The 57,174-nt window shown below is 53.5% G+C and carries 54 protein-coding genes, 1 tRNA gene and 2 pseudogenes (1 of these 57 running past the window's edge); 30 read left to right on the top strand and 27 right to left on the bottom strand.

What is annotated here, in order from left to right; all coding sequences use genetic code 11:
• Positions 1–3 precede the first annotated feature (3 nt).
• From gss to AC07RN_RS14400, 7 genes are all read left to right on the top strand, one after another.
• Positions 4–1,866 (top strand): bifunctional glutathionylspermidine amidase/synthase, encoded by a 1,863-nt coding sequence (gss, locus tag AC07RN_RS14430; RefSeq protein WP_478336674.1) that lies wholly within the window; start codon positions 4–6, stop codon positions 1,864–1,866.
• 504 nt (positions 1,867–2,370) lie between these two features.
• A complete protein-coding gene (locus tag AC07RN_RS14425) occupies positions 2,371–2,916 on the top strand; it encodes a YfaZ family outer membrane protein (RefSeq protein ID WP_449553974.1) in 546 nt (181 codons plus the stop codon).
• Positions 2,917–3,050: 134 nt separating this feature from the next.
• Entirely contained in the window at positions 3,051–3,602 is a 552-nt protein-coding gene (locus tag AC07RN_RS14420; RefSeq protein ID WP_478336673.1) for a peroxiredoxin, read from the top strand.
• Positions 3,603–3,631: 29 nt separating this feature from the next.
• Positions 3,632–4,864: a protein-disulfide reductase DsbD family protein gene (locus AC07RN_RS14415; protein WP_478336672.1), complete on the top strand. Its 1,233-nt coding sequence runs from the start codon at positions 3,632–3,634 to the stop codon at positions 4,862–4,864.
• A gap of 5 nt (positions 4,865–4,869) precedes the next feature.
• On the top strand, positions 4,870–5,445 hold the full coding sequence (locus AC07RN_RS14410; protein ID WP_478336671.1) for an RNA polymerase sigma factor: 576 nt from the start codon (positions 4,870–4,872) through the stop codon (positions 5,443–5,445).
• Entirely contained in the window at positions 5,432–6,058 is a 627-nt protein-coding gene (locus AC07RN_RS14405) for a DUF1109 domain-containing protein (RefSeq protein WP_235134047.1), read from the top strand. Before AC07RN_RS14410 ends, AC07RN_RS14405 begins: the two co-directional genes overlap by 14 nt.
• Positions 6,059–6,159: 101 nt before the next feature.
• A complete protein-coding gene (locus AC07RN_RS14400; protein WP_478336670.1) occupies positions 6,160–6,948 on the top strand; it encodes an HNH endonuclease in 789 nt (262 codons plus the stop codon).
• Between the two features lie 82 nt (positions 6,949–7,030).
• Here the strand turns inward: AC07RN_RS14400 and AC07RN_RS14395 are convergent, their stop codons facing one another.
• Together AC07RN_RS14395 and AC07RN_RS14390 are read right to left on the bottom strand one after the other, a co-directional pair.
• The gene (locus tag AC07RN_RS14395; protein WP_449553970.1) at positions 7,031–7,651 is read right to left on the bottom strand and encodes a DUF2238 domain-containing protein; all 621 of its coding nucleotides are present in this window, start codon (positions 7,649–7,651) and stop codon (positions 7,031–7,033) included.
• Positions 7,652–7,767: 116 nt separating this feature from the next.
• Complete coding sequence (locus AC07RN_RS14390) at positions 7,768–10,776, bottom strand: autotransporter family protein (protein WP_478336669.1); 3,009 nt, start codon at positions 10,774–10,776, stop codon at positions 7,768–7,770.
• A gap of 190 nt (positions 10,777–10,966) precedes the next feature.
• Between AC07RN_RS14390 and AC07RN_RS14385 the strand changes: the two genes are divergently transcribed.
• Positions 10,967–11,812, top strand: coding sequence for an alpha/beta fold hydrolase (locus tag AC07RN_RS14385; protein WP_478336725.1), 846 nt, complete (start codon positions 10,967–10,969; stop codon positions 11,810–11,812).
• A gap of 24 nt (positions 11,813–11,836) precedes the next feature.
• Here the strand turns inward: AC07RN_RS14385 and AC07RN_RS14380 are convergent.
• Positions 11,837–12,196, bottom strand: a pseudogene (locus tag AC07RN_RS14380) (HlyD family secretion protein); the annotation flags it as partial.
• Between AC07RN_RS14380 and AC07RN_RS14375 the strand changes: the two are divergent.
• Positions 12,185–12,445: pseudogene (locus AC07RN_RS14375) on the top strand (helix-turn-helix domain-containing protein); the annotation flags it as partial. The pseudogenes AC07RN_RS14380 and AC07RN_RS14375 overlap by 12 nt on opposite strands.
• 201 nt (positions 12,446–12,646) lie before the next feature.
• Here AC07RN_RS14375 and AC07RN_RS14370 read toward each other — a convergent pair.
• Positions 12,647–12,722 (bottom strand) — tRNA-Phe (locus AC07RN_RS14370).
• Positions 12,723–12,817: 95 nt separating this feature from the next.
• Positions 12,818–13,531 carry a DUF554 domain-containing protein gene (locus AC07RN_RS14365; protein ID WP_478336668.1) on the bottom strand — a complete coding sequence of 238 codons (714 nt, stop codon included), beginning with the start codon at positions 13,529–13,531 and terminating at the stop codon, positions 12,818–12,820.
• Positions 13,532–13,928: 397 nt separating this feature from the next.
• Between AC07RN_RS14365 and AC07RN_RS14360 the strand changes: the two genes are divergently transcribed.
• Entirely contained in the window at positions 13,929–16,064 is a 2,136-nt protein-coding gene (locus tag AC07RN_RS14360; protein ID WP_478336667.1) for an ornithine decarboxylase, read from the top strand.
• Between the two features lie 353 nt (positions 16,065–16,417).
• On the opposite strand, the gene AC07RN_RS14355 is transcribed toward AC07RN_RS14360, so the two are convergent.
• Together AC07RN_RS14355 and AC07RN_RS14350 are read right to left on the bottom strand one after the other, a co-directional pair.
• The gene (locus tag AC07RN_RS14355; RefSeq protein WP_478336666.1) at positions 16,418–17,110 is read right to left on the bottom strand and encodes a response regulator; all 693 of its coding nucleotides are present in this window, start codon (positions 17,108–17,110) and stop codon (positions 16,418–16,420) included.
• Positions 17,100–18,737, bottom strand: a complete 1,638-nt coding sequence (locus tag AC07RN_RS14350) for an ATP-binding protein (RefSeq protein WP_449553966.1) — start codon at positions 18,735–18,737, stop codon at positions 17,100–17,102. Before AC07RN_RS14350 ends, AC07RN_RS14355 begins: the two co-directional genes overlap by 11 nt.
• 345 nt (positions 18,738–19,082) lie before the next feature.
• Here AC07RN_RS14350 and AC07RN_RS14345 point away from each other — a divergent pair, with 345 nt between their 5' ends.
• From AC07RN_RS14345 to citG, 8 genes are read left to right on the top strand one after another with little or no spacing between them, the layout of a single operon-like run.
• Positions 19,083–20,444 (top strand): 2-hydroxycarboxylate transporter family protein, encoded by a 1,362-nt coding sequence (locus AC07RN_RS14345; protein ID WP_041689518.1) that lies wholly within the window; start codon positions 19,083–19,085, stop codon positions 20,442–20,444.
• A 17-nt stretch (positions 20,445–20,461) separates the two neighbouring features.
• Positions 20,462–21,325 (top strand): fumarylacetoacetate hydrolase family protein, encoded by an 864-nt coding sequence (locus AC07RN_RS14340; protein WP_133631381.1) that lies wholly within the window; start codon positions 20,462–20,464, stop codon positions 21,323–21,325.
• A gap of 10 nt (positions 21,326–21,335) precedes the next feature.
• A complete protein-coding gene (gene citC, locus AC07RN_RS14335) occupies positions 21,336–22,361 on the top strand; it encodes a [citrate (pro-3S)-lyase] ligase (protein ID WP_015960365.1) in 1,026 nt (341 codons plus the stop codon).
• A gap of 16 nt (positions 22,362–22,377) precedes the next feature.
• On the top strand, positions 22,378–22,671 hold the full coding sequence (citD, locus tag AC07RN_RS14330) for a citrate lyase acyl carrier protein (protein WP_478336665.1): 294 nt from the start codon (positions 22,378–22,380) through the stop codon (positions 22,669–22,671).
• Positions 22,668–23,543, top strand: a complete 876-nt coding sequence (citE, locus tag AC07RN_RS14325; RefSeq protein WP_133631378.1) for a citrate (pro-3S)-lyase subunit beta — start codon at positions 22,668–22,670, stop codon at positions 23,541–23,543. The genes citD and citE overlap by 4 nt, the downstream gene beginning before the upstream one ends.
• Before the next feature lie 9 nt (positions 23,544–23,552).
• A complete protein-coding gene (gene citF / locus AC07RN_RS14320; protein ID WP_478336664.1) occupies positions 23,553–25,070 on the top strand; it encodes a citrate lyase subunit alpha in 1,518 nt (505 codons plus the stop codon).
• Positions 25,071–25,074: 4 nt separating this feature from the next.
• Positions 25,075–25,614 (top strand): citrate lyase holo-[acyl-carrier protein] synthase, encoded by a 540-nt coding sequence (gene citX / locus AC07RN_RS14315; RefSeq protein WP_478336663.1) that lies wholly within the window; start codon positions 25,075–25,077, stop codon positions 25,612–25,614.
• A complete protein-coding gene (gene citG / locus AC07RN_RS14310; RefSeq protein ID WP_478336662.1) occupies positions 25,592–26,404 on the top strand; it encodes a triphosphoribosyl-dephospho-CoA synthase CitG in 813 nt (270 codons plus the stop codon). The genes citX and citG overlap by 23 nt, the downstream gene beginning before the upstream one ends.
• A gap of 20 nt (positions 26,405–26,424) precedes the next feature.
• Here the strand turns inward: citG and AC07RN_RS14305 are convergent, their stop codons facing one another.
• The 4 genes from AC07RN_RS14305 to mutY all read right to left on the bottom strand — a co-directional run bounded on the left by AC07RN_RS14305 (position 26,425) and on the right by mutY (position 30,526).
• Positions 26,425–27,681: a nucleoside permease gene (locus tag AC07RN_RS14305; protein WP_015960359.1), complete on the bottom strand. Its 1,257-nt coding sequence runs from the start codon at positions 27,679–27,681 to the stop codon at positions 26,425–26,427.
• 360 nt (positions 27,682–28,041) lie between these two features.
• Complete coding sequence (gene mltC, locus AC07RN_RS14300) at positions 28,042–29,118, bottom strand: membrane-bound lytic murein transglycosylase MltC (protein ID WP_041689517.1); 1,077 nt, start codon at positions 29,116–29,118, stop codon at positions 28,042–28,044.
• Between the two features lie 56 nt (positions 29,119–29,174).
• On the bottom strand, positions 29,175–29,447 hold the full coding sequence (locus AC07RN_RS14295) for an oxidative damage protection protein (protein ID WP_015960357.1): 273 nt from the start codon (positions 29,445–29,447) through the stop codon (positions 29,175–29,177).
• 26 nt (positions 29,448–29,473) lie between these two features.
• Positions 29,474–30,526, bottom strand: coding sequence for an A/G-specific adenine glycosylase (gene mutY, locus AC07RN_RS14290; protein ID WP_478336724.1), 1,053 nt, complete (start codon positions 30,524–30,526; stop codon positions 29,474–29,476).
• Positions 30,527–30,670: 144 nt separating this feature from the next.
• Between mutY and trmB the strand changes: the two genes are divergently transcribed.
• The 3 genes from trmB to AC07RN_RS14275 are packed head-to-tail and all read left to right on the top strand — an operon-like array spanning position 30,671 to position 32,482.
• Positions 30,671–31,390 carry a tRNA (guanosine(46)-N7)-methyltransferase TrmB gene (gene trmB, locus AC07RN_RS14285; RefSeq protein ID WP_059177563.1) on the top strand — a complete coding sequence of 240 codons (720 nt, stop codon included), beginning with the start codon at positions 30,671–30,673 and terminating at the stop codon, positions 31,388–31,390.
• Positions 31,387–31,713 carry a YggL family protein gene (locus tag AC07RN_RS14280; RefSeq protein WP_133631614.1) on the top strand — a complete coding sequence of 109 codons (327 nt, stop codon included), beginning with the start codon at positions 31,387–31,389 and terminating at the stop codon, positions 31,711–31,713. Before trmB ends, AC07RN_RS14280 begins: the two co-directional genes overlap by 4 nt.
• Positions 31,714–31,762: 49 nt before the next feature.
• Positions 31,763–32,482, top strand: coding sequence for a YggN family protein (locus tag AC07RN_RS14275; protein ID WP_015960353.1), 720 nt, complete (start codon positions 31,763–31,765; stop codon positions 32,480–32,482).
• 182 nt (positions 32,483–32,664) lie between these two features.
• Here AC07RN_RS14275 and AC07RN_RS14270 read toward each other — a convergent pair whose 3' ends face one another.
• The 6 genes from AC07RN_RS14270 to AC07RN_RS14245 form a co-directional block, all read right to left on the bottom strand.
• Positions 32,665–33,003, bottom strand: a complete 339-nt coding sequence (locus AC07RN_RS14270) for an endonuclease domain-containing protein (RefSeq protein ID WP_478336661.1) — start codon at positions 33,001–33,003, stop codon at positions 32,665–32,667.
• 63 nt (positions 33,004–33,066) lie between these two features.
• Complete coding sequence (hemW, locus tag AC07RN_RS14265; RefSeq protein WP_407439459.1) at positions 33,067–34,209, bottom strand: radical SAM family heme chaperone HemW; 1,143 nt, start codon at positions 34,207–34,209, stop codon at positions 33,067–33,069.
• Entirely contained in the window at positions 34,202–34,795 is a 594-nt protein-coding gene (locus tag AC07RN_RS14260) for an XTP/dITP diphosphatase (protein ID WP_478336660.1), read from the bottom strand. Before AC07RN_RS14260 ends, hemW begins: the two co-directional genes overlap by 8 nt.
• Before the next feature lie 8 nt (positions 34,796–34,803).
• Complete coding sequence (yggU, locus tag AC07RN_RS14255) at positions 34,804–35,094, bottom strand: DUF167 family protein YggU (protein WP_478336659.1); 291 nt, start codon at positions 35,092–35,094, stop codon at positions 34,804–34,806.
• Positions 35,091–35,657 (bottom strand): YggT family protein, encoded by a 567-nt coding sequence (locus AC07RN_RS14250; protein WP_015960348.1) that lies wholly within the window; start codon positions 35,655–35,657, stop codon positions 35,091–35,093. The genes yggU and AC07RN_RS14250 overlap by 4 nt, the downstream gene beginning before the upstream one ends.
• A 21-nt stretch (positions 35,658–35,678) precedes the next feature.
• Complete coding sequence (locus AC07RN_RS14245; RefSeq protein WP_478336658.1) at positions 35,679–36,380, bottom strand: YggS family pyridoxal phosphate-dependent enzyme; 702 nt, start codon at positions 36,378–36,380, stop codon at positions 35,679–35,681.
• A 17-nt stretch (positions 36,381–36,397) separates the two neighbouring features.
• On the opposite strand from AC07RN_RS14245, the gene AC07RN_RS14240 reads away from it, so the two are divergent.
• On the top strand, positions 36,398–37,378 hold the full coding sequence (locus AC07RN_RS14240; protein WP_015960346.1) for a type IV pilus twitching motility protein PilT: 981 nt from the start codon (positions 36,398–36,400) through the stop codon (positions 37,376–37,378).
• Here the strand turns inward: AC07RN_RS14240 and AC07RN_RS14235 are convergent.
• On the bottom strand, positions 37,375–39,633 hold the full coding sequence (locus AC07RN_RS14235; RefSeq protein ID WP_478336657.1) for an FAD-dependent oxidoreductase: 2,259 nt from the start codon (positions 39,631–39,633) through the stop codon (positions 37,375–37,377). The genes AC07RN_RS14240 and AC07RN_RS14235 overlap by 4 nt on opposite strands.
• Before the next feature lie 67 nt (positions 39,634–39,700).
• Here AC07RN_RS14235 and AC07RN_RS14230 point away from each other — a divergent pair, with 67 nt between their 5' ends.
• Entirely contained in the window at positions 39,701–40,393 is a 693-nt protein-coding gene (locus AC07RN_RS14230) for an IclR family transcriptional regulator (RefSeq protein WP_478336656.1), read from the top strand.
• A 118-nt stretch (positions 40,394–40,511) separates the two neighbouring features.
• Here the strand turns inward: AC07RN_RS14230 and ruvX are convergent, their stop codons facing one another.
• The 8 genes from ruvX to metK form a co-directional block, all read right to left on the bottom strand.
• Positions 40,512–40,928, bottom strand: coding sequence for a Holliday junction resolvase RuvX (gene ruvX, locus AC07RN_RS14225; protein ID WP_449553951.1), 417 nt, complete (start codon positions 40,926–40,928; stop codon positions 40,512–40,514).
• Entirely contained in the window at positions 40,928–41,488 is a 561-nt protein-coding gene (locus AC07RN_RS14220; protein WP_478336655.1) for a YqgE/AlgH family protein, read from the bottom strand. Before AC07RN_RS14220 ends, ruvX begins: the two co-directional genes overlap by 1 nt.
• Positions 41,489–41,625: 137 nt before the next feature.
• A complete protein-coding gene (gene gshB, locus AC07RN_RS14215; RefSeq protein ID WP_015960341.1) occupies positions 41,626–42,573 on the bottom strand; it encodes a glutathione synthase in 948 nt (315 codons plus the stop codon).
• Between the two features lie 20 nt (positions 42,574–42,593).
• Positions 42,594–43,325 (bottom strand): 16S rRNA (uracil(1498)-N(3))-methyltransferase, encoded by a 732-nt coding sequence (rsmE, locus tag AC07RN_RS14210; protein ID WP_478336654.1) that lies wholly within the window; start codon positions 43,323–43,325, stop codon positions 42,594–42,596.
• Positions 43,326–43,428: 103 nt separating this feature from the next.
• Complete coding sequence (gene endA / locus AC07RN_RS14205) at positions 43,429–44,136, bottom strand: deoxyribonuclease I (RefSeq protein WP_478336723.1); 708 nt, start codon at positions 44,134–44,136, stop codon at positions 43,429–43,431.
• A 94-nt stretch (positions 44,137–44,230) separates the two neighbouring features.
• Entirely contained in the window at positions 44,231–44,728 is a 498-nt protein-coding gene (locus AC07RN_RS14200) for a SprT family zinc-dependent metalloprotease (RefSeq protein ID WP_015960338.1), read from the bottom strand.
• A 71-nt stretch (positions 44,729–44,799) separates the two neighbouring features.
• Positions 44,800–46,197: a galactose/proton symporter gene (galP, locus tag AC07RN_RS14195; protein ID WP_015960337.1), complete on the bottom strand. Its 1,398-nt coding sequence runs from the start codon at positions 46,195–46,197 to the stop codon at positions 44,800–44,802.
• A 399-nt stretch (positions 46,198–46,596) separates the two neighbouring features.
• Entirely contained in the window at positions 46,597–47,751 is a 1,155-nt protein-coding gene (gene metK / locus AC07RN_RS14190) for a methionine adenosyltransferase (protein ID WP_015960336.1), read from the bottom strand.
• Positions 47,752–48,237: 486 nt separating this feature from the next.
• On the opposite strand from metK, the gene AC07RN_RS14185 reads away from it, so the two are divergent.
• The 4 genes from AC07RN_RS14185 to speB all read left to right on the top strand — a co-directional run bounded on the left by AC07RN_RS14185 (position 48,238) and on the right by speB (position 51,711).
• A complete protein-coding gene (locus AC07RN_RS14185) occupies positions 48,238–48,372 on the top strand; it encodes a hypothetical protein (protein ID WP_478336653.1) in 135 nt (44 codons plus the stop codon).
• A gap of 102 nt (positions 48,373–48,474) precedes the next feature.
• A complete protein-coding gene (gene yqgB, locus AC07RN_RS14180; protein WP_071818769.1) occupies positions 48,475–48,606 on the top strand; it encodes an acid stress response protein YqgB in 132 nt (43 codons plus the stop codon).
• Between the two features lie 8 nt (positions 48,607–48,614).
• Entirely contained in the window at positions 48,615–50,591 is a 1,977-nt protein-coding gene (speA, locus tag AC07RN_RS14175; RefSeq protein WP_015960334.1) for a biosynthetic arginine decarboxylase, read from the top strand.
• 199 nt (positions 50,592–50,790) lie between these two features.
• Positions 50,791–51,711, top strand: a complete 921-nt coding sequence (gene speB, locus AC07RN_RS14170) for an agmatinase (protein WP_015960333.1) — start codon at positions 50,791–50,793, stop codon at positions 51,709–51,711.
• A 44-nt stretch (positions 51,712–51,755) separates the two neighbouring features.
• Here speB and loiP read toward each other — a convergent pair whose 3' ends face one another.
• Positions 51,756–52,514, bottom strand: coding sequence for a metalloprotease LoiP (loiP, locus tag AC07RN_RS14165; protein ID WP_015960332.1), 759 nt, complete (start codon positions 52,512–52,514; stop codon positions 51,756–51,758).
• Positions 52,515–52,785: 271 nt separating this feature from the next.
• Between loiP and tkt the strand changes: the two genes are divergently transcribed.
• The 3 genes from tkt to pgk form a co-directional block, all read left to right on the top strand.
• Positions 52,786–54,777 carry a transketolase gene (tkt, locus tag AC07RN_RS14160; RefSeq protein WP_478336652.1) on the top strand — a complete coding sequence of 664 codons (1,992 nt, stop codon included), beginning with the start codon at positions 52,786–52,788 and terminating at the stop codon, positions 54,775–54,777.
• A 338-nt stretch (positions 54,778–55,115) separates the two neighbouring features.
• Complete coding sequence (epd, locus tag AC07RN_RS14155) at positions 55,116–56,135, top strand: erythrose-4-phosphate dehydrogenase (protein ID WP_015960330.1); 1,020 nt, start codon at positions 55,116–55,118, stop codon at positions 56,133–56,135.
• Positions 56,136–56,184: 49 nt separating this feature from the next.
• A protein-coding gene (gene pgk / locus AC07RN_RS14150) for a phosphoglycerate kinase (protein ID WP_015960329.1) crosses the window boundary here: on the top strand, positions 56,185–57,174 show its 5' portion. Its footprint extends 174 nt past the window's final position; the window shows 990 of its 1,164 coding nt (coding positions 1–990); its start codon is at positions 56,185–56,187; its stop codon lies off the right edge, out of view.

Genomic DNA, 57,174 nt, shown 5'->3' with positions numbered 1-57,174 from the left:
TACATGCGTAAAGGAAAGTTAAGCAGTGACGCTCCGTTTGGGACGTTGTTAGGTTATGCGCCGGGAGGCGTGGCGATTTACTCCTCGAATTACAGCAGCCTTGACCCGCGCCAGTACCCGGAAGACGCGGAGTTTCGTAGCTATATTGGCAACGAATATATGGGGCATAAATGGCAGTGCGTCGAATTTGCGCGCCGCTTTCTGTTTCTCAATTACGGTTATGTCTTTACCGATGTTGGCATGGCGTGGGAGATTTTCTCGCTGCGCTTTCTGCGCCAGGTCGTTAATGACAACATTCTGCCGTTACAGGCTTTCGCGAACGGTTCAAAGCGAGCACCAGACGCTGGCGCGCTGCTCATCTGGCGCAATGACGGCGAATTCAGTGAAACCGGACACGTTGCTATCATCACCCAGTTGATGGGCGATAAAGTGCGTATTGCAGAACAGAACGTGCTGCATTCGCCGCTGCCGATTGGGCAGCAGTGGACGCGCGAGCTGCGCTTATCATTCGAAAATGGCCGCTATACGCTGCATGACACCTATACCGATACCCACATTCTTGGCTGGATGATCCAGACCGATGACACCGAACACAGCTTGCCACAGCCGCAAATCGAGCCTGAGTTACTTAACCTTACCGGCGCGCGACTGCAAAACAAACGCCAGTTCGACGGTAAATGGCTCAATGAAAATGACTCGCTACAGCAGGCGTATGTCCGGGCGAACGGTCACGTCATTAATAAAGATCCCTGCCAGTATTTCACTATTACCGAAAGCGCCGAGCAGGAGCTGATCAAGGCGACCAACGAACTGCATCTCATGTATTTGCACGCCACCGACAAAGTGTTGAAAGACGATAATCTTCTGGCGCTTTTCGACATCCCGAAAATCCTCTGGCCGCGCTTGCGTCTTTCCTGGCAGTGGCGCCGCCACCATATGATCACGGGCCGTATGGATTTTTGCATGGATGAGCGTGGGCTGAAGGTTTACGAATACAACGCGGATTCAGCGTCCTGCCATACCGAAGGCGGTCTTATCCTCGAAGAGTGGGTGAAAAACGGTTATCGCGGTACGGGGCATAATCCGGCGGAAGGCTTGCTGGAGGAACTGACCGGCGCATGGAAACACAGCAATGCGCGTCCGTTCGTTCACATCATGCAGGACAATGACATCGAAGAGGATTATCACGCGCTATTTATTCAGCGCTCGCTGATGCAGGCAGGCTTTGAGACCAAAATTCTTCACGGGCTGGAGACGTTAAGCTGGGATGTTGCCGGACAGCTGGTGGATGATGACGGCCGCCACGTCAACTGCGTGTGGAAAACCTGGGCGTGGGAAACCGCGATCGAACAGGTCCGTGAGGTCAGCGAAACTGAATACGCCGCCGTACCGATTCGTACCGGTCATCCACAGAATGAAGTACGTTTAATCGATGTGCTGCTGCGCCCGGAAGTGCTGGTCTTTGAACCGCTATGGACGGTCATTCCCGGCAACAAAGCGATTCTGCCGGTGCTGTGGCAACTGTTTCCGAATCATCGCTATCTGCTGGATACTGATTTTGAGGTCAATGAACGGCTGAGCAAAACCGGTTATGCGGTGAAGCCTATCGCCGGGCGATGCGGCAGTAATATCGATCTCATTAGCGCTCAGGAAGAGCTGCTGGATAAATCCAGCGGTAAGTTTGTCGATCGCAAAAATATCTATCAGCAGCTGTGGTGTCTCCCAAAAGTGGACGGCAAATATATTCAGGTCTGCACTTTTACCGTGGGCGGAAATTACGGCGGGACCTGTTTGCGCGGGGATGATTCGCTGGTGATTAAAAAAGAGAGTGATATCGAACCGTTAATTGTGGTGAAAGATAAATAGGTCTTTTTAAAACAGTACGTAACAGGCATCCGCACGCTTGGCTTGCGGATGCCTGTGTACGATCCGCCGTTTATTGGCATCAGCGTATATTCACGCTCAGACTTAATTAATTAAAAAAACCAAATTTTGTCCCATGATTTATCGCCGAGACAGGGAACTCAGCGGGAATATCACGGTCTACAGAGGTGTTGTTTTTTAATGAAGTGTAAATCCGCGTAATAAAATATGATTATTGAGACTTTTCACTCAATTATTCAATTCCTAATTAATGTAAATCGAAGGGTTTAATCTTTGATGTTCAGGTTTTGTTTAGGGATAAACCTAAATGAAACCTAAACAGCTGGAGATAATTCATTGACGATGAATTTAAAATAAGAAAATGCAACGGAATTAATACAAAAAAACATCATGAAAATATAATGAGTCAATATTTAGTCACGTTTGCATGTTGACGTTTTGATTGTTAATTTACGACCAAATCAATTTGCTTAACGAGGCTTTAATATGAAAAAGATTAATTTTGTACTGATGGGTATTCTGGCAGTTTCTTCTGGTTCTGCATTAGCAATGGGCGTTGGCATTGAGCAGGGGAAAAACTTCACTAACCTGAATGCGGAATTAGGCAAAGACTCTTCAGGCATCTATACGGAAGGTCACTGGCTTAAAAATACCCAGGACGGTACTCAGGTGGGTGGCGTGGGTGCCGGATATAATTTCGAAGTCGGCCCGGTCATGCTGAATGCAGGCGCTAAAGCCGTTTATCTGGGACCTAAAAAAGGGGATAACGGCGTGGCCTTCCCGTTCGGTGGCGGCCTTAATGTCGCGCTGACCGACAGCGTGAGCGTGTTTGGCGAAGGTTATGTTGCGCCTGATGGATTGAACAACAGCGTGAAAAACTACGTTGAAGCTAACGGTGGTGTGAGCTGGACGCCAGTTAAACCGCTGACGCTTAAAGTGGGTTATCGCCACGTGAGCGTCGATGGCAAAGATGGCCGTCCGAACCACACTCTGATTGACGGCGCGTATTTCGGTGGTGGCGTCAGCTTCTAACGAATCATCGCGTGACTCTCTTGAACATCCGCAAGTCTCCCTTGCGGATGTTTTTTTATGGCTGGGCGAAACTTTTCAGGAACACCGGGCGAACTATTATTCAGATAGCTCATTTCCCCCTGAGGAGTCCGACCATGAAACGTTTGAATATCATCTCCGCTGCAGTTGCTCTCACTTTTTCCTTATTTGCCGTGAATGCGCAGGCCGCACTTGAGGCTGGCGCGAAAGCGCCTGATTTCAGTTTGCAGGGCGCGCTGGGCGGTAAACCTTTGACCTTCTCCCTGCAGCAAGCGCTGCAAAAAGGGCCGGTTGTGCTCTACTTTTTCCCGGCCGCCTTTACCAAAGGCTGCACGCTCGAAGCGCATGCTTTTGCTGAAGCAACAGATGACTTTAAAAAACTGGGCGCAACCGTGGTGGGCGTAACGGCTGGCAATGTCGATCAGGTTGATGAATTCTCCAAACTGGAGTGCCGCGATAAGTTTGCGGTGGCCGCCGATCCGGGGGCAAAAGTGGCTGCAGAATACGAAACATTGATGCAAATGAACGGCAAAACCGTTTCCGATCGCACCTCTTTCGTCATCGCTCCGGATGGCAAAATTCTGCTGAGCTACACTGACCGTAACCCTGACGCGCATATTCAGAAAACGATGGATGCGGTTAAGCAATACGCGAAGTCACACTCGTAATTCACCCTGATTTCGCATCGAGGTTCGCCATGTTAACCGCTATTCTGGCCGCCTTTTTGGGCGGCGTTATCCTCAATTTTATGCCCTGCGTATTCCCAGTCATTTCCTTAAAAGCGCTGGGAATCATGCGCCATCAGGGTGATACCGCCAGCGCGCGGATGGAAGGCCTGGGCTTTTTAGCGGGGGTGATTTTTACCATGATGGCGCTGGCGGCCGTTTTGCTGGCGCTGCGCGCCGGTGGAACCGCCGTGGGATGGGGATTCCAGCTCCAGTCGCCGCTGGTGATTTCCATTCTGGCGCTGATTATTCTTGGCGCAGCGCTGAATCTTCTCGGCGTATTTGAGGTTGGACTTTCCCTGCAGCGAGCAGGTGAAATCTCGCTTGGGCGCGGTGCATTTGTCCGCTCGGCGCTGACCGGTGCGCTGGCTATCATCGTTGCGACGCCGTGCTCCGCACCGTTTATGGCGGGGGCTATCGGCTATGCGTTGGTCCAACCGCCCGCGGTTTCACTGGCGATTTTCCTCTCGCTAGCGCTCGGTTTCGCGGCTCCGTTTACGCTGGTTTCGCTCTTCCCGGCGATTGCCCGTCGATTACCCCGTCCGGGTGCGTGGATGGATTTTCTCAAGAAAGGGCTGGCGTTTCCGATGTTGGGTGCCTTTGCCTGGCTGGTGTGGGTTCTGGCGCAGCAGGCCGGAACCACAGCGCTGGCGGCGCTGTTGGCCTGTGCGGTGATCGTCAGTTTTGCCGCCTGGCTGTACGGTATCGCTCAGCGCAGACGCTATCAGGGGCAGTCTTACAAGATACTTTTGGCATTCACCGTGGCATTTTTTGCCGTCGCGATTGCGCCATTGCCGAATGTCATGAAAGCGGGTGAAGCGCAAACGGCCACGCAGCGTGCTGAAAATGTCAGTCCGGTGAAATGGTCGCCGCAGAATGTGGCGGAAATGCGCGGCCACGGCAAAGCAATTTTTGTGAACTTCACCGCATCGTGGTGCATCACCTGTCAGGTCAATGACCGTACCTCTTTATCCACTCAGGCCGTGAAACAGGCCATGGCGCGCACGGGAACGGTCTATATGGTGGCTGATTCAACCTCGTTTAACGCCGATATCGATGACGCGATGAATACGTTCGGGCAGGGTGGATTGCCGTTATATGTGGTGTACCCGGCGGACGGAAGCGCGCCAAAAGTATTGCCGCAGGTGCTGACGCCGTCGATTGTGGTCACCGCTCTGGATCGGGCTTCTGGCAAAAAAGCATGAGGTAAATGTCATGGCGAAATATGGATAACGTTTTTGCGCCGCGCGAAGCATGGCCCGCGCTGATGGTAAAAGCCCAGGCGGGGGATCGTGACGCTTATACGCAGCTATTGCGCGCCGTTGTTCCGGCGATCCGGGCGATAGTGCGCAAGCAGGTGTCCGATCCGGTGTTGGTCGAAGATGTCATTCAGGATGTCCTTTTGACGGTCCATCGGGTGCGCCATACTTACGATCCCGCCTGTCCTTTTTTGCCGTGGCTGATGGCGATTTCGCAGGCGCGAGCGATCGATGCGCTTCGCCATCGCGGACGCTCTCAGCGACGGGAAACGACAGTCGATGCACCGTTCTCGGAATATGCTGCGCGGGATGATTCAGAACATCAGGACATTCAGGAAGAGCTGTCGCGCATATTAGACCGGCTGCCTTCTCGTCAGCGCCTGATTGTGCAGCATATCCACATCGAGGAAATGACGCTCGCCGAGGCAGCTAAGCGCCACAATCTGAGCCTGTCAGCCGTGAAATCTTTATTACACAGAGCATTAACGAATCTTCGCCGGATGGGAGCGAATCATGACCAATCATGAATTGTTTATCGAAAAACTAAGCCAGCAAGCGCTACCGGTTAAACGACCCTGGCACGCAGGCTGGCGCGTGCTGGCGTGGACGCTGATGGCGCTGCCGTGCGGGTGGTTAACCAGCCTGCTGGTGCAACGCGTGGCGACCGACTGGAGCCAGTCCGGAGCGCTGGTAGCCACATTGCAACTGTCGCTGACTTTCGTCATCGGGATGATGGCGATCGGCAACGCCTTTTTAACCAGCATTGCCGGGCGACGACCGTTGAGCTGGCGTTGGTTTGTGCCACTGCTGGTGCTGTGGCTGGGATGTGTGATGTTCAGTTTGAGTCAGGCATCACCCGTGAACCCTCATGCAGAGGCGAGCTGTTACACCTTTATGCTGGTGGTCAGCACCCCGATGATCGCGCTGGTGATTGGCTATTTGCGCCGCACCCGTTCATTGCATCCGCTGCGCAGCCTGGCGTCAGCGGGCGCGGGCGTCGCTTTTATGGCGCTGACGCTGCTGTCGTTTTGCCATCCGATTGAGGTGCATCCGCTGGACTTTGCATTACATATTGCGGCGATCATCACCATCGTAGCTTTCACTGTCCTTTTGGGCTGGAGATGGGTAATGATTCGTTAAATACCTCCACGTTCGCTGATAACGCCGTCTTAAGCTCAGATCCTAAATATATAAATAATGCTGCCGATACTATTGTTATTATAAATAATAGGGATTTGAGTATGAATTATTTTTACGCTTACCACGGCCCGGCAAATAGAAATGATTTTGAGTTTGAAAAGGGCTATGGAGTCGGGCGCGAGTCGACATGGCATCGCGTTAAAAAGGGCGATTGTGTTTTTGTGATTCAACATCCTGAAGGACAGGAGGAGTATAAGCTTTGCGGTCTCTACGAGATCGTAGGGCATTATAAGGAACCGGCCAGCATTTATCCTCTCAGATTTGAATTAAACAATATTACCCCCGGTGAAGGCTTTATTCGGCTCGATGAGACGATCCTCAATGCACAGCTACCCGATATTTACGGGGACAAACGCCTCGGTATTTTTAAACAGCATTTCTGCCGTCAGGGGGCGACGTTCCAGGCTCCGCTTGAACACCCTGCGGTTTCGATTCTGAGTGAGTTGCTTGAAGTGACAGAACAGTATGCTGAGCCTGCAGCGTTTCGTGAAGATGGTATGCAAATGGTTAAAGTCCGCCGTGGGCAGGAAGTATTCCGAAAAAAGATCCTGGTGAACTGGGAAAATAAGTGCGCAATTACCGGTTGCACGCTGGCGCTGGAAGCTTGCCACATTATCAGTCATGCCACTAAGGTCAATTATACGCTTGAGAACGGTATTGTTTTAACGGCCGATTTACATAAGCTTTTTGATAACGGTCACCTGAGCATTAAAAATAATACTGTGTTTTTATCGCCAGCGGCGCAACAAGAACCTCGGTATGCGCGATTACATAATCAGCCGCTGCGCAAGCCGCTTCAGCCAGTGCATCTTATTTCTGGCGTTGTTTAAAACGACTTTCGGCTTGAATAACGTAACGTTGCTGACAATAAATACCAACAAGCCGCCGTGAAGCGGCTTGTGCGTCGCGGTGTCAGCCGGGAAGGCGCGCCAGTTGTCGCTGGTGATATCTGCTAAGCACCAGCACGGTGGTCAGCGCGCCGAGCAGGGCGCAGAACATATCTGATTGCGTATCCCACGGGTCACCCTGCGTACCGAGGAAATCATCCGCGCCTTGCCCCATGGCAAGTGCCGCCCACCATTCAATCAGCTCATACGTGGCGCTGATCGCCAGGGCAATACAGCACACCAGAAACCCCGTCATTTTGCGGCCATTAACATAGCCGCCTCGCAGCAGGATCTCGCGAGCCGCCAGCGCAGGCACCAGACCCTGGAAAAAGTGCCCCAGCTTGTCGTACGGATTACGGCTCAGATTAAACATCTCCTGAACCTCAAAACCGATCGGTACTTTGGCGTAGGTGTACATGCCGCCAACCATCAAAATGATCGCGTGAAAGAAAATGAGTGTATAGAGCAGGGGCGTGAGCGGATAGCGTCGATGGGTTGCGAGCAGAAGTGGCACAATGATAATGACCGGCGTGACTTCCATCAGCCATGTGGCTCTGTCGCCGGTGAGCATTCCCGTATAAACCAGAATGACGAGCAAGAGCAGCGCGCCGATTTTTAAATAAGGATTGAGTGCTGAAGCGTTCATATCGTTTTTCGTATGAGAAAAACGATAACTATCGACCCGCTAACTGAAAAACTCAATCTTTTGCAGTACATAAAAAAACGGGGCCCTTTTCAGGCCCCGTTTGTTCATCATATGACTTAGAACATTTTGCGCAGACGCAGGCTGAAGGTATGCGCCTGATAGCGCTCTCCCACTTGCAGATCGTAGCGAGCATCGAGGTTCAGCTCGTTCGCTTCATACAGCGTGCTGCCGATCGCGACGCCAGCCATGTCTTCCACTGGCGATGCACCTTTGGTCGTAAAGCTGGTTTCACCAACCGTATCAGCGGCGTAGGACGCGCGGCTGCTGACCTGGCGATCATCGTACTGATGCAACCACGTCACCTGGGCGAATGGCGTCAGATTGCCAAGACCGGTCGCGAAGGTTTTCTCGATACGCGCACCGATATCGCTCACGACGGACTGCGCATGGCTGCTGCCCACATCCAGCGCCATACCGTTTCCGCCCGTCTCTTTATATCCATCAACGTGCTGATAGCCGTAAGTCAGGCTGGCAAGCGGTGTCAGAACCACGCCAGCTTGCAGCGTTAGCGGATAGCCGAATTCAGTCTGCAGTGTGACCGATTGACCGTTGAATTTACCCTGCGCAGCGCCGGAGAAACCGGTGAAATCCGCGCGACGAACGGAGGTGTAGTTCTGACGGTTCACACCCGCCGACAAGTTCAGATACCACGGATCGCCCGTGAAGCCGGCGTAACCGATGACGCCGTAGTTATCAGCCGTCGACGTATTTCCGTTCAGGTTTCCTTTACCGTGAACAGACGTATTGCTGTAGTTCACCGCCGCACCCAAACGCCAGTCGTCGCCCAGCGAACGATCCGCACCCATGATCAGGCCACCAAACTTCGCGCTGTAACCACTGACTTCGGCCGTGCTGTCCTGACGCGCATAGCCGCCGAATGGTTGACCCCAGACAATCCAGTTGCTGGCGTAGTCATCACCCGTCGCCACGCCGCTGGTACCGGAGTTGGCTGGATTACGGACTGCATCAATGTGCGCACCTACCACGGCCTGAGCGGTCGACGTTGCCACCGCAGCGGCTGAACTGGTGTTGATGTTTTGACCCGGAGACAAACTCTCGCCTACGCGGTTCGCTTCACTTTTGCTGTCAATCGCCAGCGAGGCATTGAAAAGCTCCAGTAATTGCGGAGATGCAATCCCGGTGTAGTTCCCCAGACCGCCGAGTGATGCGGTAGCGCTTGGAATCGTCGCCAAACCGCGATCCGGCTGAGTTGGCTGCGTCGGAGGTGTCACAACCGGTGGTGTTACAACCGGTGGTGTGATGACTGGCGGCGTAACAACAGGTGGCGTCACAACAGGTGGCGTCACAACAGGTGGCGTCACAACAGGAGGTGTTACCACCGGCGGTTTCACAACGGGAGGCGTGACAACGGGTGGGGTTACCACCGGCGGTGTGACGACAGGCGGAGTGACTGTCTGCTCAGCACCAACGGTTAAGACCAGCGCTTTATTCTCGCCATCATCGAAGACAGAACCTTGTACCGCACCACGGTAGCCGATGGCTTTATAGTTCAGTTTATCCGCATTGTAATCCGTCCCGGCACCCGTGGCATTCACCACCACATAGCGCTGACCTTCCGCGAATTTATAGGTATTTCCCGTGCGTACCAGATTGACGCTGGAACCTTGATCAAACGTGGCGTTGCCGCTGACATTCAGGCGACCATAGCCGGTCTCGGCCATAAGGTCGGTTCTGGAAATCGCCAAATCAGAGATACCCGAGATAAGCGTGGCAGCGGCTTTCTGATGGTAATCACCCGTCACAGTAATGCTGTTATTCACCTGCAATGAGGCGGCATTGTTGACAACAGTACTGGCGACAACATTGTCGTTAAGCAGCAGTGAGCCGGTACCAAATTCCACGTTAGAGCGGGTACTGGTAATCGTCCCAATGCCGTTCAGGCCGGTCAATGTGCCCATGGTGGTGGTTCCACCATTAATTTTTAACGGTGAAGTGTTATTGGCATTAATATTACCCGCAACCACACCGCTGTTGGTTAACGTAACATTACCAAGGGAAGATGAGTTGTTGTCGCTGAGATAAAGCGCATCTTCCTTACCGCTCAGTAACCCATTGTTGATAATATTTGTTTCCAGACTTTGGCCATAACTCGAAATTAAAATTCCGTAGTTCGCCCCGCTGATTTCACCATTATTAGCTATCGTGCCAATAGAGGTTGTATTAGAGGTGCTTGCATAAATACCAAAGTTAGTTGCGGTAATCTTACCGTTGTTCTCAAGAGTACCAATCACACCATAGTTTTGAATACCGAATGAACCCCCAATGATTTTATCATCATTGATAAGGGTATCAATCGTACCAAAGTTAAAGATTCCGCCACCATCATGACTATAACGGGAAATGGATTGAATGGTACCGGTATTATGCAATGTGCCAATGCTGCTATTCATATTATTATAAATGGCGGCATTATCTCCCATCATCATTCCATAATTACCCGTGTCGGAGGTAATCACGCCTGCATTTAATAACGTATCTATTCTGCCCTGGTTGTTGATGCCAGTATATCCGGTAATCTTACCATCAGCAGTGTTAGTCAGCGTTTTAATATAACCAATATTCGCGACAGCACCGGTATTGTTCATGCCTGGATTAAAATTATCAGGCGCGTTTTTAATCGTGCCGCTATTCGTGAAATTATCAATTTCACCTGATGCGCCTACTGCGACTATGCTGCCGTAGTGATACTGATTAATGCTCGAGATCGTCCCGGTATTTTCGAATGTCGTTACCGTGCCATTAATCTGAACGATGTTAACGTCATAATTATTACCGTTAGTACCGTCATCACTGATGGTGCCATCATTAAGCAGCGTTGCTAATGTGGCATTCTGTTCCACGGTTAATGCTGTGGTCGGCGCGCCAGTAATCGAGCCCGTGTCGGTGATATGCAGCGAGTCATTTGTGCCGGCAACATTAATGCTGGTGAATGCTGAGTCGATAACTGTACCAGAGACTGCTAAAGCATGGGTGGTCAGCAGCCCCTGTGCTGCTGTCGAAGCCACCAGCAAGGAGATCAGCTGGCTGAGATATTTTTTTTTCATGGTGAGCCGTCACAAGGTTGCGATAGTTGTAAAAATGCAAATGAGATAATCTTCGGATTAATCCGATATTATTCGGGCGGAGAATATACAGTTTGTTGCAAAAAACAATAAGTTTTGCTTAATTATTTCTTGGTGAAATAATTCCACATTTTTTATAATGTTATTGATTTGGCTTAAGGTAATTCAGGGTATGAGAATAAAACATGATATATTCTTCGGCGGCTTATTGATTAGTTTATCTTTTTTATTAGCGGGCTGTGTTTCTGACGATTCGCGCATTGCCGCAAAAGATATTGCTCAGCATTCCGGGCTGAGCAGAAATGACATCCAAACAAAAACATTTTTGATTGCTACCTGGTCCCGCATTACCCCTCCGGTTCATTTACTGCGTGTCTATATCGAGGGCGATGGATTTGCATGGAAGAGTCGCACGCAGCCTTCAGATGACCCCACGCCACGAAATCCGATCGGATTAACGCTGGCTGCTGCGGATAAAAATCAAAACGTGCTGTATATTGCGCGCCCTTGCCAGTTTATCGGTCCGCCGTTACCTGCCCATTGCGAAACGAGCGTGTGGACAAACGACCGTTTTTCACCCTCAGTCATTGATGCCATGAATGACGTACTCAATCACTTTGTGAAGCAATATCCCGGCGTGAAGCTTGAACTGATCGGTTATTCCGGCGGCGGCAATATTGCCGCCATACTGGCTGAACGCCGTACCGATGTTCGTTCGTTACGCACCGTGGCGGGAAATCTGGACGTGGCGTATGTGAATGCGACGCATCATGTGAGCGCGATGCCCGATGCCGTCAGCGCCATCGACCGTGCTTCTGCCCTCCAAAAAATGCCACAACTCCACTTCAGCGGCGATGCCGATAAAACCGTGACGCCTGAGGTCACGCAACGCTTTCAGCGTGCAGTTGGTGGGCATTGTAGTCAGGTTGAAGTGGTCAGGAACATGGCGCATGGTTCGGATTGGGCCGCCATCTGGTCGCAGCTGTTGGCGAAGAAATTGCCGGAGTGCGAAGAGTGATTTGCTGCCCGTTGATAAGCACTCTTAAGGCATGATGGAAACGCTCGCAGATAATCCTGCCACTAACACAATCCCCTCAGGTAACGCATCTAACTGAATACGTACAGGCACTCGCTGCGCCAGGCGTACCCAGTTAAACGTGGGATTAACCTCCGGCAGTCCCAGCCCACCGGTCTCGTCATTGCTGTCACCAATCCCCCGTCCGATACTCTCCACATGCCCCGTGATGATCGGATCAAATCCCATCAGCGAAATCTGCGCGGTGTTCCCAACGTGGATATGTCGCAGCTTGGTCTCCTCAAAATAGCCCACCACCCAGAAACTCTGCGCATCGATAATGGCGACTTTTGTCTCTCCCGCTGTCGCATAGTTACCTGGGCGAAGCGGCTAGCGCTCAGCGAACGTTCATTAGCACGTTTAATGCTGCGTGAGACCGGCCTGACTTTCGGGCGATGGCGTCAGCAGCTGCATTTGATCATTGCGCTTCGTGAGCTGGCAAGTGGGATATCGGTGCAAAACGTGGCGGCTAATCTGGGCTATGAGTCGGTTAACGCGTTTATCACCATGTTCAAAAAAACGATGGGCAGCACGCCAGCGCATTATTTTGCCACGCGAAAAACAACGGATACCTGAGCGACACACAGGCGATCAGACACAGTTATCTTGCCAGTATTCATGAAGGAAACAGTGTTTATGGAGAGTGTGAAGATCTGTAGACACAGGCTTTGTGGCTGGCGGGAAAGGCAGGGTGATGAAGTCAGTGGTCGACAAGACCAGAAATCCCGGAATCCAGAAAGCAAAAAACCAGCCCTAAGGCTGGTTTTTCTAAATAAGTGGTGCCCGGACTCGGAATCGAACCAAGGACACGGGGATTTTCAATCCCCTGCTCTACCGACTGAGCTATCCGGGCAACGGGGCGCATTAAACCCGATTCGCCTCTTTTCGTCAACGAAATTTGTCATTTCCGCTACAGACTGCACACTCTCTCACCAGTTTGTTGACCACTTAAGCGAAAAAGTGGGTCCAGAGGGCGGAAAGCGGCATGGCGAGTACCAGCGCGGGCAGCATATTCACCACCGCAAACATCTTAATCCCGCAGATGCGCAAACCGGTTGCCAGCAGCAGCAAGCCGCCAACTGCAGTAAAGTCCGCCATCATCGCGGGCGTAGTAAACGGCAAAATCAACGTGGCACAGCTGGCGAGAGCGAGCTGAATGGCCAGCATCGGAACACAAATTGCGGCAACCGCAATGCCGAGCGTCGTGGCGAAAATGGTCGCGGTGAAGAAATCAAGAAACGCCTTAGCAATCAAAATACTGGGGTCGCCGGTCATCCCCTCTTGCATGGAGCCAAAAATCCCCGTTCCGCTCGCGCAAAACAGAATAATGATCGCCACGTAATTTTGAATAAACGTCTCGTGGGAGTCGTTTTTGGCTTTGCCCGGGCGGGATATCAGATTTTTGGCTTTGCCCACCGCACCGCTAATCCCTTTTTCCAGATAGCAAAATTCGCCAACCAGTGCGCCCAGTAGCGTTGCCAGGACCATCACCGGTAGGTTAGCGCATTTGATCACCAGCAAAACGCCGATGCCCAGCGAGGCCAGACCAAAAATGGAGGGCATGGATGAGCGAATACGTTCCGGTAATCGCTGGCTTAAAACGGCGCCCAGGACGCCACCCAGCAACACCGCTCCGGCGTTGATAAACGGTCCAATAACCAAAATACACTCCCACTATTTAATCATTGATATTGCATTATTATGACATGGAGATGGCGTTCCATGGCGATCTTTGGGCGCACGCTGTGCATAAGGATTCTTCCTTGCACCCAAAAATAAAAGGTGACATGATTGCGCAAATTTTCCCCTCACGGATACGGAGCTGCCACTGATGATGACGTTTGCCACTGCGCTTAGCTCTGTCCGTACCAGCACTTTCTATCCTACTCTCATCATGCGGTGAGGGTAACGCCTGTTCTTTGCAGGACATCAGTAAAACCAGACGCGTTCTGATTTTACTGATGTCTGGCGATCGGAGCGACGTTCCAGTCAGACACCTTCGTTGGGCAGATTAAACTGTCCGGGGTTTTTCACTCCCCTGAAACGGGTATTTGTGCATATGAAATCATTAAAAATTGCCGTCAGCCATGAGCTGGTTTCCGCGCTTTCCACCCATCGGGACGTGGTGACGCTGGACAACACCGATTTTACGGATGTCGCCGCGGTCATTATGACGGTCGCGCAAAGCCGCAGCGGTATTCTGGCGTTACTGAAACGCACAGGGTTCCAGCTTCCGGTCTTTATCTTCTCGTCTGAGCCTGTTGAGGTTCCGGATGGCGTGGTGGCAGTGATAAGCGGTAACGCCCAGGAGTTATTGGAACTGGAAGCCGCAGCCTGTCGTTATGAAGAGAACGTGTTGCCGCCATTTTTTGACACCCTGAGTCAGTATGTTGCGATGGATAACAGCACGTTTGCCTGTCCAGGCCATCAGCACGGTGCCTTTTTTAAAAAACACCCCGCAGGGCGGCAGTTCTTTGAGTTCTTTGGCGAGAACGTGTTTCGCGCCGATATGTGCAATGCTGATGTGAAACTGGGTGACTTATTGATTCACGAAGGTTCTGCGAAAGATGCGCAAAAATTTGCGGCGAAAGTTTTCAACGCAGACAAAACCTACTTTGTGCTTAACGGAACATCTGCGGCCAATAAAGTTGTCACCAATGCGCTGCTGACGCGCGGTGACCTGGTGTTATTCGATCGTAATAATCACAAATCTAACCATCATGGCGCGTTGATTCAGGCTGGCGCGACGCCGGTCTATCTGGAAGCAGCGCGCAACCCGTTTGGTTTTATTGGCGGTATTGATGAGCACTGTTTTGACGATGCCTACCTGCGCGAACTGATCAACGAAGTCGCTCCTGAAAAGGCACAGGATGCGCGACCGTTCCGCCTGGCCGTGATCCAGCTCGGTACCTACGACGGCACCGTTTATAACGCCCGTCAGGTGATCGACAAGATCGGCCATCTGTGCGACTACATTCTGTTTGATTCGGCGTGGGTGGGGTACGAGCAGTTTATCCCTATGATGGCCGATAGCTCACCGCTGTTGCTGGAACTGAATGAAAACGATCCGGGCATATTTGTGACCCAATCGGTGCACAAGCAGCAGGCAGGTTTCTCGCAAACGTCGCAGATCCACAAGAAAGACAATCACATTCGTGGCCAGGCGCGCTTTTGTCCCCATAAGCGTCTGAATAACGCGTTTATGCTTCACGCCTCGACCAGCCCGTTTTATCCGTTGTTTGCCTCGCTGGATATCAACGCCAAAATCCATGAAGGCGAGAGTGGACGCCGACTATGGGCGGAATGCGTCGAGCTAGGGATCGAGGCGCGTAAGGCGATCGTGGCAAACTGTAAGATGATCAAACCCTTTATTCCGCCTGTGGTAGCAGGGCGTCCGTGGCAGGATCATCCGACGCACGCCATTGCCAGCGAACGCCGCTTCTTTAGCTTTGAGCCAGGCGCAAAGTGGCACGGCTTTGAGGGGTATGCCAGCGAGCAGTATTTTGTTGATCCCTGCAAGCTGCTGCTGACCACGCCGGGTATCGACGCTGAAACCGGCGATTACACCGATTTTGGCATTCCGGCGACGATCCTCGCGCATTATCTGCGTGAAAACGGCATCGTGCCGGAAAAATGCGATCTCAACTCGATCCTTTTCCTGCTCACGCCTGCGGAAAGTGCCGAAAAAATGGCACAGCTGGTGGCGATGCTGGGGCAGTTTGAACAGCACATCGAAGACGACACGCCGCTGGCAGACGTTTTACCGAGCGTCTTCAATAAATATCCGGTGCGTTATCGCGATTACACCCTGCGTGAGCTTTGCCAGGAGATGCACGATCTGTACGTTAGTTTTAACGTCAAAGATCTGCAAAAAGCGATGTTCCGTAAAGCGGATTTCCCGGCGGTGGTGATGAACCCGCAGGATGCCAACCAGGAGTACATTCGCGGCAACGTGGAGCTGGTGCGTATCAGCCAGGCTGAAGGGCGTATTGCCGCAGAAGGCGCGCTGCCGTATCCGCCGGGTGTGTTGTGCGTTGTGCCCGGAGAAGTCTGGGGCGGGGCGGTACAGCGTTATTTCCTGGCGCTGGAAGAGGGCATTAATGTGTTACCTGGCTTTTCGCCAGAACTCCAGGGCGTTTACAGCGAGAAAGATGCCGATGGAATTAAGCGGCTGTATGGGTATGTGCTGAAGTAAGTGCGGGCTGCTGCCCTCACCCTAACCCTCTCCCACAGGGAGAGGGGACGATTTTTTGCTTCCCTCTGTTTTCCCCCTCTCGCTCGGTGATAGGGGACGGCTTGCTCCTTCACGTTAACGCTCTTCCTGGTGTTTTCTCCCTCTCCCTTTGGGAGAGGGAGATGGTTATCTGCTTCTCTCTGTTATCTCCCTCTGTGAGAGGAGATGGTTTGCTCTTTCACGTTAACGCTCTTCCTGGTGTTTTCTCCCTCTCCCTTTGGGAGAGGGCAGGGGTGAGGGGGAAACGACGGCTCCGGGCGGTTCCTTCTTTCTCTTTGGGGAGAAGGTGAGGAGCAGGGGTTCACACCGCACCATCACGCCTCTGCGCGTTTGTACATTCTGCGCGGATGCCCAATCTTTCCGTAGAGCATTTCCACATTCAGAAAACCCGCTTCGACGCAGTGCTCCAGATAGCGCCGCGTCGTGGTTTTGCTCAATCCCGTTTCGCTCACCACGTCATCCACCGAAAAACAGTGCTCGGCCTGGTCGTTAAACAGCGTCTGTACCCGCGCCAGCGTATTCTCTTCAATCCCTTTGCTGCCGTTATCCTGCCGGTAATTTTTGGCCTGAAGCTGGTAAAGAGAATCGACATTTTGCTGGTCAACAATCTTCCAGATGCGCTGTTGTTCGGCAAATTGCACAAAGCGCTCGAGCGACTGGCTGAGCCGTTTCCAGGAAACGGGCTTCAGAATGTAATCGAATGCACCGTTGCGTATCGCCAGACTACAGGTATCCATATCGCTGGCGGCGGTGATGAAAATGATGGAGCAATTCGCGGGCATCAGCAGGGGGTTGCTGATTAACGTAATGCCCTTACCGTCCGGCAAATAGTTATCCAGCAGAACCAACTGCGGCTGCAAGCGGGTGAGCTTGGCCTGCGCATCGGCGAGTGACGAGGCAATGCCCACCAGCCGCAGGCGCGGGTGTTTGCTGATAAGCTCAGCGTGAAGCTGTGCCAGTTCGTTCTCATCTTCAACAATCAATACGTCGATATGTTCATGTTGCATAGTCTGTATCTTCCAGTTCCTGAGCGGGGCGTCGAGCGATTCCCGTGGCGGGAATAAAGAGTGAGAAAATAGCGCCCCGAGGCGAGTTATCGGCAACTTCTATGGCGCCGCCAGCCTGGGTGACATAACTGTCGATCAGGTACAGGCCAATACCGTGATCGCCACGTGTTTTGGTGGTAATGCCGCGTTCAAATATCCGTTCGCGGATGTCCGGTTTAATGCCCACTCCCTGATCCGCTACCTCAATAATCAGCTCACGCTCATTAAGTTTTATCAGCACTTCTACCGGCTCATGCGGGAGCGGCGCGCGCTGTGTGGCTTCGATAGCGTTATCCAGTAAATTACCAATAATGGAGATCAGCTCGGCTTCGTGAAGCGGGGCGAAAGGTTTCTCCATGCGACAGGCGGGATCGAAATTCAGCTCAACGCCTTTCTCGCGCGCCCGCGCGGATTTCCCGAGCAGCAGACCGCACAGCGTGGGTGAACTGAACCGCGAAGAGATAAAATCCAGCAGCTCCTGCGCATGTTCCGATTGCGCCTGAATAAAGCCAATCGCCTCTTCATAACGGCCCATATGCAACATGCCGGAAAGTGTCGTCATGCGATTCAACTGCTCATGACGCATGATGCGCAGGTTGTCGACATAACGTTTTACCTGACTCAGTTGGGCGCTGAGCGAGTCGATCTCATTGCGATCGCGAAAGGTGATCACCCAGCCCTGAAGCGAATCCTCCAGCATGATCCGCACCCGGCTGGCGATCACCGTGAGATCGTTAAAGCGGCAGATCTCATCGTGCGTGTCTTTCGCCAGCATCGTTTGCGGCGTGAAGAACGACACCGGGTTGATAACCTCGCTAATCAATTGCCCACGCAGTTCGCGCGCCGGATGCTGTAAGCCCAGCAATTGTCGCGCGGCCTGGTTGATCACTTCGATCCGCAAATGCGCGTCGATGGCGATCACCCCTTCGTAGATTGACTCCATCATCGCTTTTTGCTGGCGCACCAGCAGGCCAATTTCGCGCGGCTCGAGCGAAAAGATCTGCTTTTTTATACTGCGGGTGAAATACCACGAGAAGATAAACAGGGCGATAAGCAGCAGCACGGCCGCGATCAGGATATTCACCACTTTGCTGACGGTAATGGTATCGAGATAGCTGGTGAGATAGCCCACCGAGACGATGCCCACGACCTGTCCGGCATCGTTGAAAACAGGCGCTTTACTGCGCAGCGAAATCCCTAAACCACCTTTACGGATGGTGGTGATGTTTTTGCCCTGCAACACTTCGGCGTTGTCGCCGCCAACCAGGGTGGTCCCCACGCGATCCTCAAAAGCAGAATGAAACAGGTGCCGACCGTTATTATCCCCAATCACAATAAAACTGGCGTCGCTGTGATCCGCTATTTGATGCATAAAAGCATGGATCGCTTTGATATCTTTTTCTTCAACCTCTTTACGCAAAGTAGGAATAAGCGCAATTTCTTCTGCTTGTATTTTCGCCCGAGTGCTCATTTCTTGATAAAGTTGTCTGCTGACGTCGACATAATAATATCCACCCAGCAATGCAAACAGCACTGAAAAGAAAGCCACCAGCGAAATAAATAACTTAATCTGAAACGAAACCTTCATAACTATCACGCGCGGTATTAACGGGTTAGGTGAATATATCATCTTTTTTTTGACAGGATTAGGCTTTGCCCAAAACTTGTGATCCCTTGCACAGCGCTTATTGCAAAAGCATTTTAAGAATTAGACGAACGTTTAATATAAAACAAATAAATGTTATTCATTTGTTCATTCTGGAAAAGAAACCATTAAAACCACGGCAATAAATAAGTCATTAATCACATTCAATAAAAGAAACCATTAAAACCATAGAGGCCATTAAAACTTCGGTTTTAATATGCCGTTCCTCACATAAAGCCCGCGCTGACAACTTTAAGCTTAATGCACAAATAACCAAGAGGCTTAATGATGAGCACTACTGACGATTCTTTCTCTGTAACGCACGATCCGATAGATATTCAGCGGCCGACGCTCAAAGAGCGCTGGTGGCACATTATGGATACCTGGAAAGTAGGGATCATTCCGCTGCCGCTGTTTGTATTAGCTGGCGTGCTGATTGCTATCGACTGCCTGGGCGGCAAGCTGCCGAGCGACATTGTGGTGATGGTTGCGACGCTCGCTTTCTTCGGCTTCGCCTGCGGCGAGTTCGGTAAGCGCCTGCCGATTGTTGGCAAGCTCGGTGCGGCGGCGATTTGCGCCACCTTCATCCCGTCGGCGATGGTTTACTACGGCCTGCTGCCTGATGTGGTCGTGGAGTCCACCACCAAGTTCTACAAATCCACCAACATTCTCTATCTGTATATCTGCTGCATTATTGTCGGCAGCATCATGAGTATGAACCGCACGGTGCTGATTCAGGGCTTCCTGCGCATTTTCTTCCCGATGCTGTGCGGCGAAATCGTCGGCATGCTTGTCGGAATGGGCGTGGGCATGGCGCTCGGTCTTGAACCGTTCCAGATCTTCTTCTTTATCATTCTGCCGATTATGGCAGGCGGCGTCGGTGAGGGCGCAATACCGCTTTCCATCGGATACGCCACGTTGCTGCATATGGATCAGGGCGTCGCGCTCGGTCGCGTACTGCCGATGGTCATGCTTGGTGGCTTAACCGCCATTATCATCTCCGGCTGCCTGAACCAGCTTGGTAAACGCTACCCGCATCTGACCGGCGAAGGCCAACTGATGCCAAACCGTGCGAATGCTGATGCGACGGCTTCCCAACCGGCGTTCTCCGGTAAAGCGGACGTGACCACGATTGCCTCCGGCGCGTTGCTGGCTGTGCTGCTCTATATGCTGGGTATGCTTGGTCACAAGCTGATTGGCCTGCCAGCCCCGGTCGGCATGCTGTTTATGGCCGTGCTGGTCAAACTGTGCAACGGCGCGTCACCTCGTTTGCTGGAAGGCTCGCAGGTGGTTTACAAATTCTTCCAGACCTCCGTTACCTATCCAATTCTGTTCGCCGTTGGCGTGGCGATTACGCCGTGGCAGGAACTGGTCAACGCGTTCACCGTTAGCAACCTGCTGGTGATTATCAGCACCGTCTCTGCGCTGGTGGCTACCGGGTTCTTTGTCGGTAAAAAGATTGGTATGCACCCGATTGATGTCGCCATCGTCTCTTGCTGTCAGAGCGGACAAGGCGGAACGGGCGATGTGGCGATTCTGACCGCAGGTAACCGCATGAGCCTGATGCCATTCGCTCAGATTGCGACGCGTATTGGCGGGGCGATCAACGTCTCTATCTCGCTGCTGATTCTGGGCAACTTCCTCGTTTAAGTTTTCAGGAAAGAACAATGAAACTCGCAAGCTTTATTTATAAAGGTCAACGCAGCTACGGCATCGTGAAGGCCGACGGTGTGGTGAATTTAGGTCGCCGTTTGGGTGACCGCTACAGCGACCTTAAAGCGTTGTTGCAGGGTAACGGCATGGCAGAAGCCACGCGTTATCTCAACGATGCCGTTGACGTGCCGTTGGACGCAATCACCTTTTTACCGGTGATTGAGCATCCAGAGAAAATCCTCTGCGTGGGCATGAACTACGCCGAGAAACGCCAGGAGTTCGATCAGCATAACCCGGCTCCTACGCTGTTTGTCCGCTTCCCAGATTCTCAGACCGGACACAATTCTCCGGTGCTGAAACCGCGTCACTCCAGTGAGTTCGATTACGAAGGCGAACTGGCGGTGATCATCGGTAAAGGCGGGGAAAACATCAGCCGGGATGACGCTCTGCGCCATGTGGCGGGTTACAGCTGTTACATGGATGGCTCTGCGCGTGACTGGCAGCATACCTGGTTTACGGCAGGCAAAAACTGGCGACAAACTGGCGCGTTTGGTCCGTGGATGGCGACTGCCGATGAAATCCCCGATCCGCACAGGCTTGCGATCCGCACCTGGCTGAACGGCCGCATGGTGCAGGAAGACAACACCAGCAGCATGATCCACAAGGTCGCGGAGCTGATCGAATACATCAGCACCTTTACCCGCTTAAGCCCGGGCGATGTGATCATCACCGGATCGCCAGGCGGCGTGGGTAAAAAACGCAATCCGCCGCTGTTCATGCAAGAGGGCGATCGCATTGAAGTGGAGATCGAAAATATCGGTCATCTGAGCAATGTGATCATGGAAGCGCCAGCGCAGTTGCTGACGGCTGCGCACTAGGTAAGAGGCCATGGACAGACACTCCGCCATCGATTTCCGCCTGACCGACGTGGCGAAACACCCGGAACGCTTAAGCCAGATTCGCTATCTGCTGGCGGACAGCGGCCTGGGGCTGGACAACGACATCACCCTGTTTGTGGAGGCGTGGTCCGGTACGCAACTGGTGGGATGCGCGGGGCTTGCCGCAAACGTCATCAAATGCGTGGCCGTCGATGAGCAGCTGCGTGGCGCGAATTTAAGCGCGCGTCTGCTGGCGGAAGTGGAGAATGCCGCGCTCGTGCGCGGCCATTTCCACCTCTTTCTGTGTACGCGTCCGTGCAACAAAGAGCGTTTTGCCCGCAGCGGTTTCTGGCCGATTGCCCAAAGCGGTAATAACGCGGTCCTGCTGGAAAATACCCCGCAGGGGATTGAGCGTTACTGCCGTTCGCTTGCTGCTCAGCGCAAGTGTGGCGAGAAGATTGGCGCGATTGTGATGAACGCCAATCCGTTCACCCTTGGACATCGTCATCTGGTGGAGCAGGCGGCTCAGCAGTGCGACTGGCTGCATCTGTTTGTGGTGCGCGAAGACGCGTCATTCTTCTCGTTCCGCGATCGTCTGGACATGGTGCGCGCAGGCGTGGCGCATCTGTCGAACGTATCCGTTCATGAAGGCTCGCAATACATCATTTCGCGCGCCACCTTCCCGGCCTATTTCCTCAAAGAGAGCGGCAAAGTGCAGCAGGCGTGGAGCGAAATCGACGTGCTGATTTTCCGTGATTTTATCGCGCCCGCACTGGGGATTACCCATCGGTTTATCGGATCAGAACCGTTTTGCGATATCACCCGCCAGTACAACCAGACGCTGCATCAACTGCTCGCTCCGCAGATTGAGGTGGTGGAAATGCCGCGCATTAAGGCCACCGGAAATGCTATTTCGGCATCGGAAGTGCGCCGTTTACTCAAGACACAGCAGTTTTCCCGCATACGGGAGATTGTCCCGGAGTCCACTTTCGCGCATCTCGAGGCGCACTACAGCGCACGCGCGGAAGTCGCATAACTATCAGGAATTTATCATGAAAATTGTAAGGGAGGCGCTGGCCGGAACGCAGGAGTCCAGCGACCTGATGGTGAAAATCGCCCCCGCCGACGGCGAGCTGGAGATTGTCATCCACAGTGAAGTGATTAAGCAGTTTGGCGATCAGATTCGCCAGGTGGTCAATGAAACGCTGCACGCGCTGGAGGTGCGTCAGGGTTTGATCATCGTTGAAGATAAAGGGGCGCTCGACTGTGTGATTCGCGCCCGCCTGCAAAGCGCGGTTCTGCGCGCTACTGAAGAGCAGCCTATCGACTGGAGCAAAATGTCATGAACAAACTCCGTCGCAGTATGCTGTTCCTGCCTGGTGCGAACGCCGCCATGCTTTCGACCGCATTTATCTATCGCCCCGATTCCATCATGTTTGACCTCGAAGACGCCGTCGCGCTGCGCGAGAAAGATACCGCGCGCCTGCTGGTGTTCCACGCTCTGCAACATCCGATGTATCGGGATATCGAAACCGTGGTACGCATTAATCCGCTGAGCACGCCGTTTGGTCTGCTGGATCTTGAAGCCGCCGTCCAGGGGGGCGCGGACGTTATCCGTCTGCCAAAAACCGATACGCCGGAAGATATCCACGAACTGGAAGGCCATCTGGAGCGCATCGAACGCGAGTGCGGACGCGAAGTGGGCTCCACCCGCGTGATGGCAGCGATTGAGTCGGCGATTGGCGTTATCAACGCCGTGGCGATTGCCCGCAGCACCCCGCGCCTGATCGGCATCGCGCTGGCAGGCTTTGATTATGTGATGGATATGCAAACCGAACGCGGCGACGGCACCGAGCTCTTTTACGCTCGCTGCGCCGTGCTACATGCCGCACGCGCGGCGGGCATCGACGCATTTGACGTGGTGTGGTCAGACGTCAACGACGAAGCCGGATTCCTGCGCGAAGTCGAATTGATCCGCAAGATGGGCTTTAACGGCAAATCACTGATCAACCCGCGCCAGATCGATCTGCTGCATAACGCCTACGCGCCAACCCAGCAGGAAGTGGATCACGCTATGCGAGTGATCGAAGCGGCAGAAGAGGGCGCGCGCAACGGCCTGGGCGTCGTGTCGCTCAACGGCAAAATGGTGGATGCCCCGATTATTGATCATGCCCAGAGAGTGCTGGAACGTGCAGCGGCCTCCGGCGTGCGTCGCTAAGGATGACAAATGAATCAGACTGAACTTCTCCATGTGAATTTCCCCCATCTCAGGGGCTTAAAACCGTTTGATACGGCCCACAGCGCAACACCCTGGTTGGCTGACATCGAAGCAAAGCATCAGCGGAAGCTGTGCGATTCCGTAGAGGACGCGGTAAAACGCTGCGGGTTGCAGGACGGGATGACGATTTCGTTCCATCATGCGTTTCGCGAAGGCGATCGGGTAATCAATAGCGTGGTCGCGCTGCTGGCAAAAATGGGGTTTAAAAATCTCACTTTGGCCTCCAGCTCCTTGATGACTTGCAACGATGCGCTGATCGAACACATCGAAAGCGGCGTGATTACCCGCATTTACACCTCCGGGATGCGCGGAAAACTGGCGGATGCAATTTCTCACGGGCTGATGGACGAGCCGGTGCAAATCCACTCCCACGGCGGACGCGTGAAGCTGCTGCAGGACGGTGAGCTGAACATCGACGTGGCGTTTATTGGCGTGCCGTGCAGCGATGAGTTTGGCAATGCCAATGGGACGCACGGGAAATCCAGCTGCGGATCGCTGGGCTATGCAATGGTTGATGCGCAGTTTGCCCGCAACGTGGTGCTGCTCACCGAAGAGATCGTGCCGTTCCCGAATATGCCCGCCAGCATTGTGCAGGATCGGGTGGACTATATCGTGCAGGTCGACAGCGTCGGCGATCCGGCGAAAATCAGCGTCGGCGCAGCGCGCGTCACCAGCAACCCGCGCGAGCTGATGATCGCCCGCTTTGCGGCGGACGTGATTGAACACTCGGGCTATTTCAAACCTGGCTTCTCGATGCAGACCGGTTCGGGTGCAGCGGCGACCGCCTGCACGCGCTTTATGGGCGAGAAAATGGAGCGCAGCGGTGTGACCGCGCGTTTTGCGCTGGGCGGCATTACCGGCAGCCTGGTCGATCTGCATGAAAAAGGGTTAATTGAAACGCTGCTCGACACGCAGTGCTTTGACGGTCAGGCGGCGGCTTCGCTTGCGCGTAACCCGAATCACGTGGAGATTTCGACAAACGTTTATGCCAATCCGGGCAGCAAAGCGGCAAGCTGCGATCAGCTCGACGTGGTGATTTTAAGCGCGCTGGAGATCGACACGGATTTCAACGTGAACGTCATTACCGGTTCCGACGGGGTAATGCGCGGAGCGTCTGGCGGGCACTGTGATGTGGCCGCTGCCGCAAATCTCACGATTGTCGTGGCGCCGCTTTTGCGCAGCCGCATTCCAACCGTCGTTAAACACGTCACCACGCGTTTAACGCCGGGCGAGAGCATTGACGTGCTGGTGACTGACCACGGTATCGCGGTGAATCCGGCTCGCCCGGAAATCCGCGAACGGCTTGAAGCCGCAGGGTTAAAAATCGTTGATATCGAAGCGCTCTACGCGCGGGCAATCTCGTTGACCGGCGAACCCAAACCCATCGAATTTACCGACAAAATCGTCGGCGTGATCCGCTACCGTGACGGCAGCGTGATCGACACCGTCCGACAGGTGAAGGAGTAACATCATGACGATAGCGACACCCGTGCGTACGGGTGTCAGCCTCGACGCGCTGCTGGCGGCAAAAGAAAACCGCGCGGCGCGACAGGCTGACTGGCTCACGCACTACCAACAACCGGTCATTTCCCTCACGTTAGTTACGCCGGGGGAAGTGAAAGACAGCCTGCGCTATCGCAATAGCATGGGCGTGGCGTTGCAGATGTGCGATCAGCTGCTGTGGGAACACCGCTGGCAGGTGCTTGACCGCCAGGTGCTGTGGCTGCCTACCGGGCCAGAAGCACTGTGGTGCGTGGCCCATCAGGCCCCGGAAATCAAAGCCCACTGCGCGGAGCTGGAGCAGAGTCACCCACTCGGCCGGCTCTGGGATATCGATGTGATTTGCCCGACGGATGGGCATGTCGGACGGCAATCGCTGGGGTCGCATATGCGTCGCTGTCTGATATGCGATGAACCGGCGCACGCCTGTTCACGTTCGCGTCAGCATCCGGTTGAACAGGTGGTGGCTCGCGTGGAGAAGATGATTGATGACTGGTTTGCTCGCGACTAAACCGCGCTGCGTTAGCGTGCCGGAGCTCGCCGAAGAGGCGCTGTGGCTTGAGCTTGAGTTGACGCCCAAGCCGGGGCTGGTGGATAAGCTCAATAACGGCGCACATCGCGATATGGACCACGCGCTGTTTGTCCGCAGCATCAAAGCCATTGCCCCCTGGTTTGTGCGCTTTGCCGAACTGGGGAGTGAACACGCGGATAAAGCCGCCGCGGAGCAGTTGCGCCTGATTCGCCCAATGGGCATCGCGTGCGAACAGGCGATGTATGCCGCAACGGGCGGGGTGAATACACATAAAGGCGGGGTTTTCTCGCTGGGTTTGCTCTGTTTCACTGCCGGACGCGTACGAAATGCGACGGCCGACACGCTATGTTGTGAGATCAGTAACATTTGTCGCGGGCTGGTTGAACGTGAACTCGCGGGCCGCAGCGGTACCTCGACGGCAGGCGAGCGGCAGTATCAGCAGTTTGGTCTGACCGGCGCGCGCGGCGAAGCAGAAAGCGGTTTCGCGACGGTGCGCAACCTATTGATACAGTGGCAGGGCGGCTCGCTTCACGATCTACTTCTGCGCCTGATGGCGGTGAATCAGGATAGCAATCTGGTATCGCGCGGCGGAATGGACGGGCTGCGTTATGTGCAGAATTATGCACGGAATTTACTGACCCACGGTTGGGATCGCGAGGCGCTGATCGAGATGGATCAGGCATTCATTGCGCGGAATTTGAGTCCAGGTGGCAGTGCGGATTTGCTGTCGGTGGGATGGGTTTTAGGAACACTGTCCCTCTCCCGTTAAGGAGAGGGATTTGAGCACGTTTAGTGCGCGATAGGCTGTGCACCAGTCGGAACGCGAACGTGCTTGTACTTGAACAAAGCAATGAAGGCAAAGAACAGTACCAGCGAGTAAGCCGCGAAGATCAACCACACTGGCTGCCAGTCGGTAATGCCGTTAGTGGTGTAGGCTTCAACCACTTTTCCGCTCACCACACCGCCGAGAATACAGCCGAAACCGTTGGTCATCATCAGGAACATACCCTGAGCACTGGCGCGGATTTCAGGCTTCACTTCTTTTTCGACAAACACCGAACCTGAGATGTTGAAGAAGTCGAAGGCGCAACCGTAAACAATCATCGACAGAACCAGCAGCACGGTGCCGAATGCGCTTGGATCGCCATAGGCGAACAGACCGAAGCGCAGCATCCACGCGAAGATACTGATCAGCATGACGTTTTTGATGCCGTAACGGCTCAGGAAGAACGGAATGGTCAGGATGAACAGGGTTTCAGAAATCTGCGAAATCGACATCATCACCGAGGCGTGTTCAACGATAAAACTGCCTGAGAACAGCGGATTGTTATCGAAGCTGTGCAGGAAGGTGTTGCCGAACATGTTGGTGATTTGCAGCTCTGCGCCCAACAGCATGGAGAAGATAAAGAAGACCGCCATGCGTTTGTTTTTGAACAGCGCGAACGCGTCCAGACCGAGCATTGAGCTCCAGCTCTGCTGTTTCTGCTGATTCGAAACCGGGACATGCGGCAGCGTCAGGGTAAACAGCGCCAGCACCACAGACAGCGCAGCACCGATGTAAAGCTGCATATGGCTCAGTTCAAAGCCTGCAAAGCTCACGCCCCACATCGCCATGATAAAGCCGATAGTGCCCCAGATACGGATTGGTGGGAAATCCGTCACGATATCCATGCCCGCAGATTTAATGCGGTGGTAGGAGATGGTGTTGATCAAGCCAAGCGTTGGCATATAGGCCAGCGAGTTGAGCAAGATAACCATAAACATCGCGCCTGGCGTGGTGACGCCGGCCGCCATAAACAGCGTACCTGCACCGACCAGGTGGCAAATCGCATAAAGCCATTTGGCGCTGATCCATTTATCCGCCACGATGCCCAACAGCGTTGGCATGAATACCGCCGCAATACCGAGCGAGCTGTAAACCGCACCAATAGACGCACCATCAAACTTCAGCGTCACAAACATGTAGGAGCCAAGCGTGGTTAGCCAGCTCCCCCACAGACAGAACTGCAGAAACGACAATATTTTAAGCTGCAGCTTAAGGTTCATGTTACTTTCCTCACAATTGAGCGGGAGATATGTTGTTTTGTAAACATTCAGGGGTTTAATTTGATGCAATTCTATCAGCAGGGAACAATATGTTTTGTTACCTCCCGCAAAAAAATGCAATCCACATTAATTTGCAGTTTGGATTGTGATGCAAATAACGTTTTCGTATGGATGGGGTTGGATGAGTGCGGTCTGATGCCCTCACCCTAACCCTCTCCCACAGGGAGAGGGAATCGGACGTCCTCTCTCGCAATGGGCGATGGAATCGGACGCCCTCTCTCAGGGAGTCAGGACACCCACTCGCACAGGGCAAGGGAACCTGGACGCCCTCTCCCAGCGGAAGAGGGCGAGGTCAGGAAACTACCGGCGGCGGTAGTTCTTTTGCGCGGAATTCACTTTGTACAGATAACGGCGGGATTCCCCTGACGGATGACGCGTGGTCAGCGTCTGGTAAACATCGCCTGGTGCCATGCTGTTAATGATGTTCGCGGCTTGCACTTTGTCGCTTGAGAACACGCGCAACACGCTGCCCGCGCCGCCGTTGTAGGCGGTAATCACCGCGTAACGGCGCGACGTTGGGTTATCAATTCCACCCAGATAGACATTGTTCAGCATCGCCAGATAGGCGGTGCCGGTATCAATGTTGCTCTGCGGATCGAACAAATAGCTGCGGCTCGGCGTGCCGGATTTCCCCTGCGAGCGGAACACGTCTTTCCCCGCGCTATGCTGAACAACCTGCATGAGCCCTAACGCGTCGGAACGGCTGACGGCATACGGGTTGAAGGAGGATTCGGTTTGCATAATCGCCAGGATCAAGGATTCATCAACGCCATATTTCCGCGAAGCCTGACGTACCATGCCCACGTATTTATGCGCACGTTTGTCGAGGTGGTTCGGCACCAGATTGATGGTGACGCTGTAGATGATTTTCAGGCCATTGGTGCGGCTTTTGAGGCGCGTTTGCAGCAGATAATCCGCAAATGTGGTTGCGCGACCTTCCCAACGAATGGGCTGGCCAGTCTGATCAACGACCTGACCGTACAGGTACGGTTCTTTGGAGATGGTTACATCGTCGGCGTCTGAATAGAGGTCAATCGAGCCGGGATCGTCACCCATCAGCAGGGTTTTCACGATCGCCTGACGCAAATGCGCTGCCGGTTCAGTCCCCGCGATGGTTTCGATGGTGATCGTACCGTCATCAAAGTTGATGTGGCTACGGGTCTGGTAAGCGTCGGTATATTTAACGTAGTCCTTGGGTCCCGCGATCAAGACTTCGTTAAAACCCCAAATGTTTTCGATGTTATGGGCAAACTGCCCCATCAGAATGTCAAAACCGTTCGTGTCCTTTACCCAGGCTTCGTTATAGCTATCGCCTTTTTTACTGGAACAAGACACAAGCAACGGCGCAACAAGGGCTAGCGCTAATAATTTTTTCATCATTCCGGGACTGCGTGTTGTGTTTGCTTTAACGGCGGGGTTGTCCCCGCACGCTGTTATTTTTCTGGCGGCGTGTAGCCTTCGATGTGGACTTCTTTGCCTTCGAACAGGAAGTTCACCATTTCTGCTTCAAGCAGTTTGCGGTGATCCGGGTTCATCATCGTCAGTTTTTTCTCGTTGATGAGCATGGTCTGTTTCTGCTGCCACTGCGCCCAGGCTTCTTTAGAGATCTCGTTAAAGATGCGTTTTCCCAAATCGCCCGGATAAAGCTGAAAGTCTTGCCCTTCGGCGTCGCGCTGCAGATAGGTACAAAAAATTGTTCTGGCCATACTCATTCCTCTTGATGTTACCAAAGCTAAACCACTGCTCCGGCACGTAATTGTTGTAACAGGCGCTCCACCGGAGCGGCCAGCCCGACTGATGGCGGTTGCGCTAAGTTATACCAGAGACCCGTTCCTTCATCCATGCATGAGGTGAATGAGGACACGGGAAGCCACATTGGCACAATATCTAAATGGAAATGGCTAAACGTGTGCCGAAATGCAGTCAGTTGCGTGAGATTATCGGCGCTGATTCCACGATCTGCCAGCCACTGACGCAGCCCTTCTTCGGATTCGAACTGCGGGAAACAGAATAATCCGCCCCACAAACCGCTCGGCGGACGCTGGGCGAGATACGCTTCATCACCGTGCTGCATTAGCAACATATACCCGGTGCGTTCCGGAATTGTCTGCTTGGGCTTTTTACCCGGATATTGCGCCCATGAATGATTCGCGTAGGCCATGCAGAGGTTGTTGACCGGGCAAAGCTCGCATTTTGGTTTTGAACGCGTGCACACGATCGCGCCCAAATCCATCATCGCCTGGTTAAAACGCTCAACGCCCTTTGCCGGTGTGACGGCTTCGCTGATTTCCCATAAACGTTTTTCGACCTCTTTTTTACCCGGCCAGCCATCCACCGCATAACAGCGGGCCAGCACGCGTTTCACGTTGCCGTCGAGAATCGGAAAATGTTTGCCCAGGGAAAGGGACAGCACCGCGCCTGCGGTGGAACGCCCAACGCCAGGCAGCGCAGCCACTTCTTCAAACGTTTCGGGGAATTTACCCTGATGCGTCGTTGCCACCTGTTGCGCGGCTTTGTGCAGATTGCGCGCGCGGGCGTAATAGCCGAGGCCCGTCCACAGGTGCAGCACTTCGTCTAAGGGCGCATTGGCGAGATCGGTGATGGTCGGGAAGCGCGTCATAAAGCGCTCAAAATAAGGAATAACCGTCGCGACCTGCGTTTGTTGCAACATCACCTCAGAGAGCCATACTTTGTACGGTGTTTTTTCAATTTGCCAGGGCAGGGTTTTACGCCCGTATTTGTCGTACCAGTCCAGCACCTGGGCTGAAAATTGAGAGGCATGCATGGTCATGGATTCACCTTATTTGGGACGCAGATTGCAGCACAGCGCCCTTCGGCTGTAAACCGGATCTTTCCCATGCTTGCATACAAGGCTTAACTTTGGATAATGCCCGTTTCCCGAACACTCTCACAAGCAGACTACTCTTTTATGAAAAATGACGTCATTTCACCGGAATTTGATGAAAACGGTCGCCCGCTGCGCCGTATTCGCAGCTTTGTCCGCCGTCAGGGGCGCCTGACGAAAGGGCAGCAACACGCGCTGGATAACTACTGGCCGGTGATGGGCGTTGAGTTCAGCGAACAGCCTGTCGACTTCGCCGAGCTGTTTGGTCGCAATGGTCCGATCACGCTGGAGATTGGTTTTGGTATGGGCACGTCGCTGGTAACCATGGCGAAAGCGCGTCCGGAGCAAAACTTCCTGGGTATTGAGGTTCACTCCCCGGGCGTGGGCGCGTGCCTGGCAACGGCGCATGAAGAGGGCATCGAGAACCTGCGTGTAATGTGCCACGACGCGGTTGAAGTGCTGCACAAAATGATTCCTGACAATTCTTTGAACATGGTTCAGCTCTTTTTCCCTGACCCATGGCACAAAGCACGTCATAATAAACGCCGCATCGTTCAGGCAGAGTTTGCTGAGCTTGTGAAAAGTAAGCTAAAACTCGGCGGCGTCTTCCACATGGCGACTGACTGGGAGCCGTATGCGGAACATATGCTGGAAGTTATGTCGTCTCTGGATGGGTACAAAAACCTGTCTGAGAATAACGATTATGTACCGCGCCCGGATTCACGTCCGGTGACGAAATTTGAACAGCGTGGCCATCGTCTTGGTCACGGTGTATGGGACTTAATGTTCGAGAGGGTGAAATAATGGTAAACCGTAGCCGTCGTCTGCGTAAAAAGATGCACATCGAAGAATTCCAGGAAGTGGGTTTTTCTGTCGCATGGCGTTTCCCGGAAGGCACCAGTGTAGAAACGATTGATAAGGAAGTTGACGCCTTTATCGATGAAGTCATCGAGCCAAATAAACTGGCGTTTGATGGCAGTGGCTACCTGTCGTGGGAAGGATTGATCTGCAAGCAAGAAATCGGTAAATGCACCGAAGAGCAGCAGGCGCTTGTACGTAAATGGCTGGAAGACCGCAAATTCGAAGAGGTACGCGTCAGCGAACTTTTCGATATTTGGTGGGACTAACTAGCAAAGGGCCGGCAAATGCCGGCCCGTTTTGTCTTGAGGGATTGATATGATGCACAAAACGCTGCTGGCTGTGGCACTGATGACGACCGCGTTGACGGCGCATGCGGAATACAAATGTGAAGTCACACCGCGCGACGATGTGATCCTGAATCCGCAAACCGTCCAGGTGAAAGGCGAAAACGGCAACCTGGTCATCACGCCCGATGGCAATGTGATGTTTAACGGCAAACAATATACCCTGAGCGCGGCACAGCGCGAGCAGGCAAAAGATTATCAGGCCGATCTCCGCGCCGCGCTTCCGTGGATTGACGAAGGTGCGCTAACCCGCGTAGAGAAAGGCCGCGTGGCGCTGGATAAGATCATCGCTAAAGAAGTGGGTGAGAACAGCAATATGCGCTCTCGCCTGACCAAGCTGGACGCGCAGCTGAAAGAACAGATGAACCGCATTCTTGAGCATCGTACCGACGGCCTGACGTTCCACTACAAGGCTATCGATCAGGTGCGTGCCGACGGCCAAAACCTGGTGAATCAGGCGATGGGCGGCATCCTGCAGGACAGCATTAATGAGATGGGTGCGAAAGCCGTTCTGAAGGGCGGTGGCAATCCGCTGCAGGGCGTTTTAGGTAGCCTGGGCGGTCTGCAAACCTCGATTCAAAATGAGTGGAAAAATCAGGAAGCTGATTTCCAGAAGTTTGGCAAAGACGTCTGCAAACGCGTGGTGTCGCTGGAAGATAGCCGCAAAGCGCTGGTGGGATCGCTGAAATAAGATTTCTGCGCGCGGGGTCCCTCACCCCGGCCCTCTCCCCAAGGGAGAGGGAGAAAAGGTTCTGGTTCTGCATGTAAGGTAGGGAGAAAACGTTCTCGTTCTACACGGAAGATAAGGTGAATACGTTCTCTGTTCCAGGCAAAAGCGGTGACGAAAGAGTTCCCTCTCCCTGTGGGAGAGGGTTAGGGTGAGGGCATCAGGCATTGAAGGTGCTCAAGAATAACCCTCAGCACTCCCTCTTCATTCGATCTGAACTCGTTATTCCAGAACCGAATCACTTTCCAGCCATTGTCATTCAAAAATGCCGATCTGCGTTGATCATACTCAACGTCGTCCTGATGCTGACCCCCATCCAGCTCCACTATCAGGTTCGCCTTAACACAGGCGAAATCCACGATATACGCCCCAATCGGCATCTGGCGGCGAAACTTATAGCCAAAGAAGCGGCGATCTCTGAGTAAATACCAGAGCCTTAATTCTTCGGGTGTCATTTCAATTCGGAGTTGTTTTGATTTTTCCATCCCCACACTCTGCCAGCCTTTTGGTCAGCCAGCAGAGCGGGATGCAAAATCCTGAATCTGTCTTCAGGACTCGTCGGCGAGGAACAGCTCAAGAAGGGAGTTTAAGAACAGTTTTCCGTGCTCGGTGATTTGCCAGAACGCATCACACTCAGTGAGATAACCTTGTGCCAGCGCTTCGTTAATTTGCGGGCGAATAACAGACTCAGACAGCCCCGTGTAACGCGCAAACTCTGCTCGCGGCGCGGGTTCCAGCAACCGGAAACGGTTCATAAAGAACTCAAACGGTTTGTCTTCCACTTCCACATCATGCTGGCGCTCAAGGTAACGGCCTTCCATGTATCCGCGCGGATGACGCGTTTTGGCGGTGCGCAAAATGCGTCCGTCCGGGAAGGTGACTTTGCCGTGTGCGCCACAGCCAATCCCCAGATAGTCACCAAAGCGCCAGTAGTTGAGATTGTGCTGGCACTGATAACCCGGCTTTGCGTAGGCTGAAGTTTCGTACTGCTGATATCCCGCCGCTGTCAGAATCTGATGCCCTTGCTCAAAAATATCCCACAGCGCATCGTCATCCGGTAATTTCGGCGGACGTGAGCCAAACAGCGTATTAGGCTCGATGGTCAGCTGATACCAGGAGAGATGCGGCGGATTGAGTTCAATCGCCTGGCGCAAATCGTCAAGCGCCTCTTCCAGCGACTGATCCGGCAGGCCGTGCATCAAATCAAGGTTAAAGCTCCGCAGCCCCAGACCGGTCGCCAGATGCGCTGCCCGCTTGGCCTCTGCCGAACCGTGAATGCGGCCCAGACGTTTAAGTTTTGGCTCGCTAAAACTCTGCACACCAATAGAAATGCGGTTCACCCCGGCACGCTGATAATCGACAAAACGATCGGCCTCAACGGTGCCCGGATTCGCTTCCATGGTAATTTCTGCATCGGCCGCCAGATTCAGACGCGCACGCACGCCGTCCAGCAGCGTCTGCATGGCTGGGCCAGAAAGCAGGCTCGGCGTACCGCCACCAATGAAAATGGTCTTAACTTCACGTCCCTGTGCGTAAGATACGTCGGCATCCAGATCGCTTAACAGATGCTGAACGTAGTCATCATGCGGCACTTCACCTTTCAGCGCGTGCGAATTGAAATCGCAGTACGGGCATTTCTGCACGCACCAGGGAATGTGAATATACAGACTCAGAGGTGGCAAATTAGCCATTACGTAATGCTTCCAGTAACAGTTTTAACGCGCGACCCCGGTGGGAAATCGCACTTTTTTCTTCGCGGGTCAGTTCTGCCGCGGTTTTGCCCTCAGACGGGACAAAGAAAATCGGGTCGTAGCCAAAGCCGCCGCTGCCTGCTGATTCGCGCGCAATCACGCCTGGCCAGCTTCCATGGCAGACAATCGGTGTCGGATCCTCGGCATGACGCATATACACCAGCACACAGTGGAACTGCGCCTGACGCTGCGCATCCGGCACGTCTTTTAGCGTTTCGAGTAGCTTTTGCAGATTCTGCTGGTCAGTTGCATCAACGCCGGAATAACGTGCGGAATAAATGCCCGGCGCGCCGCCCAGCGCATCAACCGCCAGACCGGAGTCATCGGCGATAGCGGGCAGGCCAGTGACCTGCGCGGCATGGCGCGCTTTCAGAATCGCATTTTCGATAAAGGTCAGACCGGTCTCTTCCGCTGAATCCACGCCCAATTCCGTTTGTGCCACGACGTCCAGGCCAAAATCATTTAATAGCGAGGCCAGCTCGCGCACTTTACCGGCGTTACCGGTAGCGAGAACAACTTTCTGCATGGTATTTCCTACTCTGTCAGTGCCGCGACTTCCGTCGGGATGTTTTGCGGGTTAAGGATTTTTACCTGTTTATGACGGCCCAGCTCACCCTTTTCAATAACGACCTGACTTTTAGCGACGCGAAACTGTTTAGCCAGATATTTGGTCAAATGCGCGTTAGCCTGGCCGTCAACGGGTGGGGCGGTAATGGCGACTTTTAACTCGTCGCCATGCATTCCAACAATGCTGTCACGGCTGGCTTTAGGCTGAATATACAGCCGTAAAACCAGCCCATCGGCGCAAGTGCTTACTGCACTCATAATGCCATCCACAGCCCCGGCAGCAGCATGTTGCCTGTTGACTGTAACAGCTCAGCGATACCCATGTTCAGCACATACAGCAGCAGCACCAGGATCATCGGTGAAAAATCGATACCGCCCATGGAAGGCAGTAAATTACGAATCGGACGCAGCAATGGCTCGGTCAACTGAATCATCGCGTACTCAACCGGGCTGCGACCTCGGCTTACCCAGCTCATGACAGCCATCACCAGCAGCACCCAGAAGATCAGCAGGCCAATGGTTTTCAGCAGAATGAGCACCGCGGCAATCCAGATGATTGGCTGGAAGGTGATCACCATAAACAACACAATGGCTTTGATAATGCTGAGAATAAACGCCACCAGCATGGAGGCGCTATCAATCGGCCCCATCGGTGGGATGATACGGCGCAGCGGGCCAATGACAGGTTGCGTAATTTTCACGACAAACTGCGAAAATGGATTGTAAAAATCACAACGGGCCCACTGCATCCAGACGCGTAACAGCAGCGCCATCGTGTACAGTTCAATGACCGTTGAGAGCAGGAAAGTCAACGTCTTCATGGCGTTCCTCAGGTTTCCTTATTATTGGGTGTAATCGCGCGCACCGAAAATTGCTGTGCCGATGCGCACCATCGTGCTGCCTGCCGCGATTGCGGCTTCCATATCGTCCGACATGCCCAGTGAAAGCGTGTCTACGGTAACGTAGCGTGCTTTAAGCGCTTCAAATGCTACAGCCATTTGCTGTGCCACGGCAAACTGCCTTTCATACTCTGTTTCTGGGGCGGGGATCGCCATTAGTCCACGCAGACGAAGACCGGGGAGTTCCGCCACCTGAGCGGCCAGCGCGTCAAGCTCAGCAAGCGCAATGCCTGACTTACTGTTTTCGTCACTAATATTTATTTGAATCAATACGTTCAGTGGCGCTTTGTCCGCAGGGCGTTGCTCGTTCAAACGCGTGGCAATCCGCAGACGATCGACGGTATGGCACCAGTCAAAATGCTCGGCCACCAGACGACTTTTATTCGACTGCAACGGACCAATAAAGTGCCATTGTAGACCCATCATTCCTGTTTCCTGGAAATGACGAATTTTGTCCACACCCTCCTGAACGTAGTTTTCACCAAACTCACGTTGCCCTGCGGCAATAGCTTCTGCGATGGCGCTCGCAGGTTTGGTTTTACTGACTGCAAGCAGCGAAACATCTTCTGAAGCACGGCCGCAACGTGTTGCTGCAGCTGAGATTTTTTCCCTGACCTGTGCCAGGTTATGCGCAATGTCGTTCATTTTCCGGGGAGTGTCGTATGGATATGGAAGAAATGGTGGGCCTTAGTGTAAAGCATAACGTCTCGGATCTACACCTGTGCAGCAATTCACCACCGCGCTGGCGTCGTTTGGGTCATCTTGAATCTGCGCCTTTTCCCGTCCCGGATGTTGAGCAGCTTTTGAAAACCTGGCTCAACGACGAGCAGCAGGGAGCCTGGCGCGCGAATGGGCAGGTAGATTTCGCCGTATCGATGAGCAGTGGGCAACGATTGCGTGCCAGCGCGTTTAACCATATCCACGGCGTTTCGATAACGCTCAGATTGTTGCCCGTTACCTGTCCAAAGCTGTCAGAGCTTACGGCGCCTAAAGCGATCCCCGATCTGCTCTCCAGTGACAACGGGTTGATTCTGGTCACGGGCGCCACGGGCAGCGGAAAATCCACCACGTTGGCGGCCATGGTGGATCATCTCAATTGCCATTCCGACGGGCATATTTTGACCCTCGAAGATCCGGTGGAGTTTATCTATCAAAGCAATCGCTGTCTGATTCAACAGCGAGAGATTGGCCTGCACTGCCCATCTTTCTCGCAGGCGTTACGTGCGGCATTACGTGAAGATCCCGACGTCATTTTGCTCGGGGAGTTGCGGGACAGCGAAACGATCCGCCTGGCGCTCACGGCCGCAGAAACCGGGCATCTGGTGTTGGCGACGCTGCATACCCGAGGTGCATCTCAGGCCATCGAAAGGCTGGTGGATACTTTTCCTGCCGAAGAAAAAGATCCGGTACGAAACCAGCTGGCGGGGAGCCTGCGCGCGGTACTCGCGCAAAAGCTTGAGCGTGATGCTCAGGGCGGGCGAGTGGCGCTTTTCGAAATGCTGGTGAACACGCCTGCATCAGCGAATCTCATCCGCGAGGGGAAAACCTGGCAATTGCCCGGCATCATTCAAACCGGGCAGCAGGCAGGGATGCAAAACTTTGACCAAAGCCTTGCCGAACGCAAGGCGCAGGGACGGCTCTAGCGCACGTTGAGTGCATATACGGCAGGGCGCGCACCCGCTGTGCCAAGGATCTCCAGTGCGATCGTTTTCGTGTGGAAAGGGGTGACAAAGCGATGTTCACAGACGGCGTGATGATTCTGTTCAACGTCGGCAATCAGATTGCCGTCAGCCCACAGCCGATAGTGAGTAATACAGTGCGGGGTGATGGCCTGATGATGGCCCATCTGCACTGTCTCCATGGCATTATCGAAGTCGTTATCCTGGATAAGCGTCAGAGACTGGATAAGTTGTGGTGTTTCCCATGTCCAGACGACCTGTGGGGTAGGGTCATGGTCGGCAGGGATCCACGCGTTGGTTTGCTGCTCAGGGCGCAGACGGCCATTAAGCAGGTTATCAGGCGCGTAGCAGTGAAGCGGCGCATCCAGCTGCATTGCCGGGAAGACTTGGTGCGGATGGCGGCGCGGCAGCCAGAAATCAAACTCCTCCACGCCGTAATCACCATCGGAGACCTGACGCGTATGTTTTGCCACGCGTTTATTCAGGCTGTTAAACACAGTCATCAGGCCGGGCAAACGGGTTGCGGTCAGCGCAATGTCAATTTCGTTGCAGGCATCGAAGACGACAAAAACGTACCGATCGCGATCGCTGGTCCAGTGAAATTTGCAGCGGTATTTCTGTTCGCCATGGACGTCGATTGTCGTTTCGTCGTAATGGCATTCAGGGGTGAAGTTGCCTGCTTTTTCACTACCCAACAGCGAAATCGTGAGCTGCTGTGGCATGCTGCAACGCAGACGAAACGTCATGGCAGGCAGCGTCTCGCCGCGTTTAACGGGCATCAGAATCGCCATCCGCGCCTCAAGCGACAACCATTCGCCGTTCGGTTCAAGCGAGGTCAGCACGTACTCACTACTGGTCGAAACCGCCGCGCCGAGCGCGGGGTTGTCCAGCCACTGGCGCGGGATGTAACAGCCGGTTTGCTGCAAATGCTGCTGAAGGTCACGGATGCGATCGCGGTGAGCCAGCGTCTGGGGCGTCAGGTGATGTGTATGGCACAGCGCAGCGGCGCGCCCAACGACTTCACCGAGCAGCCCGCAGGTACACATCACACGGGCGCTGCCGAAAGCGACGTGCGAAGCCGAAATCAGCCTGCCTGTCAGGAACAGATTGTCCAGCGAGCGGCTGTAGAGCGAGCGGAACGGGATGGTGTAAGTGCCTTTGCTGTGAAACTGTCGGCAGCCCTCGTGGGTACTGTAAACACCGTCCGCCGGATGCAGATCAATCGACCAGCCGCCGTACGCAACCGCGTCGTAGTGATCGCGTTGCTCAATGATATCCTGCTGGCAAAGAATATGATCGCCAATAAAGCGGCGGCTTTCGCGTTTTCCGGGAATGGCACCAACCCACTCAATCGTCAAGTTTGCTGCATCCGGGAATTCGCCGGAGTTTTTAATATAGTCCCAAACGCCCCAGACGATTTTCCACAACTCCCATTTGATCTCCTCACTTTGGTGGACGGTATCAAGACGTCCACCCCATTCCAGCCACCACAGATCGCAGCCGTTAAGCGTCGAGGTCAAACGTTTATAGCGGGGGATTTCTGTGATGTCTTTGAGCGCAAACGAGGGAGCGACAAAGTTAACCTGCTCGGCGGTACGTTTGGTGTAGAAATAGATGGAGTGGCCAAGCTTATGCCCGAAGTGATCGCCGGGAGCCATTTTCTCGTCCAGTTCATCAATCTCTTCTGCCCCTTCGCGATACTCCGCCCCAGCCAGAAAACCGAGTACCCCGTCGCCCGTCGCATCGCAAAACTGCGCGGCACGCACCGTATAAAAGGTTTCGTTGATGGCGTTAAATGCGCTGACGGCAGTGATGCGCGAGCCGGTTTTCTCGACATCATAAACAGCTGTGTTCAGCAGCAGCGTCAGCCCTGGCTGGCTGTTCGCAAGATCAAGCAGAACCAGGTCGAACATAACCGGATTCCCCTCTTTATTGCGCCAGAGATTCTCCTCAAGGATCTCCCCCATGATGCCACCCTCGCGTGCCCAGCGATTGTTATTGCCCATGTGCGACGTCGCGCCGTTAGCCCAGAGGCGGACTTCGCTGGAGGCATTTCCCCCCAATACAGGCCGGTCCTGAATCAGGACGACATTCAGGCCATCGCGCGCCGCCGCCAGGGCTGCACACAATCCGGCAAGTCCACCGCCTGCGACCAGCAGATCGGCTTCAAGCTCCGAGACGGGAAAGGTTCTGGCATCATTTGGGGGATAGATTTTCATGACCTTGTATCCTTTTGAACTGGCGGTAGAATCGAGCCATACACTTCTTAAAAGAATGAGCGTTGCTATGTCATCACAACCGAATCAAAGCTTGATCGACGGCATTCGCTGTTTGCAATATCTGGTTTCCAGCGACCGTGCGATCGGGTGCCGCGAACTCTCACGCCTGATGGGCATTAATACCACGCGCGTAAACCGTTTGCTGATGACCATGGCGTCTATTGGGCTGACGATGCAGGACGATCAGCGCCGTTATCTGCCAGGGCCTGGGATCCACGCTCTGGCTGCACAAGCCATTCGTGGTTCCGAGCTTTTTTCCCGCGCATTGCCAATGCTGGAGCGCCTCGCGCCGCGCGATATCGTCGTCGCGCTGGGCGTTTTGTGGGAAGACCAGGTGATTTACATCTGGCACTCCGTTCCCGGCAGCCCGACGAGCCAGGCACTGGCCGGTTTTCACATGCTCCCTGCGTGGCAGTCCGTTATCGGCATGTCACTGCTGGCCGCTGAAAGCGATGAACAGCTGATGGCACGCTTCACGGCAACACAGTGGATTCATCTCGCGCCGCATATTGCGCAACAGCGCGAGCAGGGACATGTCATCTGGCGGCATGACGACGGTGAAGTGTCTATCGCGCAGCCCGTCGGTGTTCATCAGGCCGCGCTTGCTTTTGCCGGCATGTGGCACCCCGATGACGACACAGTCCAGGCGCGTCTCGGTGAACTCTCCTCACTCAATGCCAGGCTGCTGGAAAAATCATAATCGCATATGTTTCTTTTATAGAAACACTGCTGATAATGCAAAAAGCAGTAGGATGAAATGTGAACGGGATCGAGAGATAAGAAGATTTTGCCCGGCAGCGCGGGCAAATAGGACGGGGTTAAAAACCCTGTTCGAAGAAACTTTCGAGGATGATCACAGCCGAGGCGGAGTCAACGCTGCCTTTGTTAAGTGCACGGAAACCGCCATGTTCAAATAGACTGGCACGGGCTTCAACAGTGCTAAGGCGCTCATCGTGCAGCTTAACGACAGTACCAAAGCGGCCATGGATCTTATTGGCAAACTTACGTGCTCGCGCCGTCAGCGGTTGCTCGGTGCCATCCATATTTAGCGGTAATCCTACGATCACGGCTTCGGGTTGCCACTCTTTGAGCAGGCGCTCGATCAGCGTCCAGTCCGGTGTTCCGTCCTGCGCTTTAATTGCCGTAAGCGGACGCGCGGTTCCGGTGATGCGTTGACCAATCGCCACGCCAATACTTTTCGTTCCAAAATCAAAAGCCAGAAGCGTTCCGCTCATTATGCGTGTCCTGCCACACCAGGCATGGTTTGAATGTCGATCCCAATCAGTTTCGCGGCATCGCGCCAGCGATCGGCAATGGGAGTTTTAAACAGAATGTTCAGATCCGCCGGGGCCGTCAGCCATGCATTATCAAGAATTTCTTGTTCCAGCTGGCCTTTCTCCCATGAGGAATAGCCCAGCGCTACCAGCACTTCGGAAGGCTGATTGTGCGTGCCTAATGTTTCCAGGACATCGCGTGAGGTGGTGATCACCGTGTTATCGGAAACGCGAATGCTGGAAGAAAACCCCGGTGGGGTATGCAGGATAAAGCCACGATCTTCTGCCAGTGGGCCGCCTAACATCACCGGTTTATCCAGACGGATCTCAGGCGCACGCGCTTCAGGCGTGATTTTGAGTTTTTCCAGAATGCCTTCGATTTGCAGGTTTTCGAGCGGTTTATTGATAATAATCCCCATCGCGCCGTCTTCACTGTATTCGCAGATATAAACCACGGAACGACGAAAAATCGGGTCCTGGAGAGCAGGCATGGCAATAAGAAAGTGATGCTGTAAATTCATTGTCAGAGGTTCTGTTTCCTGGTTTAAAAAGCAACAGCGCTCAGTATGGAGACAATTAAAAGCGCTGTCACTAGACACTTCACCCTGTATCGCCTTGGCGCGAAAGGGAGGGTGAAGCGGATAAGGGGAGTGGCGGGTTACTGCTTCAGACGTTTTTCAATCGCGTCCATCAGCATGCCGGTAATGGACACCGGGAACTCAGCTTCGATTTCGCGGATACAGGTTGGGCTGGTGACGTTCACTTCCGTCAGGCGATCGCCAATGATGTCCAGACCGACGAAAATCAGTCCTTTGGCCTTCAGCATTGGGCCGACGCGGCGGGCGATTTCCCAGTCGCTATCGGTCAACGGGCGCGGTTCTCCACGGCCACCTGCCGCCAGATTACCACGGGTTTCGCCGCCCTGCGGAATGCGCGCCAGACAATAAGGAACCGGTTCGCCATCGACCACCAATACACGTTTGTCACCATCAACAATGGCAGGAATATAATTCTGCGCCATGCAGTAGCGTGTTCCATGTTCAGTAAGGGTTTCGGCAATAACACCCAGGTTAGGATCGCCTTCTTTCACGCGGAAAATCGACGCGCCGCCCATGCCATCCAGCGGTTTCAGAATGATATCGCCATGCTTCTGCCAGAAGGCTTTCAACTGCGCTTTGTTACGGGTGACGAGCGTGTCAGGTGTCAGATCGGAGAACCAGGCGGTGTACAGTTTCTCGTTACAATCGCGCAGGCTCTGCGGTTTGTTAACGATCAGCGTGCCTTTTTCTTCTGCGCGTTCAAGGATATAGGTGCAGTAGATAAATTCGGTATCGAACGGAGGATCTTTACGCATCAGGATCACATCAAGTTCGGCGAGCGGCAGATCTTGCTCGGAACCAAACTCGTACCATTTATCGTAATTTTGCTCGACGTTAACGATGCGGGTGCGCGCGCGGGCTTCACCATTGTTCAGATAAAGATCGGCCATTTCCATGTAATGGAGCTGATAGCCGCGACGCTGCGCTTCCAGCAGCATAGCGAAGCTGGAATCTTTCTTGATGTTAATGCTTGCGATGGGGTCCATCACGATGCCGAGCTTGATCATGTTCTTCTCCGTTAAATGCTTTAACCCAGATCGCCAAAACGCACCTGTAGCGCGGTGATGGCAGTGAGTGCAGTCGTCTCAGTACGCAGAACGCGAGGTCCCAACAGAATATCAGTAAATTGATAACGCGCCGTCATCGTAATTTCGTCCGCTGACAGACCGCCTTCCGGGCCAATCAGCAGGCGCACACGCTCAACGGGCAGCGGCAGCGTATTGATGCTGGCGCTGGCGCGCGGATGAAGATTGAGCTTAAGACCGCTCTCTTCTTCGGCGCACCAGGCTTCTAAATCCATGGGCGGGCGAATTTCCGGAATACGGTTGCGACCGCACTGTTCACATGCCGCAATCGCGATTTTCTGCCACTGCTGGATCTTTTTGTTCAGTCGTTCACCATCCAGTTTAACGCCACAGCGTTCAGAAAAAAGTGGCGTAATGAGGCTTACACCCAGTTCGATCGATTTCTGGATAGTGAATTCCATCTTTTCGCCGCGCGACATCACCTGGCCCAGGTGAATATGCAGCGGTGATTCGCGGTCGTCTACTTCACCGCGCAGAATACTCACCTGCACGCTTTTCTTGTCTGCGCGGGTGATTTCAGCGTCAAAGACCTGGTTGCTACCGTCGAAAAGTTGCACCGCCTGACCAGCGCCCATGCGCAGAACGCGACCTACATGATTGGCGGCGTCATCAGACAGGGCAATTTCACTGCCAGCGGTAATCAGTTCAGGGTGGTAAATGCGAGGGATGCGCATACTGTGAATTCCATGAAGGGCGCGGATGACGCCTCATTCCGCCTCGCTTGGATTCGGTGGAATGAGGGATCGGCGCAAAATAGACAATTGCCGCTAGTGTAGGTTAGCTCTTTTGCGCCTGGCAAGCCCGCTGTACGTAGGGGTTATGATTCCCCTGAACTTTTGCAATGCGGTTGTCGCGCTCGCACTCCCAGTCAGTGACCGGATACTGCTTATCCCAGGCGTTAAAAAGTTGAGTTTGCTGGCGGGAGAGGTTCAAGTCGTAACGATCGCGCATATAGAAGTAGGTACGCGCAATGCTGCCACGGGCGCGAATGGGCGGCTCGGCGAGTTTCTCTTTGAAGTCGACTTTCATTGCGCATTGGCCATATTGGCCGTCGCCCCCGTTCCACTGGCTGTACATAAAGTTGGCACGGTCGCCGTTGACTTCGCCCACCGCGGGCTGCAGGTTATGCATATCACTTTCTATCTGGCGATAGACCGGGTCTTTAGCGCAGTTTTTACGTCCGCCGTCCTGCCAGCACTGACGCTGATGGCCAAATTGCCAGGCGGGAACGACATGTTCCCATTCGATACGGCTGGCGCGGTTTTCGTTTTTACGCACTTTGTAACCGCACGATTCGAGATCGACGACCCCTTTTTTGCCCTGCCAGTTAATTTTGCATCCGCAGTAAAAATCACCGGGGACATCGGCGTTAACCTTTACCCCTGCGGCTTTAGCTTGAGAAAAATTATTGATACCGTCGGCCAGCGTTGAGCCAGAAAGCACCGTCGCCAGAAACGCGACAGCGAAAGAAACATTACGGGACATCATGAACTCCGTGTCAAAACGAGCCCGCAACGTAGCGAAAGTTGTTCTTGTATGCAATCAGTCAGATCAGGAAAGTTCCTGAATGTTCAGATGACTATTCTGCGACGAGCGGTTCACCGCATTTCACACAGCGGTAGGTTGCTTCTCCGCGCACGACACGGTTATGGCGGCGAACGGTCAACTGGTGCTGCTGGCACTGGCAGCGATAGGGAAAGGTATTGCGTCGTACAGATTCCAGCTCGAATTGATGCGTGCGCCGGGCAGGAACGCCAAGCACAGCTTCCATCATCCATTTCCACTCTTTGCCGTGCGGGGCCACGCGACCAAAATGCTTCCACACCAGCAGATGCGCTAACTCATGCGGCACCACTTCATCAACAAAAGCCTGCTGGTTTTCCATCATCAGGACCGGATTCAGGCGAATCTCGTATGATTCAAGCCAGGCGGTACCGGCGGAAGTACCACGCTGTTGATAGACCAGTTTGGGTTCAGGATAATTACGTCCCAGCTTCAGGTTGGCCTGGGCGAGTTTTTCCCGCAGGCAGCGCATGACGGCTTGCTGAAGGGCGATGGGAAGACGGGGTGTTTTCATAGGGGCAGAGGATAAAACGTGAGGCGGGGCGGTGCAAGAGGCTTCCTCCCGGATGGGAGGAAGCCGGACTTTTAGTCGTGCGCGCCGATTTCGCGAAGCTTGCGACCTTTCATCAGGTTGCGTTCAATATGTTCCAGAGAAACGTGTTTCGTTTCAGGAACCAGCCAGACCGTCAGGACAATGAAGAACAGATTCAGCGCGCCGTACACCCAGAAGGTGTTGGCGTTGCCCAGCGTGTTCAGCATGGTCAGGAAGGTTGCGCCGACAATCATGTTGGCGATCCAGTTGGTTGCCGTCGAGCAGGTGATACCGAAGTCGCGGCCTTTCAGCGGCTGGATTTCGGAACATAGAACCCAAATCAGCGGGCCTGCGCTCATCGCAAAACCAACGATAAACATCAGCAGCATGCCAACAGCAAAGTACTGTGCGGTTGGAGAATCAATCCCGACATGCATCATCGTGCCCAATACGCCCATACCGACGGCCATCACCAGGAAGCCCAACGTGAGGGTCGGTTTACGGCCCCAGCGGTCAACAAGCCCGATAGCAATAAAGGTCGCCAGCACGTTAGTTAAACCGACGATAACGGTGCCCCACATCTGCTCCGTCGTATTGGTGTAGCCCGCCAGCTCAAAGATTTTTGGCGCGTAATACATGATGACGTTCATCCCGGTGAACTGCTGCATGACCTGCAAGAGCACGCCCAGGAAGACTGCGCGACGGAAGTTGCTGTTGTCTTTAAACAGCGCCCAACCGGACTGTTTTACCTTCAGGCTTTCGCGGATTTCGTCCAGCTCGTTTTTGGCTTCGGCACTGGTATCGCGCAGACGCAACAGGACGCGTTCGGCATCGTTAAACCGCCGTTTTGCCGCATACCAGCGTGGGCTGTCAGGCAGGAAGAAGACACCGATCAGCAGCAGAATCGCAGGAATGATGATTACGCCAAGCATCCAGCGCCACGCGCCGCTGTAGCTAAATGCCGTATCGGAAAGATACGCACCCAGAATACCGATGGTAATCATCAGCTGATACATCGAGATCATGCTGCCGCGAATTTTCTCCGGGGCAATTTCCGACAGGTACAGCGGGGCGGTATAAGAGGCGACACCGACGGCTAAGCCAAGCAGTACGCGGGAGATAATCAGTACTTCGACGTTTGGCGCGGCGGCAGAGCAGAGCGAACCGATGACAAAGAGAATGGCGCCAATCATCAGGCTCTTTTTACGTCCGAGACGATACGAGAGCCAGCCGCTACCGACTGCACCGACCGCAGCACCGAACATCATCGAGCTCACCACCCATTCCTGAGTGTGCGGGCTGATCTGGAATTCATCCGTGATAAAGGGAAGAGCACCGGCAATCACGCCAATATCCAGGCCGAATAGTAGTCCTGCGAGGGCGGCGAGGAAGCAGACAAAAAAAGTCATTGCCTTGTTGGACGTACGCCCCTGTTTTTTATTGTCAGGCATTATGCCCTCCAGTTGGGTTATCAGTTTTATTGATGAAAAGGGTAGGTTAGTGCGCCGTAAAAATATGTGAGACAAATCACATTGGTGTAATCGGTTACACTCCTTCAAACTTGTAAGCTTTATTAAAGCTTTGAAAATATAGAGGTAAAAGAGTTGATGTGCATCCCAATAGGATCAATTTCAGACTTAACTGAATCGGAATGTAACGGCAGATGAAGGAAGAACATGCAAAGAGATTAATCTGAAAATGTATGGCTTGATGACTGGTGTAATCGCTTTCATAGCGTGTGCTTTTGCGGTAGCAATGACAGGGCGGGTCGGTCAAGGGAATGGCAAGAGAACGGCAGAAATGCAAAAGGCCAGCACGTGGCTGGCCTTTTCTTAAAACCTGTCAGTCGGTTATTTCAGACCGGCAGCGTCACGCAGCACAGCGGCTTTGTCGGTTTTTTCCCATGGGAAATGTTCGCGACCAAAGTGACCGTAAGCGGCGGTTTCTTTATAGATTGGGTGCAACAGATCCAGCATCTGGATCAAACCGTATGGACGCAGGTCGAAGAACTCGCGCACCAGCAGGGTCAGTTGCTCCGTTGGCAGTTTTTCAGTACCAAAAGTTTCAACCATGATGGAGGTGGGTTCTGCTACGCCGATAGCGTAGGAAACCTGAATTTCACAGCGGTCAGCAAGACCTGCCGCAACGATGTTTTTCGCCACATAACGTGCAGCGTACGCCGCAGAACGGTCAACTTTAGACGGATCTTTACCAGAGAACGCACCACCGCCGTGACGAGCCATGCCGCCGTAGGTATCAACGATGATCTTACGACCGGTCAGACCGCAGTCGCCCATTGGGCCACCGATAACAAAACGGCCCGTTGGGTTAATGAAGAATTTGGTCGACGCGTTCAGCCATTCGGTCGGCAGAACAGGCTTGATGATCTCTTCCATCACCGCTTCTTGCAGAGATTTCTGGTCGATGTCTTCAGAATGCTGAGTGGACAGAACCACGGCATCGATGCCGACAATTTTGCCGTCGTCGTACTGGAAAGTGACCTGACTTTTCGCATCCGGACGCAGCCATGGCAGCGAACCGTTTTTACGCACTTCAGCCTGACGCTGCACCAGACGGTGTGCGTAAGTGATTGGCGCTGGCATCAGCACGTCAGTTTCGTTGGTTGCGTAGCCAAACATTAAGCCCTGGTCGCCCGCGCCTTGTTCCAGCGGATCGGCACGGTCAACACCCTGGTTGATGTCTGGAGACTGTTTGCCGATTGCGCTCAAAACGGCGCAAGAATTGGCATCAAAGCCCATATCAGAATGCACATAGCCAATCTCACGCACGGTGTTACGGGTGATCTCTTCGATATCAACCCATGCGCTGGTGGTGATTTCACCGCCAACCAGCACCATGCCCGTCTTGACGTAGGTTTCACACGCGACGCGTGCTTTTGGATCCTGTTCGAGGATTGCATCCAGCACCGCATCAGAGATTTGGTCAGCGATTTTGTCAGGATGTCCTTCTGATACAGACTCGGACGTAAACAGGTGTTTTGCCATGTTTTATTTCACCTAAGGAGAATTTTGTTAGCTCAAACTGCTATGCGGAATAGCCAAAGAAGATGATTCTACCAAGGCCTGCAGGTAAATGACACTGGCAGTCTGAGTGTTAATCGGTATAGATGGATTAACATCTGGACGTCTATTTTAGGTCACTTTCTGGCCCGAATTCCAGCTTTTTTTGATATCGCTCGCATAACATTGAAATAGCTGCTGGAAATTTTTCCTGACGGGACGGGCAACGTCTTCATTAATGCTTTGCTTTTTTAGTGTCTTCTCGGTATAAAACGCGGCGCGCGGCTCATATCTGTCATACTTCACGTTTCATGTACGTTGGCTTTCTGAAACGCGAATGATTGAGGATAACTAAAAAGCACTCGATGAAATCATCGTGTCGCCACTTCCAGCCGGGTTGAGCAGTTGAACTATTCGCTTTGACTTGTTGGTTCGCTCCGGTTGGGGCTGCCGTGGAGGTGATACGAGATAATGAACCGTCGTTTTCCGCTAACTCAGTTACGCCATTCTGGCCTGCGTTTGTTCCCCACTACCCGCATTTCTAATCTGCAAACCTGCCGATGTTATACCCATTTCGGCGCTTCTCAGGATTCCAGGGCCGGTTGAGCTTTGTGATAACTGAACAAGGGCGCTCTTGTTAATCCAAGAGTTTTCTCGTGGTTTCGCCGGACCTTGTCATACAGAGTTCGGATACGTGTTTTACAATATATGAATATGAAACCGGTCGCATGGCCTCGCGTTCAGCATGATGTGCTGGATGATCGGGCCGTATATGGGTTGTTATCGCCGTTTGAGACTGCGATAGTAGTCAACTGTTTTACACTTACTACAACAAGTTGAGGTTCGCTATGTCTGACGACATGTCTTCGCTTTCCCCTTCGTCAGCAGGCGAACAGGGTGTACTACGTTCCATGCAGGAGGTTGCGATGAGCTCGCAGGAAGCCAGCAAGATGCTGCGCACATACAATATTGCCTGGTGGGGCAATAACTACTACGACGTTAACGAACTGGGCCACATCAGCGTCTGCCCCGATCCTGACGTTCCGGAAGCGCGTGTCGATCTTGCTAAACTGGTGAAAGCGCGCGAAGCACAGGGGCAACGTCTGCCTGCGCTGTTCTGCTTCCCGCAGATCCTGCAACACCGTTTGCGCTCCATCAACCAGGCGTTCAAGCGTGCGCGTGAATCCTATGGATACAAAGGCGATTACTTCCTGGTTTACCCGATCAAGGTTAACCAGCACCGCCGCGTGATTGAATCGCTGATCCACTCCGGCGAGCCGCTGGGTCTGGAGGCCGGTTCAAAAGCTGAACTGATGGCCGTGCTGGCACATGCCGGAATGACCCGCTCAGTGATCGTGTGCAATGGTTATAAAGACCGTGAATACATTCGTCTGGCGCTGATCGGCGAGAAGATGGGCCACAAAGTCTATCTGGTCATCGAAAAGATGTCCGAAATCGCGATCGTGCTGGAAGAAGCCGAGCGTCTGAACGTGATTCCGCGCCTTGGCGTGCGTGCGCGTCTGGCCTCACAGGGGTCCGGCAAATGGCAGTCTTCCGGTGGTGAAAAATCCAAATTCGGTCTGGCAGCTACTCAGGTTCTGGAGTTGGTTGAAATCCTGCGTGAATGTGGTCGTCTGGATAGCATTCAGTTGCTGCACTTCCACCTCGGTTCGCAGATGGCGAATATTCGCGATATCGCCACAGGCGTGCGCGAATCGGCGCGTTTCTATGTGGAACTGCATAAGCTTGGCGTCAATATTCAGTGCTTCGATGTCGGCGGCGGCCTGGGCGTGGACTACGAAGGGACGCGATCTCAGTCGGATTGTTCCGTTAACTACGGCCTGAACGAGTACGCGAACAACATCATCTGGGCGATCGGTGATGCTTGCGAAGAAAACAACTTGCCGCATCCGACGGTCATTACCGAGTCGGGTCGCGCGGTCACCGCACACCATACCGTGCTGGTGTCTAACATCATCGGCGTTGAGCGTAGCGAAAACACCGAAGCGACACCACCGCAGGAAAATGCGCCGCGCGCACTGCAAAGCATGTGGGAAACCTGGCAAGAAATGCACGAGCCGGGCACGCGTCGCTCGCTGCGCGAGTGGTTGCACGACAGCCAGATGGATCTGCATGACATTCATACCGGTTATTCTTCAGGCACCTACAGCCTGCAAGAACGCGCGTGGGCAGAGCAGCTTTATCTGAACATGTGTCATGAAGTTCAGAAGCAGTTGGACCCGAGTAACCGAGCGCATCGTCCGATTATCGACGAACTGCAAGAGCGTATGGCGGACAAAATTTACGTCAACTTCTCGCTGTTCCAGTCGATGCCGGATGCGTGGGGTATCGATCAGTTGTTCCCAGTGATGCCGCTTGAAGGGCTGAATCATGCGCCGGAACGCCGTGCTGTCTTGCTGGATATCACCTGTGATTCCGATGGCGCAATTGATCACTACGTCGATGGCGACGGTATTGCCACAACGATGCCAATGCCGGAATACGATCCGGAGAACCCGCCAATGCTGGGCTTCTTCATGGTCGGTGCGTATCAGGAAATTTTGGGCAACATGCACAACCTGTTCGGCGATACCGAAGCGGTTGACGTGTTTGTGTTCCCTGACGGCAACGTTGAAGTGGAGCTTTCTGATGAGGGCGACACCGTGGCGGACATGCTGGAATACGTGCAGTTGGATCCGAAAAAACTGCTGACGCAGTTCCGCGATCAGGTGAAAAACACCGATCTGGACGCCGCGTTACAGCAGCAGTTCCTGGAAGAGTTTGAAGCGGGTCTGTACGGTTATACGTACCTGGAAGACGAGTAAATACGTTTTCCGAGAGAGTACGGGTGAGGGGCATCAGTTCGCTCATTACCCTATACTCACTTGAACCTGTATGAATTAACGGCGATAATTCGCCCCATTAAGCATTAAACGAATCAATCCCTTCCTCGTCGGGTTTAACGACGCGGAGGGGATTTTTTTTCATCTCTTTCAAAGTATCGACTCTATAAGAGGTCAGGATATGAGTACTTTAGGCCATCAGTACGACAACTCTCTGGTATCTAACGCGTTTGGTTTTTTACGTCTTCCGATGAATTTCCAGCCGTACGATAGCGACGCTGACTGGGTGATCACCGGCGTTCCGTTTGATATGGCGACGTCAGGTCGTGCCGGTGGTCGTCATGGCCCGGCGGCCATTCGTCAGGTGTCGACTAACCTGGCCTGGGAGCATAATCGCTTCCCATGGAACTTCGACATGCGTGAGCGTCTGAACGTGGTGGACTGTGGCGATCTGGTTTATGCCTTCGGTGATGCGCGTGAAATGAGCGAAAAGCTGCAGGCGCATGCCGAGAAGCTGCTGGCTGCGGGTAAACGCATGCTCTCTTTCGGTGGCGATCACTTTGTGACTCTGCCGCTGCTGCGCGCGCATGCCAAGCATTTCGGTAAAATGGCGCTGGTGCACTTTGATGCGCATACCGACACCTATGCGAACGGCTGCGAATTTGATCATGGCACGATGTTCTATACTGCGCCGAACGAAGGGCTGATCGATCCTAACCATTCAGTGCAGATCGGTATCCGCACTGAGTTTGATAAAGACAATGGCTTTACCGTTCTGGATGCCGGTCAGGTGAATGACCGTGGCGTAGACGATATCATCGCTCAGGTGAAGCAGATCGTGGGTGATATGCCGGTGTATCTGACTTTCGACATCGACTGTCTGGATCCTGCCTTTGCGCCGGGTACCGGCACGCCGGTCATCGGTGGCCTGACGTCCGATCGCGCGATTAAACTGGTTCGCGGTCTTAAGGATCTGAATATCGTGGGGATGGATGTGGTGGAAGTCGCTCCGGCCTACGACCAGTCAGAAATCACTGCGCTGGCTGCCGCGACGCTGGCACTGGAAATGCTGTATATCCAGGCGGCGAAGAAAGGCGAGTAACGCGTTATTGGGCCGGGAAGCGTGATGCAACCCGGCCCAATGCATTACTTAATGCCGTCAGCTTTCATGCGGTCGCGAATGTGCTGGGCACGTTCAACGGAAGCAGGGTGGTCGTCAAACATTGAGCTTTGACGGCCTTCTTCCAGTTTTGCCAGCTTCTCAAAGCTGGTGGCTAAGCCCGACGGATTGATGCCGCGTTTGCGCAACAGATCGTAGGAGTAATCATCCGCTTCGGATTCCTGACGCTGGGAGAACTGAGAGTTGACCAGTTTTTCGCCCACATCACCCAGCTGAGACTGCGATAAGCTGCCGACAATCCCGCCCGCAGATGCCGCTGCTGCACGAATCGCGTTGGTACCTAACGCCACCTGCATGCCTTTCTTCACATGACCCAGAGCGACGTGGCCCATCTCGTGGCCGATCACCGCTTCAACTTCATTGTCCGTCATCATGTCCATCAGGCCGCTGTAAACGCGAATGCAGCCGTTAGCCATGGCAAACGCGTTGACGTCTTTTGCCATGTAAACCTTGTAGTTCACCGGTTGGCCATTGATGTTGTCACCCAGCGCGGAAGCAATCTTGTTCAGACGCTGCGCATATGTGCTGTTGGCGGGCGCAATGGTCGCTTTGGCATCCATCTCTTTACAGGCCTGATCGCTCAACGCTTTTACCTGCGCATCGCTCAGTGAATAGGCCTGGAAAGCCTCTGCACCGGAGCTCATCAGACCGTTTGAATCCATATTTTGGCAGCCGCTCAGCAGGAACGTTGTACCCAAGGCCAGCACTATTGCACGCATTTTCATGATGTTGCTTCCGTACCCGTTGATCTGAATAAAATCCGAAAATTTTTCGACAGCGAAGCGGTCGTGGCGCTAAGTATAAGGAATATCTACAGGGGCGGGCGAGTAGATTGCGCAACATGCGAGCATGATCCAGAGATTTCTTAAACGGCAAAAGAATGCTCCATGTACATGCTTTGTCGCTTGGGTTACATTGTTGGCACTTTTTTCTGGCATAGCCCAAAACGCGCTGTCGTCAAGGGCATAGCCTTTAACAGTCCGATCTGGAGTTAAAATGTCCTCACGTAAAGAGCTTGCTAATGCTATTCGTGCGCTGAGCATGGATGCAGTACAGAAAGCCAAATCCGGTCACCCGGGCGCCCCTATGGGTATGGCTGACATTGCCGAAGTCCTATGGCGTGATTTCCTGAACCACAACCCGCAAAACCCATCATGGGCAGACCGTGACCGCTTTGTGCTGTCTAACGGCCATGGCTCTATGCTGATCTACAGCTTGCTGCACCTCACTGGCTATGCGCTGCCAATTGAAGAGCTGAAAAACTTCCGTCAACTGCACTCTAAAACGCCTGGTCACCCAGAAGTGGGTTACACCGCTGGCGTAGAAACCACCACGGGTCCACTGGGTCAGGGCGTGGCGAATGCGGTAGGTATGGCGATTGCTGAGAAAACACTAGCTGCACAGTTTAACCGTCCGGGCCACGACATCGTTGACCACTTTACCTACACCTTCATGGGCGATGGCTGCATGATGGAAGGTATCTCTCACGAAGTGTGCTCTCTGGCAGGTACCCTTAAGCTGGGTAAACTGGTTGCGTTCTATGATGACAACGGTATTTCTATCGATGGTCACGTTGAAGGCTGGTTTACTGACGATACGGCTAAACGTTTCGAAGCCTACGGCTGGCACGTGGTACGCGGTGTTGATGGTCATAACGCCGACAGCATTAAACGTGCGGTAGAAGAAGCGCGCACAGTGACTGACAAACCGTCCCTGCTGATGTGCAAAACCATCATCGGTTTTGGCTCACCAAACAAAGAAGGTACGCACGATTCGCATGGCGCTCCACTGGGCGACGCTGAAATCGCGCTGACCCGTGAAAAACTGGGCTGGAAACACGCTCCGTTTGAAATTCCGTCAGAAATCTATGCGCAGTGGGATGCTAAAGAAGCAGGCCAGGCGAAAGAGTCTGCATGGAATGAGAAATTCGCTGCTTACGCTAAAGCCTTCCCACAGGAAGCGGCTGAATTCACTCGCCGTATGAAAGGCGACATGCCGGCTGATTTCGATGCCAAAGCAAACGAATTCATCGCGAATCTGCAAGCTAACCCGTCTAAAATCGCCAGCCGTAAAGCGTCTCAGAATGCGATTGAAGCATTCGGCCCGTGGCTGCCAGAATTCCTGGGCGGTTCCGCTGACCTGGCTCCGTCTAACCTGACGATCTGGTCTGGCTCTAAAGCAATCAACGAAGATATCGCCGGTAACTACATCCATTACGGTGTACGCGAATTCGGTATGACCGCGATTGCTAACGGTATCGCCCTGCACGGCGGTTTCCTGCCGTACACGTCTACCTTCTTGATGTTCGTCGAATACGCGCGTAACGCCGTGCGTATGGCTGCGCTGATGAAACAGCGCCAGGTAATGGTTTATACCCATGACTCCATCGGTCTGGGTGAAGACGGCCCGACGCACCAGCCGGTTGAGCAGGTAGCTTCTCTGCGTGTGACGCCGAACATGTCCACATGGCGTCCGTGTGACCAGGTTGAATCTGCGGTGGCGTGGAAATATGGTGTTGAGCGTCAGGACGGCCCGACCGCGCTGATTCTTTCTCGTCAGAACCTGGCACAGCAAGATCGTACCGCAGAGCAGCTGGCGAACATCGCTCGCGGTGGTTACGTGCTGAAAGATTGCGCTGGCCAGCCAGAGTTGATCTTCATCGCGACCGGTTCTGAAGTTGAGCTGGCTGTGGCTGCATGGGAAAAACTGTCTGCCGAAGGCGTTAAAGCGCGCGTGGTTTCCATGCCGTCAACCGATGCGTTCGACAAACAGGATGCCGCTTACCGCGAATCCGTGCTGCCAAAAGCGGTTTCCGCTCGCGTTGCCGTTGAAGCCGGTATCGCTGACTACTGGTTCAAATATGTTGGCCTGAACGGCGCAATCGTCGGGATGACCACCTTCGGTGAATCTGCACCGGCTGAGCTGCTGTTTGAAGAGTTTGGCTTCACCGTTGAAAACGTTGTCGCAAAAGCCAAAGAGCTGCTGTAATCGCAGTCATGCCCGGTCGCGTTTTATTCGCCGGGCATACAAAATCTGAGCCGGACATCCGTCCGGCTTTTTTGTGTCAGCTATTCCACCGCCGTGTGAAAACGTTGTGAATTATTCCATTTAAAATGTGACGCAAGTCATATAGCTGTCTTATTGGCCTGGCCGAACATTCCTTTTATTCTCTGTTTCGCTTATTCTTGCTGAAGCGTTTCAGTTGTTGGGTTGTTCGACAATTGACCAATCAGTCGCAGTTTGTGACAGGCGAGGATTCCCCTCCGAGCGTTGCTGGATTACTCTTTCAGCCACCTCAAACTCAGGGAAAGCCTTGCAGGAGACCTATGACCGTACGCGTAGCGATAAATGGGTTTGGTCGCATCGGACGCAATGTGATTCGTGCCTTATATGAATCCGGGCGCCGTGCGGAAATCACCGTGGTGGCCATCAATGAATTGGCTGACGCCGTGGGCATGGCGCATTTATTGAAATATGACACCAGCCATGGGCGCTTTGCCTGGGATGTTCGCCAGGAAAGAGAGCAGCTCTTTGTCGGCGACGATGCCATTCGCGTGTTGCATGAGCAGAGCATTGACGCGCTGCCTTGGCGTGAGTTGGGCGTGGATGTGGTTCTCGACTGTACCGGCGTATACGGTAACCGTGAACACGGAGAAGCGCATCTTGCAGCAGGTGCTAAAAAAGTCCTGTTTTCCCACCCAGGTGGTCACGATCTTGACGCGACGGTTGTCTACGGCGTGAATCACCATGAACTGCAAGCCGAACACCGTATTGTCTCCAACGCCTCCTGCACGACAAACTGCATCATTCCGGTCATTAAACTGTTAGACGATGCATATGGCATTGAGTCAGGGACCGTAACGACGATCCACTCTGCTATGCACGATCAGCAAGTGATTGACGCGTATCATCCGGATTTGCGCCGCACGCGCGCAGCAAGTCAGTCAATCATTCCGGTGGATACTAAACTGGCGGCAGGGATTACCCGTATTTTCCCGCAGTTTAACGATCGTTTTGAAGCGATCGCGGTGCGTGTACCGACCATTAATGTCACCGCAATTGATCTCAGCGTGACGGTGAAAAAACCGGTAAAAGCCAGCGAAGTCAACCTTTTACTGCAAAAAGCGGCACAGGGTTCATTTCATGGTATAGTTGACTATACGGAATTACCGTTGGTCTCAGTAGATTTTAACCATGACCCCCACAGTGCCATTGTTGATGGTACACAGACGCGGGTCAGCGGTGCCCACCTCATCAAAACGCTGGTGTGGTGTGATAACGAATGGGGCTTTGCTAACAGGATGCTCGACACCACGTTAGCCATGGCCGCGCAAGGTTTCAGGTAGGGCGCAAAGTGCGCTTGCAAAACTTTAAGAATCAACGAGAGGATTCACCATGTCTGTAATTAAGATGACCGATTTGGATCTGGCAGGTAAACGCGTTTTCATCCGTGCCGATCTGAACGTACCCGTTAAAGATGGCAAAGTGACCAGCGACGCGCGTATCCGTGCATCTCTGCCAACCATCGAACTGGCCCTGAAACAAGGCGCTAAAGTGATGGTAACCTCTCACCTGGGTCGTCCGACCGAAGGCGAGTACAACGAAGAATTCTCTCTGTTGCCGGTTGTTAATTACCTGAAAGACAAATTGTCCAACCCGGTACGTCTGGTTAAAGACTACCTGGACGGCGTTGAAGTGGCTGAAGGCGAGCTGGTTGTTCTGGAAAACGTTCGCTTTAACAAAGGCGAGAAGAAAGACGACGAAGCCCTATCCAAAAAATACGCGGCACTGTGCGACGTATTCGTAATGGATGCATTCGGTACTGCTCACCGTGCTCAGGCTTCAACTCACGGTATCGGTAAATTTGCTGACGTCGCTTGTGCAGGTCCACTGCTGGCTGAAGAGCTGGACGCACTGGGTAAAGCACTGAAAGAACCTGCTCGTCCAATGGTTGCGATCGTGGGTGGTTCTAAAGTTTCTACCAAACTGACCGTTTTGGATTCCCTGTCTAAAATTGCTGATCAGCTGATTGTTGGCGGCGGTATCGCAAACACCTTCGTTGCTGCTCAGGGCCATAACGTGGGTAAATCCCTGTACGAAGCGGATCTGGTAGAAGAAGCTAAACGTCTGCTGACCACTTGCGATATCCCAGTCCCAACGGATGTTCGCGTAGCGACTGAATTCTCTGAAACCGCGACCGCGACCCTGAAATCTGTAAACGACATCAAAGATGAAGAGCAGATTCTGGACCTGGGCGATGTTTCTGCACAGAAACTGGCTGATATCCTGAAAAACGCGAAAACCATTCTGTGGAATGGTCCGGTTGGCGTGTTCGAATTCCCTAACTTCCGTAAAGGGACTGAAATCGTGGCTAACGCAATTGCA

The sequence above is a fragment of the Lelliottia sp. GFLA7 genome (genome assembly GCF_056490165.1).
This window is presented reverse-complemented; position numbering and strand designations above follow the sequence as displayed.

What these genes read in the sequence shown, in the direction of transcription:
- gss (WP_478336674.1), top strand. Translation starts at nt 4, where the DNA reads ATGCGTAAAGGAAAGTTAAGCAGTGACGCTCCGTTTGGGACGTTGTTA.
- AC07RN_RS14425 (WP_449553974.1), top strand. Translation starts at nt 2,371, where the DNA reads ATGAAAAAGATTAATTTTGTACTGATGGGTATTCTGGCAGTTTCTTCT.
- AC07RN_RS14420 (WP_478336673.1), top strand. Translation starts at nt 3,051, where the DNA reads ATGAAACGTTTGAATATCATCTCCGCTGCAGTTGCTCTCACTTTTTCC.
- AC07RN_RS14415 (WP_478336672.1), top strand. Translation starts at nt 3,632, where the DNA reads ATGTTAACCGCTATTCTGGCCGCCTTTTTGGGCGGCGTTATCCTCAAT.
- AC07RN_RS14410 (WP_478336671.1), top strand. Translation starts at nt 4,870, where the DNA reads ATGTCATGGCGAAATATGGATAACGTTTTTGCGCCGCGCGAAGCATGG.
- AC07RN_RS14405 (WP_235134047.1), top strand. Translation starts at nt 5,432, where the DNA reads ATGACCAATCATGAATTGTTTATCGAAAAACTAAGCCAGCAAGCGCTA.
- AC07RN_RS14400 (WP_478336670.1), top strand. Translation starts at nt 6,160, where the DNA reads ATGAATTATTTTTACGCTTACCACGGCCCGGCAAATAGAAATGATTTT.
- AC07RN_RS14395 (WP_449553970.1), bottom strand. Translation starts at nt 7,651, where the DNA reads ATGAACGCTTCAGCACTCAATCCTTATTTAAAAATCGGCGCGCTGCTC.
- AC07RN_RS14390 (WP_478336669.1), bottom strand. Translation starts at nt 10,776, where the DNA reads ATGAAAAAAAAATATCTCAGCCAGCTGATCTCCTTGCTGGTGGCTTCG.
- AC07RN_RS14385 (WP_478336725.1), top strand. Translation starts at nt 10,967, where the DNA reads ATGAGAATAAAACATGATATATTCTTCGGCGGCTTATTGATTAGTTTA.
- AC07RN_RS14360 (WP_478336667.1), top strand. Translation starts at nt 13,929, where the DNA reads ATGAAATCATTAAAAATTGCCGTCAGCCATGAGCTGGTTTCCGCGCTT.
- AC07RN_RS14355 (WP_478336666.1), bottom strand. Translation starts at nt 17,110, where the DNA reads ATGCAACATGAACATATCGACGTATTGATTGTTGAAGATGAGAACGAA.
- AC07RN_RS14350 (WP_449553966.1), bottom strand. Translation starts at nt 18,737, where the DNA reads ATGAAGGTTTCGTTTCAGATTAAGTTATTTATTTCGCTGGTGGCTTTC.
- AC07RN_RS14345 (WP_041689518.1), top strand. Translation starts at nt 19,083, where the DNA reads ATGAGCACTACTGACGATTCTTTCTCTGTAACGCACGATCCGATAGAT.
- AC07RN_RS14340 (WP_133631381.1), top strand. Translation starts at nt 20,462, where the DNA reads ATGAAACTCGCAAGCTTTATTTATAAAGGTCAACGCAGCTACGGCATC.
- citC (WP_015960365.1), top strand. Translation starts at nt 21,336, where the DNA reads ATGGACAGACACTCCGCCATCGATTTCCGCCTGACCGACGTGGCGAAA.
- citD (WP_478336665.1), top strand. Translation starts at nt 22,378, where the DNA reads ATGAAAATTGTAAGGGAGGCGCTGGCCGGAACGCAGGAGTCCAGCGAC.
- citE (WP_133631378.1), top strand. Translation starts at nt 22,668, where the DNA reads ATGAACAAACTCCGTCGCAGTATGCTGTTCCTGCCTGGTGCGAACGCC.
- citF (WP_478336664.1), top strand. Translation starts at nt 23,553, where the DNA reads ATGAATCAGACTGAACTTCTCCATGTGAATTTCCCCCATCTCAGGGGC.
- citX (WP_478336663.1), top strand. Translation starts at nt 25,075, where the DNA reads ATGACGATAGCGACACCCGTGCGTACGGGTGTCAGCCTCGACGCGCTG.
- citG (WP_478336662.1), top strand. Translation starts at nt 25,592, where the DNA reads ATGACTGGTTTGCTCGCGACTAAACCGCGCTGCGTTAGCGTGCCGGAG.
- AC07RN_RS14305 (WP_015960359.1), bottom strand. Translation starts at nt 27,681, where the DNA reads ATGAACCTTAAGCTGCAGCTTAAAATATTGTCGTTTCTGCAGTTCTGT.
- mltC (WP_041689517.1), bottom strand. Translation starts at nt 29,118, where the DNA reads ATGAAAAAATTATTAGCGCTAGCCCTTGTTGCGCCGTTGCTTGTGTCT.
- AC07RN_RS14295 (WP_015960357.1), bottom strand. Translation starts at nt 29,447, where the DNA reads ATGGCCAGAACAATTTTTTGTACCTATCTGCAGCGCGACGCCGAAGGG.
- mutY (WP_478336724.1), bottom strand. Translation starts at nt 30,526, where the DNA reads ATGCATGCCTCTCAATTTTCAGCCCAGGTGCTGGACTGGTACGACAAA.
- trmB (WP_059177563.1), top strand. Translation starts at nt 30,671, where the DNA reads ATGAAAAATGACGTCATTTCACCGGAATTTGATGAAAACGGTCGCCCG.
- AC07RN_RS14275 (WP_015960353.1), top strand. Translation starts at nt 31,763, where the DNA reads ATGATGCACAAAACGCTGCTGGCTGTGGCACTGATGACGACCGCGTTG.
- AC07RN_RS14270 (WP_478336661.1), bottom strand. Translation starts at nt 33,003, where the DNA reads ATGGAAAAATCAAAACAACTCCGAATTGAAATGACACCCGAAGAATTA.
- hemW (WP_407439459.1), bottom strand. Translation starts at nt 34,209, where the DNA reads ATGGCTAATTTGCCACCTCTGAGTCTGTATATTCACATTCCCTGGTGC.
- AC07RN_RS14260 (WP_478336660.1), bottom strand. Translation starts at nt 34,795, where the DNA reads ATGCAGAAAGTTGTTCTCGCTACCGGTAACGCCGGTAAAGTGCGCGAG.
- yggU (WP_478336659.1), bottom strand. Translation starts at nt 35,094, where the DNA reads ATGAGTGCAGTAAGCACTTGCGCCGATGGGCTGGTTTTACGGCTGTAT.
- AC07RN_RS14250 (WP_015960348.1), bottom strand. Translation starts at nt 35,657, where the DNA reads ATGAAGACGTTGACTTTCCTGCTCTCAACGGTCATTGAACTGTACACG.
- AC07RN_RS14245 (WP_478336658.1), bottom strand. Translation starts at nt 36,380, where the DNA reads ATGAACGACATTGCGCATAACCTGGCACAGGTCAGGGAAAAAATCTCA.
- AC07RN_RS14240 (WP_015960346.1), top strand. Translation starts at nt 36,398, where the DNA reads ATGGATATGGAAGAAATGGTGGGCCTTAGTGTAAAGCATAACGTCTCG.
- AC07RN_RS14235 (WP_478336657.1), bottom strand. Translation starts at nt 39,633, where the DNA reads ATGAAAATCTATCCCCCAAATGATGCCAGAACCTTTCCCGTCTCGGAG.
- AC07RN_RS14230 (WP_478336656.1), top strand. Translation starts at nt 39,701, where the DNA reads ATGTCATCACAACCGAATCAAAGCTTGATCGACGGCATTCGCTGTTTG.
- ruvX (WP_449553951.1), bottom strand. Translation starts at nt 40,928, where the DNA reads ATGAGCGGAACGCTTCTGGCTTTTGATTTTGGAACGAAAAGTATTGGC.
- AC07RN_RS14220 (WP_478336655.1), bottom strand. Translation starts at nt 41,488, where the DNA reads ATGAATTTACAGCATCACTTTCTTATTGCCATGCCTGCTCTCCAGGAC.
- gshB (WP_015960341.1), bottom strand. Translation starts at nt 42,573, where the DNA reads ATGATCAAGCTCGGCATCGTGATGGACCCCATCGCAAGCATTAACATC.
- rsmE (WP_478336654.1), bottom strand. Translation starts at nt 43,325, where the DNA reads ATGCGCATCCCTCGCATTTACCACCCTGAACTGATTACCGCTGGCAGT.
- endA (WP_478336723.1), bottom strand. Translation starts at nt 44,136, where the DNA reads ATGTCCCGTAATGTTTCTTTCGCTGTCGCGTTTCTGGCGACGGTGCTT.
- AC07RN_RS14200 (WP_015960338.1), bottom strand. Translation starts at nt 44,728, where the DNA reads ATGAAAACACCCCGTCTTCCCATCGCCCTTCAGCAAGCCGTCATGCGC.
- galP (WP_015960337.1), bottom strand. Translation starts at nt 46,197, where the DNA reads ATGCCTGACAATAAAAAACAGGGGCGTACGTCCAACAAGGCAATGACT.
- metK (WP_015960336.1), bottom strand. Translation starts at nt 47,751, where the DNA reads ATGGCAAAACACCTGTTTACGTCCGAGTCTGTATCAGAAGGACATCCT.
- AC07RN_RS14185 (WP_478336653.1), top strand. Translation starts at nt 48,238, where the DNA reads ATGAACCGTCGTTTTCCGCTAACTCAGTTACGCCATTCTGGCCTGCGT.
- yqgB (WP_071818769.1), top strand. Translation starts at nt 48,475, where the DNA reads ATGAATATGAAACCGGTCGCATGGCCTCGCGTTCAGCATGATGTGCTG.
- speA (WP_015960334.1), top strand. Translation starts at nt 48,615, where the DNA reads ATGTCTGACGACATGTCTTCGCTTTCCCCTTCGTCAGCAGGCGAACAG.
- speB (WP_015960333.1), top strand. Translation starts at nt 50,791, where the DNA reads ATGAGTACTTTAGGCCATCAGTACGACAACTCTCTGGTATCTAACGCG.
- loiP (WP_015960332.1), bottom strand. Translation starts at nt 52,514, where the DNA reads ATGAAAATGCGTGCAATAGTGCTGGCCTTGGGTACAACGTTCCTGCTG.
- tkt (WP_478336652.1), top strand. Translation starts at nt 52,786, where the DNA reads ATGTCCTCACGTAAAGAGCTTGCTAATGCTATTCGTGCGCTGAGCATG.
- epd (WP_015960330.1), top strand. Translation starts at nt 55,116, where the DNA reads ATGACCGTACGCGTAGCGATAAATGGGTTTGGTCGCATCGGACGCAAT.